This is a genomic window from Streptomyces sp. BF23-19 (assembly GCF_041106355.1).
GTDB classification, from domain to species: domain Bacteria; phylum Actinomycetota; class Actinomycetes; order Streptomycetales; family Streptomycetaceae; genus Streptomyces; species Streptomyces virginiae_A.
On sequence record NZ_JBGBPT010000005.1, the window covers coordinates 112,070 to 167,910 of the forward strand.

Here is a 55,841-nt window from a genome sequence, read left to right on the forward strand (position 1 = left end):
CCAGTTGCGTTCGAGGAAGTCGAGCAGCGCCAGCTGGATCCGCCAGGCGTGCCGTTCGGAGGGCAGCCCGGCCGTCCGGGCGAGGTGAAGGGAGTCGATGACCTCCCCGTACACGTCCAACTGGAGCTGGTCGACGGCGGCGTTCCCGACGCGGACCGGGGCGGAGGAGGCGTAGCCGCGCAGCCAGGGCAGTTCGCTCTCGGGGATCCGTCGCTCGCCGGCGATGCCGTACATGATCTGGAGGTCGGCCGGGTCGCCCGCGACGGCGCGCAGCAGCCACTCGCGCCAGGCGCGCGCCTCGTCGAGGAAGCCGGTGGACAGGAGCGAGCCGAGGGTGAGGGTGGAGTCCCGGAGCCAGCAGTAGCGGTAGTCCCAGTTGCGGACGCCGCCGAGCTCCTCGGGGAGGGAGGTGGTGGCCGCGGCGGCGATGCCGCCGGTCGGGGCGTAGGTGAGGGCCTTGAGGGTGATCAGGGAGCGGGTGACCGCCTCCTGGTACGGGCCCTCGTAGCGGCATTGCGAGGTCCACTCCCGCCAGTCGGCGAGGCTCTGGTCCAGGGCGTCGAAGGGGTCGCAGGGCTCGGGGCGCGGCCGGTGCGAGGGGTGCCAGGTCAGTACGAAGGCGACGCGCCGGCCGGCGGTGACCGGGAACTGGGAGCGGGTGCTGTTCGCCTCGCCCCAGGTGCGGACCGGGGGTTCGCTGCGGAACCAGGCGGAGTCGGGTCCGGCGACGGCGACCCGATCGCCGTCGCTGCGGCGTACCCAGGGCACGACGTGGCCGTAGTCGAAGCGCAGGCGCAGGGTGCTGCGCATCCGGACCGTGCCGCTGATGCCCTCGACGATGCGGATGACGTCGGGGGCGACCTCGCGCTGGGGCATGAAGTCGGTGACCTTGACGGTCCCGGTTTCGGTCTCCCAGTACGATTCGAGGATCAGCGAGCCGTCGACGTAGGCGCGGCGGGTGCAGGGCTCGCCGTCGGCGGCGTCGAGGGGCGCGATGCGCCAGTGGCCGTTCTCCTCCTCGCCGAGGAGCTTGGCGAAGCAGGCCGCCGAGTCGAAGCGCGGTAGGCACAGCCAGTCGATGGACCCGTCGCGGCCGACCAGTGCGCTGGTCATCAGGTCGCCGATGAGTGCGTAGTCTTCGATGGGTTGTGTCATTTGTGCGCTATTCCCCTGAATGTCCGGGGCCAATCAGCTCAGGCCCCGGACACCTCTCATGGCATCAGGAGATCGTGACGAACTGACCGATGCTCGGTACGCCCTGGGCGTCGAGGGCGAAGAGCATGTACGTGCCCGGCAGGACCACACCGGTGTCCGCGGGCACGGACACGTTGTACGTGCCGCCTCCCGCGGCGGTGGACGCCACGGGCACCCGGCGCTGGTCGTTGTCGGTGGAGTGGGTCGCCGCGGCGGCCCGCATCAGGACGAAGGACGCCACCGGGCCCTGGGTGCTCACCGTGAGCGAGGCGCCGGGAGCGGCCCTGGGGGGTACGCCGGCGGTGATGGCGGGACGCGGCTTCGGGGTTCCGTCCGCGTTGAGCAGGTACGGCGGGGTGAAGATCGCCCCGTCGGCGTGGTTGGTCGCGCAGTCGCCGCACAGACCGCCGCCGCCGGAGAAGATCCGTCCGTCGGGCAGCAGGTTGGCCACGCTGTGGTAGTTGCGCGGCACGGCCATGGTGGCGAGCGGGGTGAAGGCGCCGGTCACCGGGTCCCACAGCTCGGGGGTCAGGACGGAGGTGGCGTCGCTGAACGGCACCGGATAGGCCTGACCGCCGAAGACGGCCACCTTGCCGTCGGGCAGGACCACGCTGTTGCCGAAGGCGCGGGCATGCTCCATGTCACCCGTGCGGGCGGCCTGGACCTGGCTGCCCGAGATGCCCACGGTGTAGGCGCGCCGGGTGGCGGGGCTGTCCTGGTAGGCGGGTGAGCCGCCCAGGGTGAGCAGTTTGCCGATGTCGTAGGCGACGGCGTTGCCGGTCATGGCGTCCTGGCTGTCGGCCCGGGTGCCGGCGGATGTGATGCCGCCCTGCCCAGTGGTGGAGATCCAGTTCATCTGCTTGCTCGGGCCCAGCTGCAGCACCTTGCCGCCCGAAGTGGCGTGCAGCCACATGTGGTTGTCGGCGCGGTACGGTCCGGCCGGGTCTGCTGTCAGTGCCGGGGAGGCGGGCACTCCGGGGAGGCTGCGCCAGGTGCGGGTGTCCGGGGACCAGACCTCACCGGCCTTGTCGGTGCCCGTGGATCCGCTCCAGGAGCCGCCGAGGACGAAGGCCTCGCCGGTGGAGAGCAGGGTCATGGCCTGGTAGCCGCGGGCGATGTTCATGCTCGCGGTGGCGGACCAGGCGTCGGTGGCCGGGTCGTAGATGCTCGCCTTCTCCGCGTTGCTGCCGCCGGTGACCAGGACCCGGCCGTCGGCGAGCATGGCGATGCCGGGACAGAACATGTCGTGTCCGGTGTTGTCGATGCGCCGCTGGGTGACCTTGCCCGTCTTCAGGTCCAGGATCGCGGTCTGTGTGTAGCCGTTGCTGCCGCCGAAACGGTCGACGGCGTACGCGGACCAGGCCAGCAGCTTGTCGCCGGGCAGGGCGGCGGTGGCCACCGGTACCAGCGGGAAGCCGGTGATCCGGCCCCAGGAGCCGTGGACGGCCGGGCTGGACGGTCCGCTCAGGCGGATCTCACCGGCGGAGGTCCACGGTCCGCGGCCGCCGGCCTCACCGGTCGCGGTCAGCCGGACGAAGCGGGCGGACGCGGCGCGGGTGAAGGTGGCGGTCTTGACGGTGTCGTCGTCGCGCCAGGTGCCCGTGGCCACCGGCGCGGCGAAGGTGACGCCGTCGGTGCTGGTGGCGATGGAGTACGCGCCCACGCGCCCGTTGGGCCCGTTGGAGCGGGGATGGTAGACGAGGGCGGAGACCAGTTCCGTGCGGTGCATGTCGATGGTGATGCTGTGCGGCAGCGGGGTGGGGGTGGGAGCCCACTTGCTGTGCCAGAGGGTGTCGTCCTTGCCGTCCAGGACGTTGGCCGCGCGGCCGTTCTCGCTGCCGGTCTCCTCGTCGCTCGCCGTGGCGGTCCATCCGGCCCGGGAGAGATCGATGGTGGCCGCCGGGGTGCCGGGGTCGCCCAGCAGGTCGATCTCGGCGGCGGAGGACCAGGGTCCGCGTCCGCCCGCCTCGCTGAGCGCGGTCAGCCGGACGAACCGGGCGCCCTGGGGAGCGAATCCGAGGGTCTTGGTGCTCGCGTCGTCCGCGAGCGTGCCGGTGGCGACCGGGGTCCCCCAGCCCAGTCCGTCGACGCTGAGGCTGATGTTGTACTCACCGACGCGCCCGTTGGGCCCGTTGGTGCGGGGACGGTAGACGAGGGCGGAGACGACCTCGGTGCGGTGCATGTCGACGGTGATGCTGTGCGGCAGCGGGGTGGAGGTGGGAGCCCACTTGCTGTGCCAGAGGGTGGCGGTGTTCCCGTCGAGGACGTTGGCCGCGCGGCCGTTCTCGGCGCCGGTCTCCTCGTCGCTCGCCGTGGCGGTCCATCCGGCCCGGTCGAGGACCGGGGCCGTCGGCTCCATCGCGTTGGCGGGGACGATGCCGTGGTGCGGCGACTGTTTCGCCGCCTGCTGGTCGAAGGGCACGGGCGCCGGACGGGGTGCCGGGGCGCGACCGGCCGCTGCCGTACTCGTGACCACGAACAACGGGGTCAGACCGATCAGCAGCGAGCCGAGGCCGAGGGCGATGAGCAGGTGGGACCGGCGTATCGCGCGGTGAAGGGCGAGGAAGCGCCTGGTCTGCAATCTGACCTCCTGGGGCGAACCGATGTGCCCCGTAGAACATAGGTGAGCACAGCAGCAACTCGCCTGAGATCAAAAAGAGTTGGCGCAAAACCGTATGGCTGGTCGGAATGCGTCGACGCCGGGCGGGCCCCTGCGGCCCGCCCGGCGTCGACGATCGCGGCGGCCTTTCGGCCTCTCAGTCGCGTACGAGGAGCAGCACGACGGCGAGGACCACGCCGAGGGCGACGGCGAGGGCGCCGTAGGCGAGGCGGTGGCTGCGCAGGACGGGCACGAAGCGGTCGACGGCGTAGCGGCCGGGGCCGGTGAGGGCGAGGGCCGCGGCGCCGGCCGTCAGCAGCAGCTCGTACTCGATGCCCTTCGGGGCGAAGAAGGCGTCGGTGCCGTGGACGGCGATCGCGTTGATGAGGGTGCCGACGACGGCGGCTCCGGCGAGCGGGGTGAGCAGCCCGAGGGCGAGGCCGAGTCCACCGAGGGTCTCGGTGAGGCCGGCGAGGACCGCCATGGCGTCACCCGCGGGGTAGCCGCTGGCGGTGAAGAACTGACCGGTTCCGCTGATGCCGCCGCCCCCGAACCAGCCGAAGAGCTTCTGCGCGCCATGCGCCGCCATGGTCAGACCGAGGACCAGGCGCAGGAGGAGCAGGCCGGTGTCGTGGCCCGGGGTGGAGAGGGCGGAGAGCGCGGGTCGTGCGGCCGGTACGGCGGCCTGCGGCTTCGTCGAGGTGACGGAGGGGCTGGTCATCGGGGGGGTCCTTCCGGTCGGGCGGCCCGGTGGGGAGGCAGGAAGAGTTGTTCAAATTCGAACCGCTAGGTCCCGACCTTAACCATTGATTCAAATTGGAACAACCCGTGTAGTCTGGAGCCATGGCTGAACCGAGATGGCTGGACGACCGCGAGATGCGCGCCTGGAGCGGCTTCCTCTCCGCATCGGCCCTGGTGAACCGCCGTCTCGACCAACAGCTCAAGGACGACGCCGGGCTCTCGCACCCCCAGTACGAGATCCTCGTACGGCTCGCCGCCGCGCCCGGGCGCGAACTGCGGATGACCGAGCTCGCCAACGGCCTGATCAACTCCAAGAGCGGGCTGACCTACCAGGTCACCCAGATGGAGAAGGCCGGTTTGGTCCGCCGCCGCAGCTGCCCCTCCGACGTGCGCGGCGTCTTCGCCGTCCTCACTGACGCCGGCGGCGCCAAGCTGGAGGAGGCGGCCCCCGGGCACGTGGCGACGGTCCGGGAGATCCTCGTCGACGTCCTCACCGCCGAGCAGCTCGACGCGCTCGCCGACGGGCTGGGCGAGGTCGGCCGCCGGCTGCGCGGAGAGGCCGCCGGAACGGATCCGGCCGCCTCCGAGGTATCGCGGCCCGATATCGGGGTATAGGGCCGCCATGGACGGAAAGGTCTGGCTCGCCCTGGGCACACTCGTCGCGGTCGGGCTCGCGATCCTCGCCGCCGTGCTGCTGACACGAGTCTTCGCGGCCCGGCGACTGCTGGTCGACGCGGGGATCCCGCTGCAGGACAAGGCCCTGTTCTGGGTCGCGGTCGTCTACACCGTCTCGCCGGTGGACCTGATTCCGGACCCGGTGTACCTCGACGACATCGGGATCCTGCTGCTGGCGCTGCGCGCGCTGCACGCGGCGGCCGGGACCGCCCGCTCCACGAAGGAGCCCGGCACCCCCGCCTGAGACGATCCGGGCCGCCCCTTCCGGATCGGACGTGCTGGTCGAGGAGGACCGGATTCCCGTCCGGGTCGACGACGAGGAAGCTGCCCGGACCGGAGCCCGACGCGTCCACCTCCGTCAGGAACTCCACGCCCCGCGCCTTCAGCTTGCGCCGCGTCTCGCGGATGTCGGTGAACGAGTCGAGCGCGCTCGCACTGCCGTCCCAGCCCGGATTGACAGGTCAGCGGACGCCGCGGGTTCGGAACTGGACGCTGACGCGGGGGCCGACGGCCCGCGTCGACTTGGGTACGGCGTGCTCCATGCTCCGCTGGCAGGAGCCTCCCATGACGACGAGGTCACCGTGGCCCAGGGGCAGCCGCAGCACGGTGGCCCCGCCGCCACGGGGCCGGAACGCGAGATCGCGCGGGTCGCCGACCGAGACGATGGCCACCATCGTGTCCTCGGTCGAGGACCGGCCGGTCCGGTCCCCGTGCCAGGCGACGCTGTCGCGGCCGTCGCGGTACAGACACAGGCCGGCGGTGGTGAAGGGCTCGCCGAGCTCGGCGGCGTAGTGGCGGGTGAGCGCCTCACGAGCGGCGGTGAGCGAGGGGTGGGGCAGGGGCTCGTCCGCGGCGTAGAAGGCGAGCAGCCGGGGTACCTCCACCTCCCGCTCGTACATCTGCCGCCGCTCGGCCTGCCACGGCACGTCGGCGGCCAGCCGCTCGAAGAGCGCGTCGGCGCCGCTCAGCCAGCCGGGCAGGTGGTCGACCCAGGCACCGGCGCCGAGCTCGGTGCGCCGCATCCCGCCGAGCGGGCCGAGCCGGATCTCGTCGCCCTGGTCGAAGAGGGAACCCTGAAGGCCCTGGACTGCGTGCATGCCCCCAGCCTAACCCCGTCAACCGAACATATGCACGAATACATCGGAGGTGTGTGCCGTCGCCCCGCCACCGGCCCCGGACGACGGTGGCGAGCGTCGCCGACCGAGGACGACGCGACGAGGCGCGGTGCCGACCACCGCGGGCCCACCCCGGTCACAGCACTAGGCAGTCGAGCGCGGTCGGCAGAGCAGGGTGACGGCCAGCGAGAGCCCGGCGGCGACGGTGATCGCCGTCCCCGGGGTGAGGTACTGGGCCAGGCCCCCGGCGATCGCGGCGCCGATGCCCTGCCAGGTCATCCGGCCGGCCGACTCGACTCCCTGGACCTGGCCGCGGACGGCGTCCGGGGTCTGTTCGAGGAGCTGCTCCTGGAGGGGCAGGGTGGCCGCGAACCCGACCCCGGCGAGGCCCACCGCGACGGCCGCGACCAGGACCGGCGGGTGGACGGCGAACAGCAGGAAGGGGGCGGCGAGCAGCAGCCGCAGTCCGAAGGCGAACCGGCGGCGGCGTTCGGCGTCGAGCAGGCGGCCGACGATCAGGTCCCCGAGGAGCATGCCCGCCGACGCGGCGGCGAGGAGGGTGCCCGCCCCGCCCGGGTCGTAGGAGAGGAACAGCGCCTCGCAGCCGACGATCAGGCCGTTCGGGACCCAGAGGTTCAGCAGCAGCATCCGCCGGCCGGGGTGGGCGAACAGCTCGGCGTTCGTCGTCCAGGTCCGGCGCAGGCCGGGTCGGCGGGTCAGCCGGATCGAGTGCTCCCGGACGGTGGCGGCCACCACCGCCGTCCCGAGGGCGGTCAGGGCCGCGGCGACGGCGAAGAGTCCGTACGGGCTCAGGTACCGCAGCAGTACGGCGCCGACCGCGTAGCCGATGATCACCGTGCCGCCGGCGGTGACGTTCATCAGCGAACGGGCGGGCGCGTACGCGGAGCCGGGGACGACCTCGGCGAGCAGCCCCAGCCGGGTGCCGGTGCCCAGGGACTGGAAGAAGCCCAGCGTCAGCAGCAGCGCGAACCGGGCCGCGAGCGGCAGCCCCGGGACCGCCTGGGCGGCGATGCCCACCAGCGAGACGAGTTGGAGCAGGAGGAGGGTCCGGCGGGGCCGTTTCCCGTCCGCCACCGACATCAGCGTCAGCGCGCCGAGCACCGTCGCGAAGGTGGCGCCGTACATGCTCACGGCCGTCAGGAACGGTGAACCGGTCCGGTGGTTGACCAGGGTGCCGAGCGCGAAGCCGGACAAAGTGCTCGCGGTGACGGTCAGGGTGAAGCTGAGGTAGAGGCCGCTGAACTCCTTGTTGCGGAGCAGGGCGCGGTAGCCGGTGGTGGCAGGGGTCGTGGGTGCGTCAGGACTGACGGAATGGCGTGAAGGCATGAAAAAAGCCTCCGGACACATGCACGGGGGCACGCACGCCGAAGGCCAACGGGGTCATTCTAGCAGTCGTACCAGCCCAGTTGACGGACACTTCGGATCCCGCGAGCCGCACCGAAAGCGTATTACCGCAGCGTAGGCGTGTGATCAGGGACTCACGGTCTTGGCCGCAGGCGCTGCGCACGGTAGCGTCACGGCGACATTTCCACATAGCGACGACGGCGAGACGGAAGTCCGGTGTGAATCCGGCATGGTCGCGCCACTGTGTGCTGCGGCGGCATCTCCACGATGGCGACGCGGCGAGTCAGACCCGAGGACCGTCGTCCTGCACCACCGTATGGGACGCGTTGTTCCCCAAGGAGGTTCCATCATGGCCGAGGCAATCGCTTCCGCTGCCATATCCACCCCCGCCGCCGGCTCCCTGTCGGCTCCGCTGCCTGTGCGCGCGGTGCTGCCCTGGGCGCTCTTCGTCGGTCTCCTGATGCTCGTCGCCCTGTACTTCGTCGGTGCCGAACAGGGCGCCACGGCCGTGTTCGCCGGTGAAGGCGTGCACGAGTGGGTGCACGACGGTCGTCATCTGCTCGGCTTCCCCTGCCACTGAGAGGCCACGCACATGTACGCCTCCACTGTCAGAGGACTACTGGTCCGCGGCATGCTCGCGGGCCTGATCGCCGGGCTGTTCGCCTTCGCGGTCGCCTACGTGGTCGGTGAGCCGCCGGTACGGGGTTCCATCGCCGTGGAAGAGGCCCAGGCCGCCAAGGACGCCGCGGGCGCCCCGAGCGCCCACGCCGGGCACGGTGGCGACGCCGCGCCGGGCGAGGCCGCCGAGGAGGAGGAAGAGCTGGTCAGCCGACCGGTTCAGTCGACCTTCGGCCTGGCGACCGGTGTTCTGGTCTACGGGGGCGCGCTGGGCGGTATCGCCTCGCTCGCGTTCTCGTTCGCCCTCGGCCGCGTCGGCGGGTTCAGCCCGCGGGCCACGGCCGCGCTCACCGGGGCGGGCGCGTTCGCCCTGGTCTACCTGGTGCCGTTCCTCAAGTACCCGGCCACCCCGCCGGCGGTCGGCAACCCGGACACGATCGGGCAGCGCACCACGCTGTTCTTCCTGATGATCCTGCTGAGCGTGCTGCTCGGCGTCGGCGCGATCATCCTCGGGCGGCGGCTGGCACCGCGCCTGGGCAACTGGAACGCGACGCTGGCAGCGGCGGGTGGCTTCATCGTCGCCACCGCCCTGGCGTTCGCGGTCCTGCCGGACAACAGCGACGCCGTCCAGCCCGGTTTCCCCGCGGCCCTGCTGTGGGAGTTCCGGGTCGCCTCGCTGGCTGTCCAGCTCGTCCTGTGGGCGGTGTTCGCCATCGTCTTCGGGGTCCTCGCCCAGCGGCTCCTGGCCGCGCGCGCCGAGGGCACGGAAGCGACGGCTCCGGCTCAGCAGGAGGCTCCCGCGCTCGGCTGACGCCGACCGTGGCGCCGATGCCCGGGCCCCGCCGACCCCCTCCGGGGACGGCGGGGCCCGGGCACATGTGCGTCCGGGCGCCCGCCCCGTGCGCCGGCCGCCCTACGATGAGCGCATGAGCGCAGGCAGACATCTCGCAGGTGCACACGGTGCGCAACCGGCGGGGGCGACGCCGGACGCGCCGGGCGTACCCGGTAGCCAGGTCACACCGGAGCGGGGTGACCGGCTGGAGGCCGCCGCGTCCGTGCTGGCCCTGCTCGCCGACCGCACCCGCCTGGCGCTCATGGAACGTCTCGGCCGGGGCGAGGCCGATGTCACCACCCTCACCGAGGCCTGCGGAGCCGCCCGACCGTCCGTCAGCCAGCACCTCGCCAAGCTCCGCCTGGCGGGGCTGGTCACCACCCGCAAGGACGGCCGCCGGGTCGTCTACGCGCTGGGGCACGGTCATCTGCGGCGGCTGGTGGACGAGGCTCTGAACGTCGCCGACCACCAGCTCGGTTCCCTCCCGCCGCACGACTGACCGGCGCGCCGGTCGGAGCCGCCGGTCGGACGGCCGGGTGCCGGGAGCTGTCCCGCGACGATCGCGGCGAGCGCGAGCCCGAAGCCCACGAGTTGGACCCTGCCGAGTGTCTGGCCGAGCACGACGGCCCCGAGCAACGCGGTGGAGGTGACGGGGAGCAGGCCGATGCCCCGGAACCACAGGACGAAGGTGGCCAGGCCGCAGACCAGGGAGAGCCACAGGTAGCCGAGGACCGCGGCCCTGCCGATCGCGGGCGCACGTAGGCGACCCGCCACGTGTCACCCGCCATCTGTCACCCACCACGTGTCACGCGCCCGAACGGCGCACGACAGGTGCACAGGTGCGCACATGTTGACTACGCTGGTCTCGACGTGCTGCCATCGATCCGCCGACCGGGACGGGGACCGTGCTGTCCGTACTGCGCAACAGCGCCTATCGCCGCCTGTTCACCGCCCAGGTCATCGCCTTGGTCGGGACCGGCCTCGCCACCGTCGCGCTGAGCCTGCTCGCGTACGAGCTCGCGGGCGAGGACGCCTCGGCGGTCCTCGGCACCGCCTTCGCGATCAAGATGATCGCCTACGTCACCATCGCCCCGGTGATCGGCGCGGTCGCCGACCGGATACCCCGACGCGTCCTGATGGCGGCCATGGACCTGATCCGCGCCGGTGCGGCGGCGGCCCTTCCGTTCGTCACCGAGATCTGGCAGATCCACGTCCTGATCTTTCTGCTCCAGGCGGCGTCGGCGGCCTTCACCCCCACCTTCCAGGCCACCGTCCCCGAGATCCTGCCCGCCGAACGCGACTACACCCGGGCCCTGTCGATGAGCCGGCTCGCCTACGACCTGGAGAGCCTCTTCAGCCCGGTCCTGGCCACGGCGCTGCTCACCCTGGTCTCGTACGACTGGCTGTTCGCCGGCACGACCGTCGGATTCCTCGCCTCCGCCGCGCTCATCGTCGCCACGGCCCTGCCCGGACCCGCCCCGATCGAGCGCACCGGCGGCGTGCGCGCCAAAGCCCTCTTCGGCACCCGCCTCTTCCGAGCCACGCCCCGGCTGCGGGCCCTGCTCGCGCTCGACCTCGCGGTCGCCGCCGCCGGAGCCGTCGTCCTCGTCGACACCGTCTCCCTGGTACGCGGCCACCTCGACCGCCCGGCCGGCGCCGTCCCGCTCGCCCTCGGGGCGTACGGCGCCGGCTCCATGGTGACCGCGCTGCTCCTGCCCCGCTTCCTGCAACGCTCCACCGACCGTGCCGTGATGCTCCGCGCCGCCTTCGCCCTCCCGCCGGCCCTGGCGGCCGGGACCGTGCTCACCGCGACCGAGCCGCGCGCGTGGTCCTGGCCGGCGCTCCTGGCCGTCTGGGCAACGATCGGCGCCGCCTGCTCGGCCGTCCTGACTCCGGGGGGCCGGGTGATCCGCCGCTCCACCGCCGCCGCGGACCTGCCCGCCGCGTTCGCCGCCCGGTTCTCCCTCTCCCACGGCTGCTGGTTGCTCACCTACCCGCTCGCCGGCGGGCTCGCCACGGGGGCGGGGCTCCCCCTCACCGTCCTGGTCCTGGCCGCCGTCTCCCTGTGCGCCGCCACGGCCGCGGCGGCGCTCTGGCCGGCCCGGGACCCGGACCGGCTGGACCACGTACATCCGGACCTGCCGCCCGGGCACCCGCACCTCGCCGACGCCCGCCCCGCCACCGGCGGTTGGCGACACGGGCACCACTACGTCATCGACCGGCTCCACCACCGCCGGCCCGGAAGTCGGAGCAAAGATGACGGAAGGTGCCCGGACAGGATACGAAGACCCTCGTGAGTGAAAAGACCCAGGCGGAGACCGTCCGCGTGTTCATAGCGCTGGCCCCGCCCGACGAGGCGAAGGAAGAGCTGGAGCAGCGGCTGGAGCCGACCTACGCCGCGTACCCGCGCATGCGCTGGAACCGTATCGAGGACTGGCACATCACCCTGGCCTTCCTCGGCGAGCTCCCGGTCACCGCCGTCGAACTCCTGCGACCGCCGCTCGCGGAGCTCGCCGAGGCCCGGCGGCCCCTGCGGCTCGCGCTGCGCGGCGGCGGGCACTTCGACGAGCGGGTCCTGTGGACGGGGATCGATGGGGACCTCGACGGACTGCACCTCCTCGCCGCCGACGTGCGCGCCGCGGTCACCGACTGCGGCATCCCCTTCCACGGTCGGCCGCTGCGCCCCCATCTGACGCTGGCGCGCTCCCGCCGCCACGACACCACCAGCGCGGTGGAGGCCGCCGACGGGCTCGACGGTTTCACCGGCCGCCCGTGGGAGACCCGTCGCCTCCACCTCGTCGGAAGCAACACCGGCCGCGGTCCCGGCCCCATCCACTACCGCGACATCCGGTCCTGGCCCTTCGAGGGCGGCGGCTGACGCCGGCGCCGCCGGTGCGCGCGGGACCGGCACGGGTTCACACCACAGCCTCCTCCCCGGGAGCCGCCGGCCTCGTACCGTGGCGACGGACGGACCGCCCCCGGGGTTCGTAGGTGGTCCAGCCCGAGCTGAACACCCGCCGAAATGCCGGATGGAGTGGCATGAGGACGCTGATCAACTTGCCCTGGTTCGGCACGGCCGCAGGTCAGGACCATCCTGGGGACATCGAGGTCGGCAAACTCCCAGCATGAGCCACAACGGCGAGGCCTACGCCGCCGACATCGAGCGGATGGTCGCGGACGACGTGTACCGGATCTCCGAGCAGACTCTGTCCTCCGCTGCCGCATTCCGCAGCAGTGCCGCCACGGTTTCCACCTGCTCGATCTCGCGGACCGGATCTCCTCGTCGGCCGCCGTCAGAGGCGAAGCGGGCCTGACTCGGTGACGCGCGCAGCCCCTGGGTCCGGCGGCCGGCGCTCCGATACCCAGGCGCAGATCCGCCTCCGGCCGCATGCCTGCAGCAGCGGCCCAGGGTCGCGCGCCTCCGAAACCGCTACTGGCGAGTACCGCATCTGCTAGGTGAATTCATCGAATCTGCCTTACTTGCAGCCCTATCTGACTGATACATTCCGCAAGCGCAATCCGCATGCTCGTCAGCTCGCGGCGGCCCACGACCTGGTCCGCCCGGCTCTCCACCCCTTCGCCGACGCGCTCTCAGGGGTGCCCCTGGCGCTCCTCCACGGCCCCGCACCCGCACCGCGACACCGCCATGCGCCCGCGGCCGGCCGCCTCAAGCCGAGATCCACTCCGAAAGGGACATTTTGATGAGAAACATGCTTCTGCGGCGCTCTGCCGCGGGGAAGGCGCTGGTCGCGGGCGCTCTGCTGATCCTGGCCATACCGGGAAGCGCGTACGCCAACACGGTCGGTGTGACCGTGCAGACCCCCGGGGCCACCGCGGGTCCCGGCTCCGCCTTCTCCGAGATCACGACCAACGCCGCCTGCAGCAGCGGCCTGATCTCCGGTGGCGGGATCAACCAGGCCATCGGCACCGGCACTTCGTCGAACGGCAACAAGATCAACGGCACTTCGCCGAGCCCCGACGGCAGCACCGAGTACCTCGGCTCCACGGGAGTCGTCGGCACCGACGTGACCTACTGGCTCGGCATCGGCGGGAGCGGCGGCGCGGTCAACGCCTCCTTCTCCAGCACCCCGTACGCGATGTGCTTCAGCAGCAGCCTGATCAACCACACCCAGGTGGTGATGAACAAGGTCGCCGGACCCACCACCAGCTCGACGGTGGGCCTCGTCACCGCGACCTGCCCGGCCAACACCCGGCTGCTCGGCGGCGGAGCGCGCATCACGCCCGCCGGCGTCGGCAGCCTCAAGCCGATCGCCGGCTTCCCCACCTTCAACGACTCCGCCCACTCCTACGGCCAGAAGGCCGCGGCCGACGGCGAGACCAACCCCGACTCCTGGAGCGCCGTGGGCTGGAACGGCGGCGGCGGCGACAGTGGCAACACCACGTACGCGTACGCCATCTGCAGCGGCAACAACATCAACATCGGCGGGACGACCGTCAAGGTCCGCTTCTCCGAGGTCAGCGGCCCCACCGCCGGCACCAGCGGCTCGACCGTGACCGTCGGCTGCGGCCAGAACGACGGCAAGCTGGTCAGCGGCGGGGCCGCGATCAGCGGAGGCAGCGTCACGACCACGAACTTCACCGGGCCGGGCTCCCCGGGCGACCACCTCAACGGCAGCTACCCCAGCGACTCCGGCGGCAACCCGCTCGCGAACGGGACCACCACGGCCTCGTACTGGTCGGCCTTCACCCACACCGGGGCCCCCAGCTCCCCGAACACCTACTCCGACGTCTGGGCGCTGTGCGCCGACGACGGCGTCTGAGCCCCCGTAGCGCGGTCGCCGCAGCCATGGCCACGGTCGTGGCCGGCTGCGGCCCTGCACAACTCGTCTCCCAAGTAACGTCGTTTGGAACCCTCTTGAGCATGTACCGATCGAAGATCCTGAAGGCTGCCGCCGCGGCCGGGCTGGTGGCCGCCGTGATGGCGCCCCTGCCCGCGACGGCCGATCCGTCGGCCCCGACCGCCGCCGGCCCCTGCGGCGCGGGCGGCGTCTTCACTTCCGCGCCGCCCAGTTGCTCCTACACCGCCGTCGCCACGGACACCTTCACCGTCCCGGCCGGGGTGACCGCGGTGACGGTCGATCTCTTCGGCGCCGAGGGCGGAAGCGCGGCCGGCTTCGTCCTCCCCAGCCCCCCGAACGACGGCGCACCCGGCGGACTGGGCGGCGAGACCCGCGCGGACCTGGCCGTCACGCCGGGCCAGAGCCTCCAGATCACCGTAGGCGGAGTCGGCAGCTCGGGGACCTCCCGGAAGGGCGAGTACGCCCGCCCCGGCGGCCGCGGCCACGGCTCCGGTGGAGGCGGCGCCCACGGCGGCGGCGGTTCCGGCGGCGGCGCGAGCGATCTGCGTACGGGCGCCTTCGGCGGCGCCGACCGGGTCCTGGTGGCCGGCGGCGGCGGCGGCGCGGGCAACGGCGGGCCGCTGCTGCACGGCGGCCACGGCGGTGGGCTCGAAGCGCAGCCCGGCGGCCAGGGCGGCGGCCCGGAGGGCTCCGGCCTCGCGGGCGGCGGTGGAACCCTGTCCGCCCACGGGGCGGGCGGACCCCGCAACAACACCGTCGGCGCGCCGGGAGGCGCGGGCAGCGACATCGACCAGTACGGCAGCCAACCCAACCCCGGCAGCGGTGGCTCCGGTGGCAACGGCGGTGGCGGCGGCAACGGCGGTGGCGGCGGTGGCGGCGGCTACTTCGCCGGTGGCGGCGGCTCCGGCGGCGGTCGGCCCGGCGACCTCGCCGGGGCCGGCGGAGGCGGTGGCAGCAGCTACGCGGCGCCCTCCGCCACCGGAGTCACCCTCGCCCAGGGCGTCAACCGGGGCAACGGAAAGGCGGTGGTCACCTTCCGGTACGGAGCCTCGCTCGCGGTGGCCGCGGACACGGCCACGCCGCTGTTCGGCCACGCCGTCACCCTCACCGCCACCGCCACCTCGGCGAATCCGGCGACGGACGCCCCGGGCGGAACCGTCACGTTCCTCGACGGGACGACCCCGCTGGCGACCGTCCCGCTGAACGCGGGCCGTGCGCAGCTGCGTACCGGCGCGTTCCAGCCCGGCAACCACTCGATCACCGCGACGTACAGCGGGGACGCGAGCCACACGCCGGGCGCGACGGCGGCGCCCTCGGGGGTGACGGTGGGATTCAGCCGGCCGTGCATCACCACCGCGCGCGTCGGCGCCCTGACCGTGCGCGCCGGCCAGGCGCTCTGCTTCGGCTCCGGCGGCAGCCAGACGGGCCCGGTCACGGTGGCGCCGGGCGGGTCCCTGGCCCTGTCGGACGCACGCGTCGCGGGTCCCGTCTCCGCCGAAGACGCTCTCGCCGTGAGTGTCTGCGGGTCGTACCTCACCGGCCCCGTGTCCGTCACGGGGACTGCCGGTTACGTGCTGATCGGCTCGCAGGACGAGGCGGCGGGCTGCGCCGGCAACACGTTCCAGGGGCCGCTGAGTCTCTTGGGCAACACGGGCGGTCTCCAAGCCTCGGCCAACACCGTCACCGGACCGGTGCAGATCGACGGCAACAGCGGCAGCGGCCTGCGGGCCGGGGAGGACGTCCCGGCGTTCCAGGCCAACGGGGTCACCGGACCGCTGCGCTGCGAGGGCAACGAGCCGAACCTGGTACAGACGGGCACGGTCGTCACGGGCCCCCGAACGGGCCAGTGCCGCCAGGCGCGGTAGCGAGCGGCAGCACGGCGAGGCACCCGGGACCGTCGTCCCGGGTGCCTCGCCGCATCCCGCTCGCCCCTGCCGGCCGGACCGCCCACGGATGCCCGGTACACGGTCGCCCTGGCCTGCTGCGGGACGCAGGAGGGGGTCAGAGGCGGTTGATGAACAGGCCGGCGTCGATGGTGTGGTCGACGGTGCCCGGTACGCCGCTGGTCACTTCGGCGGTGGCGTACTGGCCGGTGGCCACAGTCTCGGGGACGGCGTCGGAGTCGATGTCCGTGGAGCCCGGGCCGGCGCTCTGCACGGGGGACCATACGAGGCCGGTCGCGGCGGGCGGACGGCGGGAGTTGATCACGCTGGTGTCGGCGGTGGACTTGTCGAAGCGGATCTTGTACTTGGTGTTGGGACGGACACCGTGCTCGGGGCCGAAGTAGTAGGCGCCGTCCGCGCCGGTGCGGACGGTGGCCATCAGGGTGCCGTCGTCGGCAAGAAGTTGGACGGTGACGCCGGGAATGCCCGGTTCGTCGTCGTCGACGCTCTGCGCGCCGCCCTTGTTGCGGTCGTACCAGACACGGCTGCCGATCTGGACGGCCGGCTCGTCGCAGAGCGTCTCCAGGTCACCGAGGCCATTGGCCTTGCCGAAACCGCCGTCGAGCGGGTCGTTGAGCTTCTGGATGCTGAAGCCGTGCTCGAAGGTGTTGGTGCCGCGGCTTCCGGTGTTGCGGTCGAAGAAGCCGATACCGCCGGTCCAGGCCTGGTTGGTCGGGTCCAGGGCGGTGCCGGCGAGGCGGCCCTCGCGCAGTGAGAGGCCGATGGCGCCCTGGGCGACCTCCTGGTGGACGTTGGGCCAGTTCTCACCCGGGTAGAACTCGACGACGTTGGCGGCCTGGCCGCCGTTGGGCCGGGTCGGGGCGTTGTTCGGGCAGTTGCCGGTGCCCTCCCACTCGAAGGAGCCGTCCGCCTTGCGGCAGGCCCGGTTCAGGTCGCCGCCCGAGATGGTGGAGTGCAGTCCGCTGTAGGCGGTGTTGGGGTGCTCCATCTGGAAGCCGGTCATGTCGGCGAAGCGGTCCCGGAAGCCGAGGACCATGTCGCCGTTGCTCTCGATGGCGATGTCGCTGAGGATCGGCTCGGGGTGGGCGACGATCTGGCTCGGCGCCGGGAAGGTGGCGGCGCTGGTCGTCCACGGGTACCAGCGGTTGGACGAAGGAGTCCCGACGGCGGCTTCTCCGCGCGGGAAGTTGAGGGCCTTGGTGAGGAGCGGCGTCGCACCGAAGGTCGCGGTGACCGGGTTGTAGGTCCACACGGCCGCTTGGAGATCGGCCGCGTTCTGGGTGGACTCGGCCGAACAGGTACCACCGACGTACACGACGCCGTCGCGCACGCCGAGTCCGAAGGGCCGCCAGTCGCTCGCGGCCCGGCAGCCCGGATTGGGGATGGCCACGGAGGTCACCGGCGCCGCGGCGGTCGGCTGCCCGGCGTCGTACGTGTACAGGCGGCGGTCGTTGAGATTGACGGCGTAGAGCTGCCGGTTGTTCTCGGAGATGTCGATGTCTCCGAGGGACTCCTTGCCGACGGTGCCGACGAAGGGTCCGTCGAAGCGGACGGAGTCCTGGTGCGCGGTGGTGCCGGCGTTGGGGACGGTGGTGAACAGCGTGGTGGCGCCGCCGGCGCGGGGGGTGACGTAGATGGCACCCTGCCCCGAAGGACCGTAGACGGTGTGCCGCTTGGCGTGGGCGCCGGTGAAGATGCGGCGCTGCGCCTTGTGGTAGGCGACGCCGTAGGTGTTGCCGGTGTCGTTGCGCGTGGCGAGGGTGGTGGTGTTGCCGCTGTTGCTGTCGCCGCGTTCGTTGAAGTCGAAGGTCACCGTGGTGCGCACGCCGCCGGACTTGGTGGCCGCGACCTGGCAGACGGTGCTCAGCCGGGGGTTGTCCTCGCACCAGTCGGCCGGGTTGCGCACACCCATGGTGAGCTCGGCGTCCCCGTCGATCACGTCGATGACGGTGGCGTTCGACGCGAGGCCGCCTGCGGCGCCGAAGGTGGGCTGGAGGAAGGAGCCGTTGGGCATCTTCATCCGGACGTAGTACTTGCCGCCGGTAAGGGTGGTGTTCGGCGGAAAGACCGCGTATCCGTCGGGACCGGTCACTGCGGTGACCTGGTTGCCGTCGACGTCTGTCAGCTCGACGGTGATGCCGGCTGCCGGGGGTTCGGCCGCGCCGTCGTGGCGGCCGTCGGTGTTGGAGTCGCGGATGACTTTGATGCGGACGGTGCCGTCGCTGGGATCGGCGCCGAGGGCGGGCTGCTGGAGCATGCCGGTGGTCAGGGCGAGGCCGGCGGCGACTGCCACCAAGGCCTTCCTCAAGGCTCTCAAGACTCTCCTCGATGTCACACAAAGTGGCGATGAATACGTTGAGTGACCATCGTTTCGTGTTGTCGATCTTCCCCGAAAGGCTGCGGCGTTCGATTCGCACCATTGAGTGACCCGTCCCACCGTGGGGTGGGCCCTGAAGAACGGATTCAGCTCCGCTCCCCCAAGAGGCCTCTACCAAGGGGCCGTTCGGGCGTGAACGCAGGCGGAACGAAGAAGGCTGCGGAGGCGGTGGCGGTCACGAACCGCATCAGGTCGTCGCCGTCGTCGAGGCGTCGCTGCGTGGCGATGAAGGTCCGGAGCCGGCGCTGGAAGCTGACGAAGAGCAACCCTTGGTCGTCGGGGCCGTTGCGGTAGCTGTATCCGCGGCGGAGCATCCTGCCGCTGCCCGTGGCGTTGGGATTGGCCCGCCGGGCATGCGCCATGGCCGGCACCAGGTACCGGCCGCGCGGTGTCTTCGCCGACAGATCGAGCCGGCCCAGCGCCTCCCCGCCGCTGAGCGGTGCGCCGTCCGCCTTGCGGCGGCCGATCGCCTCCTCCTGCCGGACGACGGACTGGTCGAGGAAACCGGTGACGTCGACGCGCAGCCGCCTCACGACGGCGATCGTCCCGTCGGCGAACGGGCCGGGACCGTCCAGCCACACCTCCCGGTCCAGTTCGGGGCGCGTGCGGGGGTTCTCGATCCCGTCGGGGAAGCCCAGCAGGTTGCGGACAGGCCCGCCACCCGGCGGCCGGAAGCCCGCCTGCGACCACCGGCCCGACGCACCCCCGGCGGTGAGGATCTCGGCAAGACGCTTGTCGGCGAGGGCGACGGAGACCGGGTCGTTCGCGCACACCTGCACCAGCAGGTCACCGCCCCACGTCCGATCCGTCCGTTCCTCGCGGGCGAAGGCCGGCAGTTCCAGCCCGCCCGGCAGCCCCTGTCCGGCGGATCCGACCGGACGCGGCCCCAATCCCACGGTCACGGTCAGGCCCGCGGCCTCCACGCCCAGCGCCTCGCCGGGTTTCCCGGTCAGCTCCAGGACAGCCTCTCCCAGCCGGGCGGCCACCTGGGCGGGACCGGCTTCCGAGGGGAGGTCGTACACCGACACCACCGCGTGGGTCTGCGGTTGCGCCGGGCGGTCGACCCCCGCCTGATGCGTGTCGGCCGGTTCGACCCCGCCACGCACGGGGGACCCGTCTCCCGCCGCGCGCGGTCCCGGCAGGGTGACCGAGTGGGTGTCGGGCCGACAGGCACCCAGGGCCGCCGCGATGGGCAGCAGACCGAGCAAGGACCGGCGAACCATCGAAGAGTTGTCACGCTGCGTGTTCATGTGAGTACTCTACGCAGTAATGATCGACGGCCGACCGTCGCGGCCCGCACCGCACGCTCCCGGACGAGGACGTCACACCGTGTCCGTTTCCCACTCCCCACACCGACTCCGACTTGCCGCCGCGCTGTTGGCCTGCGTGGCGGCGACCGCCTGCGCCGCCGGGACCACCGGCCCGGGCGACGACGCCCCGCGCGGTCCCGTCACCATCCGCGTACCCGCCGAGGCACCGACCGTCACCGCCGCACTCGAACGGGCCCGCCCCCACGACCTGGTACTGGTCTCACCCGGCCGCTACCGAGAGACCGTTCGGCTCCGCACGCGCCAGGTGACCCTGCGCGGCACCGACCGCAATCGGGTGGTCATCGACGGCGAGGGCCGACGCGGCAACGGCGTCGTGGTCACCGCGCCCGGCGTCACCGTCGAGAACCTCACCGTCCGAAGCCACCTGCAGAACGGCGTCCTGGTGACGGGGCTGAAGAACGGCGACGAGGGCGTCGGGCGCGGCAGCGACGGCTACCACCGCCTCGACCCGGTGACCGACCCTCCGCTCGACGGCTTCCGCATCCGCTACGTCACCGCGGCGAACAACGGCCTCTACGGTATCTACGCCTTCAACGCCCGCCACGGGACCATCGAGCACAACTACGCGTCCGGCAGCGCCGATTCGGGTATCTATGTCGGTCAGTGCAAGCCGTGCGGGATCCTCGTGCGCGGCAACACCGCGGAGCGCAACGCGGTGGGCTACGAGAACACCAACGCCAGCGGCCCCTTGTGGATCGTCGGGAACCGCTTCACCGGCAACCGGGTCGGGATGACCATCGGCTCCGATTACCTCGAAGCCCTCACTCCCCAGACCGGAGCCACCATCGCCGGCAACCTCATCGCAGGCAACGCCGCCCCCGGCACCCCCGAACAGGCCGATGGCGGCTACGGGATCGGCCTCGGCATCGCCGGCGGCCGCGACAACACCATCACGCGCAACCGCATCACCGGCCACCCCCGGGCCGGCCTGGTCCTCACCTCCACCGAGGACCTTCCGCCCGTCGGCAACCGGGTGACCGACAACGTCTTCGCCGCCAACGCCTTCGACGCCGCCCACCTCGCCTCGGCCCTTGCTCCCGGCACCGGCAACTGCTTCACCGGGCCGGTCGGGCCCACGGTGCCCGCGGACCTGGCGACGGCCATGGCCTGCCCGGGTCGCACCACCCCCGCGCCCGGGGGCCACGCACTGCCCGCCACCCCGCCGGCACCTCCCGGGCTCCCGTTCCTCGACGTCCCCCTGCCCCCCGCGCAGCCCCAGCTCCCCCGAGCCGCCACCGCACCGGCCACACCCGCCACAACGCCCGCACCGGTCGATCCGGCGGACGTCCCCGTGCCCCCACCGACGTTGCTCGCGGAGCACAGCCGGGACCGCCGATGAACCGCCGCACCTTCCTGTCCGCTGTGCCGGCGTCCCTGCTGGTGCTCACCGCCTGCTCCGCCCCGTCCCGCGACACCGAGGCCGCCGCACCCCGACGCCTCACTTCCGCGGAAGCCGACCGCATGGCGCTGGCCCGGTTCGCCACCTACCGTCGGGGCACCGGCGACGTCACCGCCACCGTCCCGTCCCACCGCCGGACCATCACCCTCACCGGGCGCATCGACTGGCGCGGCCACCACGGCTACGCGGAGATCCGCGACGACGGCACACCCCCCACCCAGGAGCTGGTGCACTGGAGCCCGCAAGGCGTCGCCACCCGCCCCCGCTGGACCGGGGGGCTCCCGGACCGGCCACCCGCCTCCGGGTGGGAGTTCCATCCGCTCCGGCCGCACTCGACAGCGCTGGACTCCCTGCTGCTCCTCCTCCTGCACCTCGGCTCCGACAGGCCCGACAACGCACAACTCCTGGCCCACAGCGACGCACGCTGGCTGCGCGACGACCGGATCGACGACGTCCCCGTCATCGTCGCGGCCGGCCCGGGAGCCCCGGGCGCCCCTGCGGGACGCGGCCGGCTCGGCAACACCCGCTACTGGATCGACGCCGACGGCCGGCTGCTGCGCTTCCAGGCCCGCCTCGGCGGCGAGGTCCGGTGGGCCACCGCCGAACTCCACCCGAACCGCCCGGCCGAGCCCCTTCCCGACCTGCCGGCCCAGCTCGCGCGGGCAACCGCTCCGCGTTGACCAGGGGCACGGCCGCGACCAAGACCAAGACCGCCCACGCAAGGGCCATGCGTGCCGGTCGGAGGTACCGGCGTCGGGGACGAGGGCCGCGTCCACACGCCGGTACGAAACGTCCGTCAGCCCGGCCTCGACGCACTGCCGAGCGGTGAGGTGGAGCAGGTAGCGCTGGTGGTCGGCCTGTTCCCCGGCCGTCGTCCCGCAGTGCCGGTCTAGGACTCGACCATGTGGTTGTCGGGGGTGCTGGGCCAGGACGATCCGCGCCTCGGGGTCGCTGCCGTCGAGGACGGGCGGTCATCCGGCGGACGGGAGGAAAGGAGGAACGGGCCTGCGGGAGGCAGGCCCCCACGAGAAGCGGGTCGCCGAGGAACCGACCGCGCATGGATGGGCGGTCAACCCGTGGGGCGGGGATTCCGCCTGTCGCCGCAGCGCCGCCAGAGCACTGCGCCACGCCCGAGACCCCGTCCGCCTGTCGCTGCGGGGGTGGGCTCCCCTACCGTCGAAGTGAGCGGTGCGTAGTCGGCATGCCACCTGACGGGTCATCATCGAAGTCGGCAAGAGGCCGGCATCAGTACCTCCGGAACCCGCTTTCAGACGCCGAGGACCGCCGAGGTCGACATAGCGACCTGAGCACTCTGACCTGCGAAAACACTACTCAGAGAGTCACCTGTCAACCTCACCGGGAGATGCCCATGAGAATGCTGATCAACAGTCCGCAGACCGTGGTCGCCGACGCCCTGCGGGGGATGGCGGCCGCCCATCCCGAGCTGGACGTCGACGTCGAGCGGCGGGTCGTCGTACGGCGGGACGCGCGCGCCGGCGGGCGGGTCGGGGTGGTGTCCGGGGGCGGGTCCGGGCACGAGCCGCTGCATGCCGGGTTCGTGGGGTACGGGATGCTGTCGGCCGCGTGTCCCGGGGAGGTGTTCACCTCGCCGGTGCCCGACCAGATGGTGCGGGCGGCCGCGGCCGTGGACTGCGGCCAGGGGGTGCTGTTCGTCGTCAAGAACTACACCGGGGACGTGCTGAACTTCGAGATGGCCGCCGAACTCGCCGAGGAGGACGGCCTGCGGATCGAGCGCGTCCTGGTCGACGACGATGTCGCGGTGACCGACAGCCTGTTCACCGCCGGGCGCCGCGGCACCGGGGCCACCCTGTTCGTCGAGAAGATCGCCGGGGCGGCCGCCGAGGAAGGGGCGCCGCTGGAACGGGTGGCCTCGCTCGCCCGGCGGGTCGACGAGTGCTCACGGAGCTTCGGGGTGGCGCTGAGCGCGTGCACCACGCCCGCCAAGGGCAGCCCGACCTTCGACCTGCCGGACGGGGAGCTGGAGTTGGGCATCGGCATCCACGGCGAACCCGGCCGGGAACGGCGCCCGATGATGTCGGCGCGGGAGATCGCCGAGGTCGCGGTGGGCGCCGTGCTGGAGGAGCTCGCGCAGATCGGGCCGGCAGACGGTCCGGTGCTGGCCCTCGTCAACGGGATGGGGGCGACCCCGCTGCTGGAGCTGTACGGCTTCCACGCGGAGGTGGCGCGGGTGCTGGCCGAGCGCGGTGTGCCGGTGGCTCGGGCGCTCGTCGGCAACTACGTCACATCGCTGGACATGGCGGGGTGTTCGGTGACGCTGTGCCGGGCCGACGAGGAGCTGCTGCGGCTGTGGGACGCGCCCGTCCGCACAGCGGCGCTGCGCTGGGGTCTGTGAACGTATGGTGGCGGTGGGACCGGCCCGACGGGTGCGAGGCGAGGAGATCCGGTGCGTGACGCAGAGTTCTTCCGGCGCTGGATGGCGGCCGCCGCGACCGCGGTGGAACGGGAGGCGGACCGGCTGACCGAGCTCGACTCCCCCATCGGGGACGCCGACCACGGGAGCAATCTGCTGCGGGGCTTCACGGCCGTGCGCGCCGCCCTGGAGGCCGAGCCGACGGCCGCGGCGCCGGGCGCGGTGCTCCAGCTGGCCGGCAGGACGCTGATCTCCACGGTCGGCGGGGCGTCGGGACCGCTGTACGGGACGCTGCTGCGGCGCACGGGCAAGGCGCTCGGGGAATCGGCCGAGGTGTCCGACGCGGAGCTGCGCGCGGCCCTGCTCGAGGGGGTCGGGGCGGTGGCGCAGCTGGGCGGGGCGACGCCGGGCGACAAGACGATGCTGGACGCGCTGGTGCCGGGGGTGGCCGCGCTGGCCACGTCGTACGCGGCGGCCGGGACCGCGGCGGAGAACGGGGCGCTGGCGACGGTGCCGATGCGGGCGCGCAAGGGACGGGCCAGCTACCTGGGCGAGCGGAGCATCGGCCACCAGGATCCGGGGGCGACCTCGTCGGCGCTCCTGCTGGGGGCGCTGGCGAACGTGGCGGAGCCGGCGGGTGCGCGGTGACGGCCGAGCGGCAGGGGCCCGGCTCCACGCCCGACGCCGGCCCGGCCCTGGTCGGCATCGTGCTCGTGTCGCACAGCGCGCGGGTCGCGGAGGCGGTGGCCGAGCTGGCGCGCGAGCTGGCCGCCGGCGGACCCGTGGCTCCGGTGGCCGCGGCGGGCGGCACGGCCCTCGGCGGGCTCGGCACGAGCGCGGAGCGGATCGTCGCGGCCGCCCGGGAGGTGGACCGCGGCGCCGGGGTGGGCCTGCTGGCCGACCTGGGCAGCTCGGTGCTGACGGTGAAGGCCCTGCTGATGGAGGACGAACTCCCGCCGGGGTCGGCCCTGTTGGACGCGCCGTTCGTCGAGGGCGCGGTGGCGGCGGTGGTCACCGCGTCCACGGGAGCCTCCCTGGCGGCGGTCACGGCGGCCGCCGCGGAGGCGTACACCTACCACAAAGCCTGACACCCCTGAGGCTGCGCCTCGCACCTCTCATGCCTGCGCCTCGCCGGTCAGGCCGGACACCGCGAGCCCGGCCTGACCCCGAAAGAGATGGCCTAGGGCCGGCCGCGGAGGGTTTCGATCTCGCGGCGCTCGCGCTTCGTCGGGCGGCCCGCCCCCCGGTCGCGGATGCCGACCACGGCGGCCTCCACGGGCGTGGGCGGCGGCGGGCTGTTGTCGATCAGGCACTCGGCGGCGACGGGGGCGCCGACCCGCTTGGACACGGGCCGCTTGACGACGACGATCCGCTCGCGCCCCGCGTGGAAGAGCCGTACCTCGTCCCCCGCGCGCACGGGCTGCGCCGGCTTGGCGCGCTCTCCGTTGACCTTCACGTGGCCCGCCCGGCAGGCGGTCGCCGCGATCGAGCGGGTCTTGGTCAGGCGCACGGACCAGATCCACGCGTCGACCCGTACCGTGCCCGTTCCCGTTCCCTCATCAGCCATGCCCCGACTCTAGTGCTGTGACCAGAAAGGTCCACCGGGTCACGGCGCCCGGTACGGCACCTCGCCGCGTTGTCGGACCACGGAAGTACGTCCGGTACGGCCCGCGGCCCTCCGCCTTGCGATGCACCGCACCCGACACCGCGACCCGGCAAACCCTTCCGGCCACAGCACTAGCGAGCCGGGTGCGGTGGGCCGGAACGAGTTTTGGCAGATGCGCCAAGAAGTATGGCATCTGCCATGGAGATCAGGCCAAAAGAATTGCAAATGCGCCACACGTACCCATACGTTGTCGCCCATGCAGTCCTACACCATCGGACAGGCGGCGCGTCTGCTGGGCGTCAGCCCGGACACCGCTCGCCGCTGGGCCGACGCCGGCCGGGTCGTGACCCATCGCGACGAAGGCGGCCGACGCCTGATCGACGGACGCGACCTGGCCGCCTTCTCCGTCGAGGTGGGCCAGGGTGCCCACCTCGAGGACGGGGAGCCGTACACCTCGGCGCGCAATGCCTTTCCCGGCATCGTCACGGCCGTCGAACTCGGCCACGTGGCCGCCCAGGTCGAGATCCAGGCAGGTCCCCACCGCCTGGTCTCGCTGCTCACCCGTGAGGCCGTCGAGGAGCTCGGGCTGGAGGTCGGCATGCGGGCCACCGCCCGCGTGAAGTCCACCAGCGTGCACATCGACCGCACCTGATCCGGACGGCGCCGCCCGCCGTCCACCCGCGGTCCCCCGCACCACCCGCTCGGCATCACCGAACGTCCCCACCCGCTCCGCCCGTCACCGGCGCGGGTCACCACCGCGCGGTTCCGGCACCAGGCCGGCCGCCGACCCGACCGAGGAGCATCTGCTCATGTCCCCGTTCACGATCCGTCGCACCGCCGCCGCCGCGCTGACCGCCGCCCTGCTCGTGCCGCTGGCCGCGTGCGGCAAGGGCGAAGACGACAAGGCCGCCGCCGACCCCACCCCCGAGCCGAAGGCCGTGAACCTCACGGTGCTGGCCGCCTCCTCCCTCACCGACGTCTTCAAGACCGCGGGTGAGGAGTACCAGAAGACCCACCCCGGCACGAAGATCACCTTCTCCTTCGCCGGTTCGCAGGAGCTCGCGGCCCAGGTCAAGCAGGGCGCCCCGGCCGACGCGCTGGTCACCGCCGACACCAAGACCATGGACGGGCTGAAGGCCGATACCGGCGACGCCACGATCATCGCCAAGAACCGCCTGGTCATCGCGGCCACCAAGGCCAACCCGTTCAAGATCGACGAGCTCAAGGACCTCGCCGACACCAAGATCAAGGTCGTGCTCGCCGCGCCCGAGGTCCCGGTCGGCCGCTACAGCAAGCAGATCCTCGACGCCCAGAAGATCGAGGTGAAGCCGGTCTCCCAGGAGCCCAACGTGCGTGCCGTGCTGAGCAAGGTCGAGCTCGGTGAGGCCGACGCCGGTCTCGTCTACAAGACCGACTCCGCCAAGTCCGGCGACAAGGTCGTCACCGTGGACATCCCGGACGACCAGAACGCGGTGGCCTCCTACCCGGCCGCCACGCTGAAGCAGTCCAAGAACGCCACGGACGCGGCCGCCTTCGTAGCCTGGCTGAGCACCCCCGAGGCGCAGAAGATCCTTCAGGACGCGGGCTTCCAGAAGCCGTAACCGCCGTACGACCCACGCCCCTGAGGGGCTGCCTGTACCGGGGGGACAGGCAGGCCCTCTCGGCGTTCACGCACACGGACCCCCGGACCCACCACCGAACGCCCGCCACCCGCCACCTACGCTTCTCCCCGCATCCGACACCCGCAGCAGCCAGGAACCGTGATGAGCAGACTCCGCAGCCGAACCGGCACGCGCTCCGGCATGCGCGGCCGTACCCGTGCCCGCACCCGGCCCCCGTTGGCCCTCGCGGTCCCCGCGCTGCTCGCCGTCGCGTTCCTGCTGCTCCCGCTCGTCGGCATCCTCGTCCGTACCCAGTGGGGCGAGCTCGGCGATCACCTCACCAGCCCCGGCGTGGTCGAGGCCCTGAAGCTCTCGCTGCTGGTGTCCCTGTGGGCCCTGGCCCTCTCGCTGCTCCTCGGCGTACCGCTGGCCTGGCTGCTGGCCCGCGTCGAGTTCAAGGGCAAGGCCTTGGTCCGCTCCCTGGTCCTGCTCCCGATGGTGCTGCCGCCGACCGTCGGCGGTGTCGCCCTGCTCCTCGGCTTCGGCCGACGCGGACTGCTCGGGCCCTGGCTGGAGGGCACCTTCGGGATCACCCTGCCGTTCCACACCTCGGGCGCCGTCGTCGCGGCCACGTTCGTCGCCATGCCGTTCCTGGTGATCAGCCTCGAAGGCGCGCTCGGCGGTCTCAGGCAGAGCTACGAGGAGACCGCCGCCTCGCTCGGCGCCTCGCCGGTCCGGGTGTTCTTCACCGTGACCCTGCCCATGGTCGCCCCCGGCCTCGTCGCCGGCGCGGCGCTGACCTGGGCCCGCGCGCTGGGCGAGTTCGGGGCGACCATCACCTTCGCCGGGAACCTGCCCGGGACCACCCAGACCCTGCCGCTCCAGGTGTACCTGCTGCTGCAGGACAAGCCCGAGGCCGCCACCTCCGTCTCGCTGCTGCTCCTGGCGATCGCCATGGGTGTACTGATCGCCCTGCGCGGACGCTGGACGGGCACCCCGGTGGCCCGCGAGGCCGCTCCGGCGCCGGTCCCCGAGGAACCGCCCACCGAAGGCGCCCGCACCTCCGGCAGCGCCCGCACCACCAACGGCGTCGACGGTGTCGCGCCGCCCCACGGCAGCGGCCGCTGGCCCCTGCACGCCACCGTCACCGGCTTCAACGAGCTCACGCTCGATGCCGAACCCGGCACCACCATCGCCGTGGTCGGCGAGAACGGCGCCGGCAAGACCACCCTGCTGCGCGCCCTCCTCGGCCTCACCCCGCGGGCCCACGCCCAACTGCGGCTCGGCGACACCGACGTCACCGCCCTGCCCCCGCACGAGCGACAGGTGGCCTGGGTACCGCAGGACGGGGCGCTGTTCCCGCACCTGACCGCCGTGGCCAACACCGCGTACGGGCTGCGCGCCCGCGGGGTGCCGCGTGCGCAGGCCCGTCGCGAGGCCCTGGCCTGGCTGGACCGGCTCGGTGTGCTGCACCTCGCCGGCCGCAGGCCCGCCCAGCTCTCCGGCGGCCAGGCCCAACGGGTGGCGCTGGCCCGGGCGCTGGCCGCCCGCCCCCGGCTCCTCCTGCTGGACGAGCCGCTCGCCGCGCTCGACCAGACCACCCGGGCCCACGTGCGGCACACCCTGCGGACCCACCTGGCGGGCTTCGGCGGGGTCTGCCTCATCGTCACGCACGACCCCGTCGAGGCGGTGTCGCTGGCCGACCGGGTCCTCGTACTGGCCGACGGCCGCGCCCTGCAGGACGCACCGCCCACCGAGGTGACCCGGCACCCGCGTTCCCCGTGGGTGGCCCGCATGCTCGGCCGCAACGCCTGGCCGGGCACGGCGTCGGCCGACGGGCTCACCCTCGCGGCGGGCGGCCGGCTCGTGGTCGCCGAGACGCTGCCCGAGGGCGCGCAGGCGCTGGCGATCATCGCTCCGGAGGCGGTCTCCGTGCACACGGACCGGCCGGGCGGCAGCCCCCGCAACGTCTGGCCGGGCACCGTACGGGAGATCACCGCGGTCGGCAGCCGGCTGCGGGTGCTGGTCTCCTCGGACACCGCGCCCGATCTGGTCGCCGAGATCACCCCCGACGCGGCGGCCGAACTGGGCCTCGTGGACGGCGCCGCGGTGTGGACGAGCGTGAAGGCCACCGAGGTCGCACTGGTACGCCTCTGACGGCGCGGGTCCCAGGGTCCTGGGCCCGGTGGGGACCCGATAGGCCCGGCAGGTCCGGCAGGGACCGGTCCGGGTGTCCGGCAGGCGTTCCACCCGGCTCTCAGGCGGCGTCCTCCGGGGCCACCAGCTCGAACTCGCACCACACGCACTTCCCGCCGCCCCTGGGCTCCACCCCCCACTCGTCCGCGAGCCCGTCCACCAGCATCAGCCCGCGCCCCGACACCGCCCAGTCGCCCGCCTCGCGCCGCCTCGGCAGGGCGCTGCTGCTGTCCTCCACCTCGATCCGGATCCGGCCCTGCGCCGTGAGCCGCATGCTGACGTGACCGCCGCCCTCCGTGTGGACCAGGGCGTTGGTCATCAGCTCGTCCGCCGCCAGTTCGATCTCGTCGGCCCGGTGCCGCGCGCCCCAGGCCGCCACCGCCGCCCGGATCAGGTGCCGGGCCAGCGCCGGGGCCTTCGTGTCGCCCGGCTCCAGTCGTTGCTGCAGCGGACCGCCGCCGCGCGCGGTCGGGGTGCCGCGGCGGCGCAGGACGAGCATGGCCATGTCGTCCCCGCCGCCCGAGTCGCCGACCAGGTCGCACAGCACGTCGGCGAGTTCCTCCACGTCGATCGGGCCGCTGTGGACCGCGGCCAGCAGCTCCCGCATGCCGCTGTCCGGGTCGGCGCCGGGGCGTTCGATCAGGCCGTCGGTGCACAGCAGCAGGGTGTCCCCGGGGTGCAGTTCGAGGCTGGTGACGGGGTAGCCGGAGCCGGTTCCGGACTGCTCTCGGGGCGGCAGGCCGAGCGGCAGCCCGCCGGCCACCTGGACCCGGTGGACGCTGCCGTCGCCGCGCCGCACGACCGGATCGAGGTGCCCGGCGCGGACCAGCCGGGCCATCCCGGTGGTGAGGTCCACCTCGGCGTAGGTGCAGGTGGCGAAGCGTTCCGTCTCCAGCTCGCGCAGGAAGGCCGAGGCCCGGGCCATCGCCGCGCCCGGCGTGTGCCCCTCGACGACGTAGGCGCGCATCACGATGCGCAGCTGCCCCATGACGGCGGCCGCGTCCGTGTCGTGGCCCTCGACGTCGCCGATCATCACCCCGACCCGGCCCTCGCCGAGCGGGACCACGTCGTACCAGTCACCGCCGATGTCCCGCCCCATCCGGGCGGACCGGTACCGTACGGCGATCCGCGCGCCCGGCACGTCCGGGATCCGGCGGGGCAGCATGGCCCGCTGGAGTCCCTCGGCCAGGTCGTGCTCCTGCTCGAAGAGGATGGCCCGCTGGAGGCTCTGCGCGACCCCGCTGCCGAGCGCCATCAGCAGGTTCCGTTCCTCGGCGGTGAACTCGCCCTCCCGTGTGTAGAGCAGCCCGAGCGCTCCGATGGGTCGTCCCTGGGCGATCAGCGGAAGGTAGACGCCGCTGCGGACGGACAGCGGCTCGATGTACGGCCACAGGTCCGGGTAGCGGTGCTGGAACTCCTCCCGGGAGACGAGGATGACCGACTGCATGGTGCGTACGGCCTCGCTCATCGGGAGCCGCGCGTCGATCCTCGTGTACTCGATCTCGGGCACGTACGAGCCGAGCTGCCCCTCCGCGACGAGGTGGATGCGGCCGCCGTCGACGACGCCCAGCATCACGCTGACCGCGCCGAGGTGTCCGAGGGCCTGCGGGTCCTTGAGGATGTCGGTCACGTCGTTGACGGTGCGGGCGTGGGCGAGGATGGCGGTGGTCCGCTCCACGACGCCGGTCATCCGGCGCCGCCCCTCGATCTCCTCGCCGCCGGCACCGGGCTCACCGGGGTCGTGGGCTGCGTCGCGGAGGATCCCGATGACGCGGTACGGGCGACCGGACGGGTCCCGCAGGATGTGTCCCTGGATATGGGTCCAGGTCGGTGAACCGTCGCGCGCGCGGCTGCGGACGTACGCCCCGTAGTGGCTCCGGCCGTCCTTGATCGCCTGCGCGACCCGGGTGTCGAGCCGGGCCTCCTCACCGGGTGCCAAGCGGCTCCGGAGTCCGCCGGGGGTCCCGTCGTACTCGTCCGGGCGCAGGTCGAGCACCTCGAGGGCGGTGGGATCGAGGTACATCCGTCCGCCGTCGAGGTCCCAGTCGAAGGTGCCCATGCGGTTGAGCGCGAGGCTGGTGTCCGGCCTCGCCGGCCAGCCGACGGCGGGTTTCTCTGCCCTACGGGCCATGCAGCCAGGGTCTCACTCCCGCCTGCCGGTGTCCCTGCGGGAGCCTCGGGCACCCTCCGTGCCCGGTCCGACACGCCGCAGGTCGGGCCATGGGGCCGAGGCACCGGCGGGCCGGGCGGCTCAGTGCCGTGTGTCGTCCGGCAGGGCCGCGTCATGGACCAACAGGGCGATCTGGACCCGGTTGTTGAGGTCGAGCCGGGTCAGGATCCGGGACACGTGGGTCTTCACCGTGGGCAGTGCCAGGTGGAGGTCCCGTCCGATCTCCGCGTTGGACAGGCCGCGCCCGACCGCCAGGGCCACCTCGCGTTCGCGCTCGGCCAGCAGCGCCGGCCGGGCACGGGCCGAGGTCGCCCGGGTGTCCCGGCCCGAGTCGCCCGCCACCCGGTCGATGAGCCGGCGGGTGACGGCCGGGGAGAGCACCGGGTCGCCGGCGGCCACCGTCCGGATGGCCGTCACGATCTCCTGCGGCGGGGTGTCCTTGAGGAGGAACCCGGCCGCTCCGGCCCGCAGCGCCCGCAGGACGTGCGCGTCGGTGTGGAAGGTGGTCAGGACCAGCACCTCCGGAGCTCCGGGCAGCGCCCGGAGCCGCTCGGTGGCGGCCAGCCCGTCGACGCCGGGCATCCGGATGTCCATCAGCACCAGGTCGGGGCCGTGCGCGGCGACCAGTGCGGGCACCTCCGCCCCGTCCGCGGCCTCCGCGACCAGCTCGCTGTCCGGAGCGCCGCCCAGCATCAGGCGCAGCCCGGCCCGGACGATCGCGTCGTCGTCGACCAGCAGCAGGCGGATCACCGGCGCCTCGTCTCCCGTCTCTCGTCCCGTCCTTCGTGCCCCGGGTCCGGGTCCCGTCCTCGTCCCCCGGTCAGCCCTGCCAGGGTAGCCAGGCCCGTACCCCGAACCCTCCGTCGGCCGGTAGGGCCGTCAGGTTCCCGCCGGCCAGCCGGGCGCGTTCGGCCAGCCCGATCAGTCCCTGCCCGCCGCCTTCGGCCGGCCCGGGGGCCGCGCCGGGGGCCGGATCCGGTCCGGGTGGCCGGGTGTTGCGGACCTCCACCGTCAGCCCGTCGCCCGGGCCCCCGGTCACCCTTACCTCGGCGGCCGAACCGGGCGCGTGCTTGCGTACGTTGGTCAGCGCCTCCTGCACGATGCGGTACGCCGTACGCCCCACCAGGGCGGGTGGCGCGGCCCCTTCGGGCGGTCCGGCCAGGTCGATCGGTCCGCCCGCGGCCCTGGCCTCGGCCACCAGGCGGGGCAGGTCCGCCAGTTCCGGCTGCGGTCGCTCGCCGCCCTCCGCGATCCCGGTACCCGGCCCCGCCCGGAGTACGCCGATCACCTCGCGCAGGTCGTGAAGCGCCAGGTGGGCGCTCTCGCGCATCACCCCGGCGGCCCGCTCGATCTCCGCCCGCGGGGCGCCGGGATTGAACTCCAGGGCGCCCGCGTGCACGCTGAGCAGCGACAGCCGGTGGCCGAGTACGTCGTGCATCTCGCGGGCGATCTCTTCGTCCGCTTCCTCGCCCCCGACGGCTACGAGATCTACAGCTACCTCGTCATGATCGCCCTCGGTCTCGCGGTGGGCGCCGCGGGCGACACGCTCTCCCGCCGAGGCCGCGGCTGATCCTCGCTCCGCCGCGCGCCGGTCCGTGACGGTGCCTCCTCCCCGCGCGGGGAGGAGGCACCGTCATGGGCGGGGGCGGTCAGCTTTCCTGGGCGGGGGCCTCGGGCTCGGGCCGCTGGGGGGCCGTCCGGGCCGGTTCCGGCTTCGGCTGCGGCGCTGCCGACGGCGGAGCGGACGGGGGTGCGGCCGAGGTCTGCGGACGCGGCGCGGAAGACCTGGGAGTCGCGGCGACCGTGGGAGATGCCGGAGCCGCTGTGGTCGCGGGAGCGGACTTCGGCGTCGGTGACTGCGCGGTAGGCGCGGAGGGCGGCGTCGAAGGTGTCTGCGAGGCCGGCTTCGAGGGCGACTTCGACTCGGCGGACGACTCCGAGGGGGACGCCTTCGGTGACTCGGCCGGGGTCGTCTTCGGTGACTCCGACGGAGTCGGCTTGGGTGACTCGGAGGGAGACTTCTTCGGTGACTCCGACGGAGACGGCGACGGCGACTTCGAGGGCGACTCGGACGGCGACTTCGAGGGCGACGTGGAGGGGGACTTCGACGGGGACTCCGAAGAAGACTTCGAGGGCGACGTCGACGGGGACTTCGACGGGGACTTCGACGGTGTCGGCGAGGTCCCGGACGGGGTCGGCCTCGGCGAGGTCCCTGACGGGCGCGGGTTCGTCACCGTCGGGGTCGGCGTGAGCGGCGGCGTCGGGACGGGCGGCGGCGGAATCGGCCGGTCGGGCTTGGGCTTGCCCTGGTGGTCGCCCTTGGGGCGCTCGTACCACTGGTTGTCACGGTGGTCGTAGATCACGATCTTGTTGATGACGGTCGGCGCCGGTGCGATGGCCACCACCTTCGTCGGCTGGTAGGAGGGCCACGTCTGTCCGAAGCGCTTCGGGGCGGCCTTCAGCGCCACCGGCGGACCCAGCGGGTTCCCGCACGCGCAGCGCACCCGCGGCACGCCCCGGTCATCCACCAGCACGGCCGTCCCGGCCTGCAGCACCGCCTGATAAGGGACGAGCTTGCCGTCCCGGTAGCTGTTGTTCGTCACCCGGGTGTCCATCCGCAGCTGCACCGAGGTGAGCGAGCGGAGGTAGCCGGGAACGGCGGCCGGCTGGATGCCGAGCCCCGAGGCGAAGGCCGCGTTCTTGGCGGGGTCCGCACCGAGCGATCCGATCAGCTTCTCGACGTCACAGCTGGCGACGTTCCTGGTGCCGCCGTACACGCCCGGCGCGGAGCCGCTGACGCTGCGGGTGCCCACCGGCCCGGTCGGGCTGGCGCTCGGACTGACCTGGGCGGTGCCCGTGCCCTGGGGAGAGGGTGGTGGGCTCTCCGGCGGGGGCGGCGCGTCCTTCACCACCGTGGACTCGGTGAAGGGGTCGGGCCCGGAGGCGGCGACCGGCTGCAGGAACACCTCGCCCCCGGCGTTGTCGGTGGTCCCGCTCGGCCGGGTGAGGACCACGGCCAGCGCCACGACCGCCGCCACCGCGACCAGCGCGGTGGCCAGCCGTGGCACGGAGCGCCACCAGGGACCGTTCGCCGGTCCCTGACCCGGGCCACTCGGGCCTGCCGGGCCTCCGGGCCCACCCGGCGGCGCCGGAGGCGGCGGTGGCGGAGGCCCCTGCTGCCCGCCCGAGAGCGGGCCGGAGGGCGGCCCGGTGGGGCGTTCCGAAGACGGCGGTCGGCCGGACGGTTGTGTGGTCACGGGCTCTTCTTCCCAGGAGGAGTGAGTTCCCCGGGGACCATTGTGTGCGCCGTCCGGGTGGTGCCCGCAAGCCGAGGGTGTCACGGTGGCAGGGTGAGTCCGACGCCAGGATCGTCATCGTCGGGGGGCTCCGCGAGGGCATGGCGGGACGCCCTCGTCGCCGTCGTCGCGGGCTTCGTGGTGATGGCCGTGGTCGCCGCCGCCGGGCTGTTGTGCGCGGGCGCGGGCGACCTGCCGGGCGGTGCGTTCCCGCATGTGGTCGCCGCCGTCGTGGTGATGGCGGCGGGCGGTTCGCTGGAGGTGTCGGGCGGTGCCGGTTCGCTGGCGGGGGCCGAGGTGAGTCTCTCGGTGGTCCCCCTCTCGGTGAGTCTGGCCGGCGCCCTGATCACCGGCTACCTCTTCCTGCGCCCCCTGCACAACCGGGCCGTGGCTCGACCCCGCGAACTCCTCGGCCGTGCGCTCCCGTTGGTCGTGCTCTGGCTGCTCGCCCTGACCGGGGCCGCCTTCCTCGCCCGCGAGACCTTCGGCATCTCCACCGGTGACTCCCCCATCGGGACCATCACCGAACTGCTGGACTCCGCGCCCACGGTGGGTTTCCAGGCCGACCTGCCGGCCACCCTCCTGTACGGACTGCTCTGGATCCTGGGCCTGTTGCTGATCGCCCTGCTGGTCTCGCGCCGCGCCCCGCTCCCGGCCCGGCTGGTCCGCTTCCACTCGGCGCTGCGCCCGGCGGCCTTCGCCACGATGCTGCTGCTCCTCGCCTACGTCGTCCTCGGCATCGGGGTCGGTGTGGTCGTGGCCGCCACCCAGGGCCATACCGATCGGACCCTGGCCGTGATCCTGCTCGGGCTGCCGAACCTCGTCTGGCTCGCGCTCACCCTGGGCTTCGGCGGCGCCTGGGAGGGCAACGTCGAGGGACCCTTCGGGCTGCCGATGCCACAGTTGCTGGACCAGGTCCTGCGCGGCTCCGACCCGTCCCGGATCGACGTCTCCGCGCTCGCGGAACAGGACTCCCGGGCGTGGTGGCTGGTGGTGGTGGCCGCCGTCCTGCTGCTCGGCACGGGCGTCCTGGCCGCCGTACGCTCCCCCGCCCACGTCCGCCCCTGGCAGCACGCCCTCCACCTCGGCGTGGCCCTGGCCCTGGCGACCCTGGCGGTCTGCCTGCTGGGCCGGATCCAGGCGCAGTTCGGCCTCTCCCTGCTGGGCATCGGTGAGGTGGACGGCCTCGGCGGCCAGGTGCGGCTGGATCCCGTGCTGTGGCGCAATGTCGGGCTCGGGCTGCTGTGGGGCGCGGTGGCGGGCTTCCTGGGCGCCCTGCTGGCCCGTCCGCTCCACCGTGGTGGCCGGGTCGACGCACCGGCCACCACGACCGACGGGGCGCCGCAGTAGGACGGTCGGCACGACGTCCGAACGGGTTTCGCGGACCGGAAACGGATCGAGCCGTACCGGAGCGGATCAGGCCGTCCTGCCGGACGTCGGCGGGTCGAACACCGGGAGCGCCCATGACGGCACCGGCGGCGGGGCGGGCAGGTCGGCTCGCGCGGCCTGCGCCGCCTCGCCGTCGCCGGGCAGCCCGGTCGTCGGCGGTCGGCCGCCCTCTCCCGCCCGCCGCAGGGCCCCGGTGAACTCCAGACAGCTGTTCCACCGGTCGTCCGGCGACTTCGCCAGCGCCTTCGCCAGTACCTCGTCGACCGCCTCCGGCAGGTCCGGCCGCCGCGAGCTCAGCGGGGGCGGCGCGTCGTACTGGTGGGCCCACAGCAGGGCGATGTCGTCGTCCCGCTGGAAGGGCGGTTCCCCGGCGAGGGCCTCGTAGACGACGCACCCCAGGCTGTAGACGTCGCAGCGGCCGTCGACGGGCTTGCCGGAGATCTGTTCCGGCGCCACGTAGGTCACGGTCCCGACGAACTGCCCGTCGGTCGTGAACCCGGTCAGGGACAGCGATTTCTTCGTCAGTCCGAAGTCCGTGAGGTAGGCGTGTTCCGGGTGGTCCCGGTCCGTGCCCGGCGCGATCAGGATGTTGCCCGGTTTCACGTCCCGGTGGACCAGGTCGTGGGCGTGTGCCGCGTCCAGCGCGGAGGCCACCTGGCCGGCGATCCGCGCGACCGTCGCCACCGGCAGCGGGCCCGTCCGGTCCAGCATCACCCGCAGGTCAGGTCCCTCGACGAGGCGCATGGCGATGTAGAGCAGCCCGTCCGCCTCCCCCGCTTCGAACACGGGCACGATGTGCGGGTGCTCGATGGTCGCGGCCACCCTCGACTCGTGGGCGAAGCGCTGCCTGAAGGTGTCGTTCCGGGCCAGCTCGGGAGCCAGCAGTTTCAGTGCCACCCGCCGGTCGAGGCGCAGGTCCCGTGCCTCGTAGACGACGGCCATGCCGCCGCGCCCGATCTCGCTCTCCACCAGGTACCCGGCGATCTGCTGCCCGCGCAGGTCGGTGGGGGACCCGCCGGCGGGCTCCGCGCGTTCCTCGGCCACCGTCAGTCGCCTCCGGGGTCGCGGGTGTCCACGATCCGGGTCGGGTCATGGGAACCCGACCGGTCGGACTGCTCCCCGGGCCGTTCGCGCGGGACTCCGACCGCGTCGGTCGGGGTCCGTTCCCTGCGTACGGCGTCTTCGCCGCCCGGATGCACCTCCGTGGGCGGCACCTCCGTGGGGGGCGGCGGCCGGCCCCCGGGTTCGGGCGCGGCGGGGGCCCCCGGTCCGGCGACGACCGCGTAGGTCGTCATACGGTCCCCGTCGTCGTACAGCCACCGGCCCGAATTCTCGTCGTAGAGCCACACCGACTCGCCGTCGATGACCACTCCGGCCCGCAGTCCGCGTACGGAGCGGCGGAAGGCATCGGTGTCGATCCGGCCCGAGGCGAGCTCGTCCACGGCCCGCCGGTAGCGTTCCAGCGCCTCGGAGCCCCGGGTCAGCAGCGGCCGCGGGTCCTCGGAGCGGACCGGGGGCCGTCCGCCGGCCGTCGGCGGCGGGTGCGGCACGGCGACCAGGAGCCGTCCGTCCACCCAGGCGGACCAGCCGTTGGCGCACAGGACCTCCCCCCACTCCCCGCGCCGGGACAGCAGTTGCACGGGCAGGAACGGGTCCAGGGGCACGGTCGGCCGGGAGACGTCGGGGCTCTCCCAGGCGGACAGCCCCTCCTGTGGCACCACATGGGTGGGCCGGAAGTCCGCCACCTCGCCTCCGGGGTATCCCAGCGGGCTGCTCATGAGGCCTACTTCCGCATGATGGTCGGCTCGTGGCGGCGCAGCAGCCGGACGACCAGCACGCCGAACAGCACGGACAGGACGACGAGCATGCCCATCTCGAGGAGCCACAGGTGGGCCTCGTGGTCGAACAGCGGATCCTGGGTGATCTTGCCGGGCACGATCGCCCCGAGGTCGATGGTGCCCGCCATCGCTCCCATGGCCCACCGGGCCGGTACGAACCAGGCCAGCTGTTCGATGACGGGGACGCCGGTGAGTTTCAGCAGGGAGCCGCAGAAGACGACCTGGACGATCGTGAGGAGGACCAGCAGCGGCATGGTGACCTCCTCCTTGGTCACCAGGGCGGAGATCAGCAGGCCGAGCAGCATCGCGGTGAGGGACAGCAGGGCGACGGCGAGAGTGATCTCGATCAGTGGTGGCATGAAGTTGCCCCGGCCGCCGGGGGCGTTGATGGTGACTCCGGCGAGGCCGACGAGGGTGAGGACCACGGCCTGGGCGACGGTGATCGCGCCGAGGACCACGACCTTGGACATCAGGTAGGCCGACCGGGACAGGCCGACGGAACGCTCGCGCTGGTAGATGACGCGTTCCTTGACGAGTTCGCGCACCGCGTTGGCGGCGCCGATCAGAACTCCGCCCACGCACAGGATGAACAGGGCGTTCAGGGCCGTCTCGGCGTTGAGGGTGTTGCCGGCCAGTGCGCGGGTCATGGCGCCCATGACGAACGGCAGCGCGACCATGATGGCCAGGAAGGTGCGGTCGGACCGGAGCACGGCGGTGTACCGGCGGATCAGGGTGGAGAGCTGGGAGCCCCAGCTCTGGGCCTTGGGCCGTGGCTGCGGCGGGACGCCGGCGGCCCGTTCGGCCTGGGACGTGAGCGGGGGTCGGCCGGCGGCGACGTCGATGTGGCGGCGCTGCAGCGGCGAGGCCCGGTATTCCCCGGCCCAGTCGCGGTCGCGCTGGTTCTCGAATGCTTCGAAGGCCTCGGGCCACTGGTCGAAGCCGAAGAAGTCGAGGGCCTCCCCGGGGGCGCCGAAGTAGGCGATGCGCCCACCGGGCGCGAGGACCAGCAGGCGGTCGCAGCCTTCGAGGTTGAGCACGCTGTGGGTGACGACGATGACCGTGCGGCCGTCGTCCGCGAGGTCGCGCAGCATGTTCATCACCGAGCGGTCCATTCCGGGGTCGAGTCCGGAGGTGGGCTCGTCCAGGAAGAGCAGGGACGGCTTGGTGAGCAGTTCCAGGGCGACGGAGACGCGTTTGCGTTGGCCGCCGGAGAGGCTGTGGATGGGCAGGTCGGCGCGTTGTTCGAGGCCGAGTTCACCGATCACCTCGTCGACCCGGGCCTGGCGTTCGGCCTTGGCGGTGTCCTGCGGGAAGCGCAGTTCGGCGGCGTAGGTGAGGGCGCGCCGGACGGTGAGCTGGGAGTGCAGGATGTCGTCCTGCGGGACGAGGCCGATACGGCTGCGCAGCTCGGCGTAGTCGCGGTAGAGGTCGCGCCCGTCGTACAGGACGGTGCCCCGGTCGGCGGGGCGCAGGCCGGTCAGTGCGCCGAGCAGGGTGGATTTGCCGGCTCCGCTGGGGCCCACGACGGCGAGCAGGCATTTGGCGCCGACCGGGAAGGAGACCTGGTCGAGGAGGGTCTTGCGGCCGCGGTCGACGACGACGGTGAGGCCCTGTACGTCGAGGGAGACCTCGCCGGTGTCCACGTACTCCTGGAGCTGGTCGCCGACGAGGCAGAAGACCGAGTGGCCGATGCCGACGATGTCGCCTTCGGTGACGGGAGTGGCCCGGGTGACGGCGGCGCCGTTGAGGTAGGTGCCGTTGTGGCTGCCGAGGTCGAGGATCTCGTAGCTGCCGTCGGCGAGGGCGTGCAGTTCGGCGTGCCGGCGGGACACGGTGAGGTCGTCGACGACGAGGTCGCTGTCGGGGGCTCGGCCGATGCGGACGGTGGTACGGACGGGCAGCGGTCGTACGGTCGTCGGCTGCCGGAAGGTACCGGTCATGGACGGGTTCGCGACCTGGGACGGCCGGCCGGTGCCCGCCGCGGGGGGTGGCGGGGGTGGTGGCGGAGGCGGGGGCGCCGCCGGGGGCGCGGCGCCGATGACGGCGGCGCGCGGCCCGTCGTCGACGCTGCCGAAGCGCAGTTCGGTGCCTACGCCGACGCTCCACTCGTGGACCCGGTGGCCGTCGGCGTAGGTGCCGTTGGTGCTGCCCTCGTCCTCCAGCGTCCAGTGGTCGCCGTCCGGGCGCAGGATCGCGTGGTGCCAGGAGACGCGGGCGTCGTCGAGGCAGATCTCGCAAAGGGGGTCCCGACCGACGTGGTAGATCCGGTCAGGATCCATCTCGGTGGCGCCCCAGTCGGTCACGAGGACGAGCTGGGGCGCGGTCGGCACACCGGGGCGCTGGACCATGACCAGATTTTCCCACGATCCCGAAGGTCCGGCACCGGTCGGGCATCGTCGCAGGTCAGAGCCCTCTTATGGGTAATGACAACGGTCCCCGTTGCAGCCTTTGCCGATCCCGCCGGGGTGCGCTTCACTTCACGCGACGGAACCGAACACACGGGTGCCGCGACGAGACGGGGGACGCCATGAGTGGGCACGACCACGCGCACGACGGCCACGGACACGGACCCGGGTCGGATGGCCACGGCCACGGACCCGGAGGGCACAGCCACGGCGTGTCGGCGGACGCCGACCGGCGCTGGCTGGCAATCGCGCTCGCCCTGATCGGCGGGTTCATGGCCGTCGAGGTGGTCATCGGTGTCATGGCCAACTCGCTGGCCCTGATCTCGGACGCGGCCCACATGCTGACCGACGCCGTCTCGATCGTCCTGGCGCTGATCGCCATGCGGCTGGCCGCGCGCCCCGCCCGCGGCGGTTTCACGTACGGCCTCAAGCGGGCGGAGATACTCTCCGCCCAGGCGAACGGGCTGACGCTGATCCTGCTGGCGCTCTGGTTGGCGTACGAGGCCGTGCGGCGGCTGATGAACCCGCCGCCCGTGGAGGGCGGGCTCGTCGTGGTGACGGCGCTCGCGGGTATCGTCGTCAATGTGGCCGCGGCCTGGTGCATCTCCCGGGCGAACCGTTCCGCGCTCGTCGTCGAAGGCGCCTACCAGCACATCCTGAACGACCTGTTCGCCTTCATCGGGACCGCGATCGCCGGTGTGATCGTGCTGACCACCGGTTTCCGGCAGGCGGACGCGATCGCCACGCTGGTCGTGGTGGTGCTGATGCTCAAGGCGGGATACGGGCTGGTCCGCGAGTCCGGCCGGATCCTCCTGGAGGCCTCTCCGGCCCATGTGGACCCGGACGCGGTCGGCGACCGGCTGGCCGGGCACCCGCCCGTCACCGAGGTGCACGACCTGCACATCTGGACGATCACCTCGGGTCAAGCGGCGCTGTCCGCGCACGTGCTGGTGGAGCCGGCGGGCGACTGCCACGCGGTCCGCCGGGACCTGGAGGCGCTGCTCGACAAGGAGTACGGGATCACGCACACCACCCTCCAGGTGGATCACGCGCAGGACTCCCTCCTGACGGTCGGCCGCACGGGCGGCGGCGCGTCCGACGCGCACTGCGCGGACTCGCACGGTCCCGTCCACCGGCAGGGACCGCACGACCACTGACGGCGGAACGCGTACCGCACGTCATTGGCACGGGTCCGTACGGGGCATGGATGGACCCATGACGCACAAACGCAGTGCCGGACTGCTCCTCTTCCGGCGGACCGGTACGGAGGCGGAGCCCGGTGTCGAGGTACTCCTCGGACACATGGGCGGCCCGCTCTGGGCCGGGCGGGAAGCCGGTGGCTGGGCCATCCCCAAGGGTGAATACGGACCGGAGGAGACTCCGCGGGACGCGGCCCGCCGGGAATTCACCGAGGAGATCGGGCTGCCCCCGCCGGAGGGCGCGTACCTGCCGCTGGGCGAGGTGCGGCTGACCAGCGGAAAGCTGGTGACCATCTGGGCGGTGGAGGCGGATCTCGACCCCGCGCTGATGGTGCCCGGGACCTTCTCGATGGAGTGGCCGCCGCACTCCGGGAACGTCCAGGACTTCCCGGAGCTGGACCGGGTGGCCTGGTTTGCTCCGACACCGGCGCAAAACATGCTGATCCCCTCCCAACTCCCCTTCCTGGAGCGACTGTTGGGTCTCCTGAAGGTTTGACCCACACTTGCACTTGCCAACACCCTTACCTGCATGGACATTGCACACATGACGAACGTCGTGCTGGTGGGAACCTTGGACACCAAGGGTGTGGAGTACGGCTGGCTGCGCGAGAGGCTGCTGCGCGCCGGCGTCGAAGTGGTACTGGTCGACACAGGAATCATGGGCGAACCCCGGGTGCCCGCCGACGTCCCACGTGACGCGGTGGCCCGGGCAGCGGGAACGGAACTGTCGGAACTGCGCACGGCCGCCGACCGGGGTGCGGCCGTGACCACCATGGCGAGGGGCGCGGAGGCGACCCTCTTACGCCTGCACGACGAGGGCCGGCTGCACGGGGTGCTCGCCATCGGCGGCAGCGGCGGCACCTCCATCGCCACCCGGGCGATGCGCGCCCTGCCGTTGGGCGTACCCAAACTGATGGTCTCGTCCATGGCGTCCGGCGACGTCCGCCCCTACGTGGGCTCCTCGGACATCACCATGATGTACAGCGTGGTGGACATCGCGGGGATCAACAGCGTCTCCGCACCGATCCTGGCGAACGCCGTGGCGGCGATCACCGGGATGGCCCGGTCCTACGCCCGCACCTCCCCGGAGAGCCGCCCGCCCCGGCTGGGCACGGGCGGCCGCCCCCTGATCGCGGCGAGCATGGCGGGCGTGACCACGGCCGGGGTGGACGCGGCGCGCGAGCGGCTGACGGAACTCGGCTACGAGGTCCTGGTCTTCCACGTCAGCGGCACCGGCGGCCGCACCCTGGAGACCCTGGCCGGCCAGGGAGTGTTCGCCGGCGTCCTCGACCTCACCCTCAGCGAGCTCGCCGACGACCTGTGCGGGGGCATCCTCAGCGCGGGCCCCGACCGGCTCAGCGCGGCCGGGCGGGCCGGAGTCCCGCAGGTGGTGAGCCTGGGGGCGCTGGACATGGTGAAGTTCGGCCCGCTGGAGAGCCTGCCCCGGCAGGTCCGCGACCGGGGCGTCCACGTCCACAATCCGTCCATCACCGTGACCCGTACGACCCCGGCCGAGTGCGCGGAACTCGGCCGCCGGGTCGCCGCCAAACTGCGCGTGGCGAACGGACCCACGGCGGTCTGCGTCCCGCTCCGTGGACTGTCCACGCTCGGCGCACCGGGCGGGCCGTACCATGACGCCGGCGCGGACCGGGCCTTGTTCTCGGCGCTGCGCCAGGGCCTGCGGGGAAGTGCCACCAGGCTCTACGACTACGACACGCACATCAACGATCCGGCCTTCGGGCAGGCGGCGGCCGACCGGCTGCACGCCATGATCGGCGCGCTGTCGGCCGCGGCCTGAGCCAACCGCCGTGGTGGGGAACCGGCCACGGCGGAAACCACGTCCCTTGGGGCGTCCGGTCCGGGGAGGCCGGCGGACACCGGTCCCGGACCGGTCGTCCGAGCGAATGCGGCGGCGCCACACGGCAGGCAGGGGGCGGGAACGATGAAGGACACGAGGGCGGCATGGTCGGTCCCCGGTTACACCGAGGTCCGTGAGCTCGGCTCGGGCGGCAGCGGCCGCGTGGTGCTCGCCGTCCACGACGGTACGGGCACCCCGGTCGCGGTGAAGTACCTCAGCGACCGGCTGCGCCAGGATCCGGCCTTCGTCGGCGAGTTCCGGGCCGAGGCCCGCCTCCTGGGCGGGCTGCAGACCCCGTACGTGGTCAGGCTCTACGAGTACGTGGAGGCGTCCGGCGGCGCCGCCATCGTCATGGAGCTGGTGGACGGGATCTCCCTGCGCGCCCTGCTGAAGCAGTCCGGGCGGGCCGACGCCGAAGCCGCGCTGGTGGTCCTCAAGGGCTCCCTGCTGGGGCTCGCGGCGGCGCACCGGGCGGGCGTGGTCCACCGCGACTACAAACCGGAGAACGTGCTGGTCGCGCCGGACGGCTCGTCGAAGCTGGTGGACTTCGGGATCGCGGCGAACCGGGGCAGCACGCCCGGCGTGGCCGGCACCCCCGCCTACATGGCTCCCGAGCAGTGGCAGGGCCGGCCGGCCTCGCCCGCGGCCGACGTGTACGCGGCGACGGCGACCTTCTTCGAGTGCCTCACCGGCCGCAAGCCCTTCGACGGGGAGAACTTCGCCGAGCTCGCCGTCCAGCACATCGAGGCACCGGTACCGGAGACCGAGGCGCCCGAGCCCGTACGTCCGTTGATCCGGCGCGGCCTCGCGAAGGCGCCGGAGCAGCGGCCGGAGAACGCCGAGGCGTTCGTGGCCGAGCTGGAGGGCGTGGCGCTGGCGGCGTACGGGCCCGAGTGGGAGGAGCGCGGACAGCGCAAGCTGGCGGCGCTGGCCGCCCTGCTGCCGCTGCTGTTCCCTTCGGCGGGCGGCTCGGCGGCGGGTACCACGGCGGTCGCCACGACCACGGTGCCCAGCGGTTCCGGCTGGGCACCGGGCCGTCGCGGTTGGCTCGCGGCGGGTGTGGCGCTGGTGCTGGGAACCGTGCTGGTCCTGACGACGGACGCGATCGGCGCGGCCCCGGACGCGGCCTCGGCGGTGAGCGCCTTCGCCACGACGAGCGCGGCCCCGCCCGGCTCGGCCTCGCCGAGCCCGAGCCCGAGCGAGTCCGCCTCCCCTTCGCCGAGTCCGAGCCCCTCCGCGTCCCCGAGCCCTTCGCCGTCCGCGTCCGCGTCGCCGTCCGCTTCTCCGTCCTGGTCGACGAGCCCCACCCCGCAGCCGACGGTGAGCTCGTCACCCACGCCCACGCCGACCCCGGCACCGACGCCCACGCTGAAGGTCACGGACGTCTCCGTGTCGCTCAAGACCGGGGTCTACCGGGGCGACGCCACCATCTCGGTCACCTCCCAGGGCACCGGTTCGGTCACCGTGACGGTGGAGTGGTTCCTGGGCGGCGCGCAGGGCTCCTACTCCGTCGCCGACGGCACGGAGTCGTTCGTGGTCCCGGCCGGGTCGACGGCCACCCAGGTCAGGTCCCACGCCTTCGCGCGCGACCGTGGCTGCTACGGCGGGGTCCGGGTCACCACCAAGCCCACCGCCGGGAACAAGTCCGCGTCGGCCTCGCAGTACCTGCTGCGCTGCCAGGAGGTACCCCGATGAGCGGTTCCGGCGCCCCCGAAGGCGACGACTACAGCGCCACCGTCCTCGGCAGCCACTGGTTCAGCGGCCCCCCGGACGCGACCAAGAGGATGGCGCCCGAGCCGGTGGCTCCCGACCGGGTCGAGGGCTCCGTGCTCCGGTTCGGTCCCGGGGTCACCGCGGCCATGCCCGCGCCGTTCCCCCTCGACGCCGTGATGGCCGTCGTACCGGCGCCCCGGCGGCGCCGCCTGGCGGGCCTGCGGCGGTACGCCCTGGCGGCGTTCGTCCTGGCCGGGGTCCTCGCGTACCTCGGGTGGCAGCGGTTCGGGCCCGGCATCGAGGTCCGGGACGTGGCCGTGCGTACGGATCCCAAGGGCCCGGCCTGTGACGCGGCGGCCGATGTGGTGGCCGTCGTGGCGACCAACGGGCGCCCGGGCATCCTCACCTACCGGTGGGTGCGCAGCGACGGAACCCGGTCCGAGCAGCTGACCGAGCGGGTGCCGCGGGGTCAGCGGGAGGCCCGGCTGCACCTGCTGTGGACCTTCAAGGGCACGGGGAGCTACCCGGCCGAGGCGGAGCTGCAGCTGGTGTCGCCCGGACAGCGCACGGCCGCGGTGGACTTCACGTACCGCTGTACCCCGTAGTCGGCGCGGCGGCCGTGCCGGCGTCGGGCAGTCGGATGACGGCGAGGCCGCCGTCGAGGTCGACCCGGGTGCGCGGCGGTGCGCCGTCCTCCTCGTCGTCGCGCATGACGAGGGCGCTCTGCCGCTCCTTGAGCTCGTTCTGCTTGCCCGGCGAGAAGCTGGCGTGCAGCTGCTCGAAGCCGGTGGCGGATATCTGCCCCTGGCGGCCGTTCCACCGCCAGGGCAGCAGTCCGGCGCGGCCCGCACGGACCAGTGCCAGGTCGAGGAAGGCCACGGCGGTGAGCACCAGAGCCAGACCGGGAAGGGTCATGAAGATGACGAAGCCCATGCGGTGACGGTAGCCGAGCCGGCTTTCAGCCGTGCGGCCGAGGGACTGCCGAGTGCGCGCGGGAGGCCCGCGGCCACGTCCGTGCGTGGCCGCGGGCCGTTCCGCGTTCCGCCCCCGCCGCAACCGGGGGACGGAAGTCAAGGGCTGTGACCGGGGGGTCAGAACCGGGCGTGCGCGGTGATGTCCGCCTCGAACTCGCCCGTCATCGCCGGGGTCACCGTCGGCCGGCACTGCCGGACCGCCGCCAGGTGGTCCGCCGTGGTGGCGCCCAGCTGTGCGGCCGCCGCGCCCCGCGCGCCCACCGCCTCCAGGTCCCGCTCGAAGGACACCTGCGCCGCGATCCGCGCCGCGTGCTCGATGTCGGCCGGGGTGAACAGTTCGGTGGCCGCCACCAGGGCGTTCACGTCGATGTCCGCGCGGCCCGCCGTGTAGCGGGACCAGATCGCGGCGCGCGCCCCCGCGTCCGGCGTGCCGATGGGGATGAGGTAGTCGAAGCGCCCGGGCCGCAGGAAGGCCGGGTCCAGGGAGCGGATGGAGTTGGTGGCGCACACCAACAGCCGCTCGTCGCCCTCCCGGAAGCCCGGTATCAGCTTCAGCAGCTCGTTCGTCACCCCGTGGATCCCGCCGGGCCGGCCGGGTTCGGTCCGTACCGGGGCGATCTCCTCGACCTCGTCGATGAAGACGAGGACGCGCTCCAGCTCGGCGATCCGGGCGAAGGCGTCGCGCAGCGCGGCCGCCAGGTTGCCCTCGTCGGCGAGGCGGGAGGGCAGCAGTTCCACGAAGGGCCAGCCGAGCCGGGAGGCGATGGCCCGGGCGAAGGTGGTCTTGCCGGTGCCGGGCGGGCCGAAGAGGGTGATGGCGCGCGGCGGCCGCACGCCGTGCGAGGCGGCCCGCTCTGGCTCGGCGAGCGGCAGCACCACGCGCCGCTCGATGAGGTCCTTCTCCTTCTCCATGCCGGCGACCTTGGCCCACAGGTCGTTGGGGAGGAAACGGCCGCCCAGGTCGTCGAGGAGGCCGGCGGCCGGTCCGTGCAGCGGCTCGGTCTTCTCGAAGTAGGCGACGGCCGGCTGCCGGGTGTACCCGGCGTTGAGGAGGCCCTCGCCGAGCATGTCCTCCTCCGGCAGGACGTACGCGATGCGGCCGACGCGGGCGGCGATGAGCCGTCGCTCCAGTTCCACGAGCAGGGCGCTGGCCAGGCCCCGGCCGCGCCAGCCGGAGGCGATCGCGATACGCATGACCCAGGCCCGTTCGCCGGTGACGCAGGCGAGCGCCGCGCCGATGGGGACGCCCTGGTGGACGGCGACCACACAGGGCTGGCGGTCGGTCAGCGCGCTGATGCACTCGGCGAGCGAGAAGACGGACTCCTGGCCGAGTTCGGCCGTGGTGTCGATCAGATGGACCACTGTCGCGAGATCGCTCTCGCGGTAGTCGTGGATGAGCCAGTTCACCGGGTACCGCCCCTCGTTCGTGCTCCTGCGGCGAGGCTAGGGGCGGCGGGCCGGACGATCACGCTCCGTGGTGCACAACACCCGGTCCGGAAACCGTCCGTGGCGTCCATAGACTGTGCTTTCCGCCGACGCCCCGCACCGAGGATCCGCACACCTTCATGCCTTCCGACATACCCCACACAACCGAATCCCGTTCTCGGCGCGTTCTGGTGTGGCTGGTCCCGCTGTTGTGGACCTTGGGGCTCGGTCTGTGGGGGCTCTCCCGGCAGGACAGCGTGTGGCGGGACGAGGCGGCGACCTGGCAGGTGGCGGGGCGGTCGGCGGGTGAGATATGGGCGATGCTGGCGAACGTGGACGCCGTGCACGGGCTCTACTACCTGCTGATGCACGGCCTCTTCGAGGTCTTCGGGGCGAGCACGACGACCCTGCGGTTGCCGTCGGTGCTGGCCGTCTCCGCCGCCGCGGCGTGCGTGGCCCTGATCGGGCGGCGCCTGGCCGGGTTCTGGGCGGGGCTCGGCGGCGGGCTGACCCTGGGACTGCTGCCGGCGGTCCAGTTCTACCTCCAGGAGGGCCGCCCGTACGCGCTGGTCGCGGCGGGGGCCGGGCTCTCCACACTGCTGTTGGTCTCGCTCCTGGAGCGCGGGCCCGGGCGGCGGGCCTGGCCGCGCTGGGTGGCGTACGCGATCGCCGTGCTGGTGTGCGCCCTGCTGAACTGGCTGTCCTTGCTGGTCCTGCCCGCGCACGCGGCGACCCTGGGGTGGGTGCGGGCCGGGCGGCGGATGTGGCTGCGCTGGGCGGCGTACGGCTCGGGCGCGGTGGCCGGGGCGCTGCCGCTGATCCTGTTCAGCCGCCGCCAGTCCGAGCAGGTGTCCTGGATACCGCCACTGACCTGGACCATGCTGATCGGGCCGGGGATCCTCCTGGCGATCGGCGGCCTGGGCGCGTGGGCGGGCCGGGCCCGGCGGGCGGACCGCAAGGCGCTCTCGGTGGCGGCGGTGGGCCTGCCGCTGCTGGCGGTGCCGCAGCTCGGGCTGATCGGGCTGTCCCTGGTGCAGCCGCTGTTCCAGGACCGGTACGTGCTGTTCAGCATGGTGGGGCTGGCGCTGCTGATCGGCGCCGCCCTGGGGGCCGCCGTACGGGCCTGCGCGCCGCGCCTGCCGAGGGCGGCGGGGCTGGTGGTGCCGGGCGTGGTCGGTGTCTCGGTGCTGGCCCTGCTGCCGGTGGAGCTGGACAAGCGGGCTCCGGCCAGCCGGATCGACGACGTGCTCGCGGTGGCCGGCGAGGTGGCCGGGCTGAAGCGGGACGGGGACGCGGTGCTGTTCGTGCCGGCCGCGCGGCGGGACACGGCGCTGGTCTCGCCCGGCGCCTTCGGAGGGCTGGCCGATGTGGCGCTGGCCGCGTCACCGGCCGCCTCGGCCACCTTGAAGGGCGAGGAGGAGGACCCCGCGCGGATCCGGGCGGCGCTGCTCGGGCAGCGGCGGGTGCTGCTGGTGACGGACGCGGAGAAGGTGGCGAAGGCGCCGTCGGCGGACCGGGACAAGGCCAAGGCGGCGGTCCTGCGGGAGCACTTCGCGGTGGTGGCGGACCGGCAGGTGCGGGGGCGCCGGGTGACGGTCTACGAGCGGCGTGGATAGCCGCCGATCGGCCGCCGACATCCGACATAGCGGGGCCTGTCCGGGCATGCCCCGGCCTTCACACGAGCTTCACAGGATTCACAGGGAATTCATACGGAACTCCATCCTCCGGACATAGGTTCGGCGGGCAGGGTGGAAAAATGATCCACTCCACGCTCCCCCGAACGGCCCGGCGCACCCGTGCGCGGCGGGCGTCCCGGATCCTGCTCGCGCTGGCCGCGATGGGCGCGCTGCTGGGCGTGGACGTGCCCGACGCCGGACCGCCGCTCGGCGTGACCGGGTGGGCCCCGCGCGGCACGACCACCGACCGGGTGGGGGCGATCTTCGCGGGCGGGCCGGACGGCGGACACCACTGCACCGCCTCCGTGGTGCACAGCGAGCGGGGCGATGTGATCGCCACGGCCGCGCACTGCCTGGAGAGCCCGGACACCACCCTCTTCGCGCCGGGCTACCGCGACGGCAAGGCCCCGTACGGGTTCTGGAAGCTCACCGGCGCGTACCTCGCTCCGGGCTGGACGGACGGCCAGGACCCGGACGACGACATCGCCTTCGCGACGGTGGCCCCGGTGGACGGCGGGCGGACCGAGGCCGTGGAGGACCTCGTGGGCGGTTTCGCGGTCGCCCCCGAGCCCCCGGACGACGCCACGGTGACGATCATCGGCTACCCGCGGAGCCTGGAGGCCCCGGTGCGCTGTGCGAACACCACCGCCCTCTTCTCGGCGACCCAGCGCCGGATCGGCTGCCCGGACCTCACCGGCGGCACCAGCGGCAGCCCCTGGCTGGTGGACGGTGCGCTGGCCGGGGTGCTCGGCGGCTACGAGGGCGGCGGGAGCCTCCCGGAGATCTCGTACAGCGCGGTACTGGGCGATCGGGCGGCAAAGCTGTACCGGGAAGCACGGTCCTGAGGCCGTCGGGCTGAGGCCGAAGGGCCCTGAGGCCGAAGGGCCCCGAGGCCGAAGGGGCGGACGACCGTCCAGGTGTGTCGTCCGGGGCGTCGCCGATGAACTCCCAGGAGTCCGTCGAACCCCATGGATCGCCTCATGTCGCGGGCGGCAGGGACGCGTTCAGGCGTAGGTGCCGGAGCCCTGGCGACGGGGGTCGGTGTGGTGTTTCCTTGAAGGCGTTCAGCTGAACGGACACCACCGACCGGACCGTAATCCGCAGGCCTTCCCAGCGCGTCGGACCGGTGTCCGGCATACCGGGGCGAAGACGGAGCCGGCAGGGCCGGCGCGCCGGAGGCCAAGCTGATGGGGGATCTCCATGACCGCCGCGCACAACGTCCCGGACATCCTGTCGCAGAAGTTCGCCGAGAACCCGTACCCGACATACCGCGCCCTGCGCGACAGCCCGGAGCTCGTGTGGCACGAGGCGACGCAGAGCTATCTCGTCTCGCGCTACGAGGACGTGGCGCGGGTGTTCAAGGACAAGGAGTCGCTCTTCACCACGGACAACTACGCCTGGCAGGCGGAGCCCGTGCACGGGAAGACCCTGCTCCAGATGAGCGGCCGCGAGCACGCCACCCGGCGCGCCCTGGTGGCCCCCGCCTTCCGCGGCCACGAGCTCCGGGAGAAGGTCGTACCGCTCATCGAGCGCAACGCCCGCGAGCTGATCGACGGCTTCCGCGAGACCGGGGCCGTGGACCTCGTCAGCGGCTTCGCCTCTCACTTCCCCATCACGGTCATCGCCGACATGTTCGGACTGGACCGGTCCGGCCAGAAGCACATCGGCGGCTGGTACCGGGCCTTCGTGGCGTTCACCGCCAACCTGTCCGGCGACCCCGAATGCGCCGCGGCCGGAACCCGCGCCCAGGCCGAGTTCGCCGCGTACATGCTGCCGGTCATCCGCGAACGGCGGAGCCACCTCGGCGACGACCTGCTCTCCGCGCTCTGCACCGCCGAGGTCGACGGGGTGAGCATGAGCGACGAGGACATCAAGGCCTTCTGCAGCCTGCTCCTGACCGCGGGCGCCGAGACCACGGACAAGGCCGTCGCCGGCCTCTTCGCGAACCTCCTGGCCAACCCACGACAACTCGAGGCCGTCCGTCAGGACCGCGGACTCATCGACCGGGCCTTCGCGGAGACGCTGCGCTACAGCCCACCGGTCCACATGATCATGCGTCAGGCCGGCACCGACGTCCCGATGAGCGGAGGCACCATCCCCGCCGGAGCCACCGTCACCTGCCTGATCGGAGCGGCCAATCGCGATCCGGGACGGTATGCCGACCCGGACCGGTTCGACATCCTCCGCGACGACCTGACGGCGACCACCGCCTTCTCGGCAGCCGCGGACCACCTGGCGTTCGCCCTCGGACGGCACTTCTGCGTGGGGGCGCTGCTGGCCAAGGCGGAGGTGGAGATCGCCACGAACCAACTCCTCGACGCGATGCCGGACATGCGACCGGCCGACGGCTACGACCCGGCCGAGCAGGGTGTCTTCACCCGCGGACCGAAGTCCGTGCGCGTGGAGTTCACGCCGACCGTAGGCTGAGGCGACCGACAGCGGCGCCCCGCCCGGCACGTTCGACCCGGCCGGACAGCGGAAACGAACGCGGACAGGCAGGCCGAGGTCAGTGGCTGCCCTCCGTCGTCATCGAGACCAGCGGCCGGCCGGGATGCGTTCCGCGTCGGGGGCGGAGGGCTGTGCGGGGAGCAGTTCGATCGACGGACCGCGGGAGGAGTCCGCCCGGATGTCCCGCACCCCGCGGCGCAGTCCGTCGCGCAGCCGTCGGCCGAGCGGGCGTTCCACGAGCCGGTGGATCAGCCAGGCGAGCGCCAGCATCGTGGCGGTCACCCCGATGACCAGGGGTACGGGAGCCACCTCGCGGCGGAAGTGATGGATGAGGGTGAGCCCGGCCATCATGTGGATCAGGTAGAGCGGGTAGGTGAGCGCTCCGGCGTGCGGGAGCCAGCGCCACCGGACGCCGTCGAGGGCGCCGAGCGCGATGGCCGCCATCAGGGCGAAGCCGAGCGCGACGACCAGATGGGCGGGCCAGGCGGGCGTCCGCTCGGTGGCCGCCCGGCCCAGACTGGAGATCATGCGGGCGTGCACGTAGTGCTGCGCGAGCAGGAACTGGACGCCTACGACGGCCCACAGGACGGCGTTCGGCCGGAAGCGGCGCATCAGGTAGAAACCGATGCCGGCGATGAAGTAGGGGGACGAGGACGCGGACGCGAAGAAGGACAGCACGCCGCTGTCCGCGCTGGGGGCCACGACGCCGGCCAGCGTCCAGGCCGCACAGAACAGGACGCAGTTGCGGTAGGTCACGCCGCGCATGACCACGATCGCGAACAGGACGTAGAACTTGAGCTCGACGAAGAGCGTCCAGTACGCGTCGTCGATGTTCGGGACCCCGACGCCGCCCTGGAGCATCGACAGGTTCACCATGACGTCGCTGAACCGGCCGGCCGTCCTGACCTCGGGAGATGCGAACAGCACGAGGGAGGTGAAGGCCACGGCCGCCCAGTAGGCGGGGAAGAGCCGGGAGATCCGGGACACCGCGAAGTCGCCCACGGTGCGGCCCCAGGCGCTCATGCAGATGACGAACCCGCTGACCAGGAAAAATATCTCGACGCCGAGCCAGCCGTAGACGGCGAACCGGTGGGCGTGCGGGAAGACCTCCGCGGGCGCCTTCCCCCAGGCGCTTTCGAGGGCGAAGTAGTGGTAGAAGAGCACGCCGAGCGCGGCGAGGACCCGGATCCCGTCGAGGACCGCCAGGCGCCCGCCGGGAACCGCTCCGGCCGCCGCGCGACCCTGGCCACCCGTCTCAGACACACCGGCTGCACTGCGCGAGGTCATCCCTCGACCGCCCCCTTGAATGTACGACTGTCCGATAACCGCTCTGGATCAGCGGAACCTTACAGCTCACGTACGCCCGGCTCACATCGCCGGCCCGGGAGTCAGACGAGACCGACGGGGGCCTCGAACCAGGTCGGCTCGTCGCGCAGCGCCCGGTGGATCCGGTCCAGGCCGAAGGGATCCAGCGGAGGCAGCGCGTCCACCTCGAACCAGGACACTTCGAGGGATTCGTGGTCGTTGGCCCGTGCCTCGCCGCCCGTCGCCCGGCAGCGGAAGGTGATGTCCTGGAACTGGCAGATGTCCCCGTTGGGGTAGGTCATCGGCTCCGTCATCTGGACGAGGACCACGCGCTCGACCACGCAGCGCACGGCCGTCTCCTCGTACACCTCGCGCACGGCGGTCTCGGCGGGCTGCTCCCCCGGCTCGGCGATTCCGCCGACCACGGCCCAGTGCCCGGTGTCGGAGCGCCGGCCGAGCAGAACCCGGCCGAGGTCGTCGAAGACGATGGCCGTGACTCCGGGCAGCAGGAGCAGCTGGTGCCCGGCGGTGGCGCGGATCCGGCGGATGAAATCGGGAGTGGTCATACCCCGACCCTATGAGGCCACCGGCCGGAATTTTGCCTCAGGCGGCGCGGCGCGAGCGGATCCGGCGGTTCAGGATCCACCCGAAGCCGCCCGCGGCCAGCAGGAGCAGCGCGTACTCCGGGAGCGGGCCGACGACGGTGGCCGGGGTGCGGCCGGAGCGCAGCGGGATCTCGGCCACCAGCGCGTCCGCGGTGAACATCTCGGTCTGCGAGACGATCTTCCCGTCGGGGCGGATGACGGCGCTGACCCCGCTGGTGACGGGGACGAGGACGGTCCGGCTGTGCTCGACGGCGCGGATCCGGTCCATGGCGAGCTGCTGGTAGGTCATCTGGGTCCGGCCGAAGGTGGCGTTGTTGCTCGGTACGGCGATCACCTGGGCGCCGGCCTGGACGGTGGAACGGACGGCGTCGTCGAAGGCGGCCTCGAAGCAGGTGACCATGCCGACGCCGCTCCCGGCCATGTCGAAGACGCCGGGTTCCTTGCCGGGACCGAAGTCGCGGCGCACCCGGTCCACGTCGGAGCTGAAGAGGCGGACGACGGAGCGCATCGGGATGCGCTCGCCGAAGGGCTGGATCTTGCGCTTGTCGTAGGTCACGGTGGGGCCCTTGACCGGGTCCCACAGGATCATCGTGTTGCGCAGCGGGCCCGTCTCCGGGGCCACCACGGCGCCGATGGCGACGGGCACCCCGATCGCCTTGACGGCCTGGTCGATGACGTCGCGGGCGTCGGGCTCGGCGTACGGGTCGAGGTCGGAGGAGTTCTCCGGCCAGACGACGAAGTCGGGCTTCCGGGCGCGCCCGGCCTTGACGTCCTCGGCGAGCTGGACGGTGCGCTTGGCGTGGTTGTCGAGGACGGCCCGGCGCTGGGAGTTGAAGTCGAGCCCGAGGCGGGGCACGTTGCCCTGGATGACGGCGACCACGGCGGTGCCGTCCTCGGCCGCGTCGGAGACCAGCGGGCGGGCGGCGAGGCCCACGCCGATCGGGGCGACGACGGTGAGCGCGGTCAGCGCGGCGGCGGTGCGGCCGGGGTGGCGGCGGGCGGTGCGCAGGGCTTCGTAGAGCCCGAATCCGCACAGGGCGACGCCGAAGGAGAGCAGCGGCGCGCCGCCGAGGGCGACGAGCGGGGTGAAGACGCCGTCGGCCTGGCCGAAGGCGAGCTTGCCCCAGGGGAAGCCGCCGAAGGGGGCCCGGGCCCGCAGGGCCTCGCCCGCGACCCAGACGGCGGCGGCGAACACCGGCCAGGCCGGGAGCCTGCTGACCAGGGCGATGCCCAGGCCGGTGAGGCCGATGAGGAGGGCTTCGAGGGTGCTCAGCGCGAGCCAGGGCACCGGGCCGACCTCCTCACCGGTCCAGACGAGGAGCGGCAGCAGGAAGCCGAGTCCGGCGAGGAGCCCGAGGCCGAAGCCGGCCCGGGCGCGGCGGTCGTGGACGCAGCCGGCGAGCAGGGCGAGGGCGAAGGGGGCCAGCCACCACAGCGGGCGGGGCGGGAAGCTGAGGTAGAGCAGCACGCCGGAGAGGGTGGCGAGCACGGCGCGCAGCAGCCACAGCCCCTTCCGGTTCGCGCCGGACCGGGCGGTCGCGGGGGGCGCGGCCGCCTCGGCCGGGGGCCCGTCGGCGGACTGCGAGGGCTCGTTCCCGGTCGCACGGGTGACACTGCTGCTCATCTGGCGGAGTGTACGTCCCCGCGCCTCGCGGGCCGGTAAGCGCCCGGCCGCGCTCCGTGGGACACCCCTCTACCGGGCCTACCCGATCCACCGGGTCCGGCGGGCCTACCGGGTCCAGCGGGTCTCGCGGGTCCAGCGGGTCCAGCGGGTCTACCGGGTCTACCGGGTCTACCGGGTCTACCGGGTCTACCGGGTCTACCGGGCGAGGGCGCGCAGATGGGTGCGGATGACGCGGACGGCGTTCTCGGCGTCGTCGACGGTGACGGTGAACCGCTTGCCGTCGTCGAGGACGAGCACCACTCCCTCGCCGCGCCGGACGATGATCGCGGTGCCCTTCTCGGGGCGCCAGCGATGGCCCCAGCCGCCCCATTGCTGCGGGGTGATGCTGGGGACGAACTCGGCGGAGGTGACCTCGGTGAGCCGGATCCTGCGGCGGGGCACCCCTATGTGGCCGCAGCGCACCTCCATGGCCTCGGCGTCGACGGTGACGGCGACGTGCACGAAGGCGAGGGTGCCGTAGAGGATGAGCAGCCCGACGGCGAGGCATCCGATCACGGACATGAGCAGCGGGATGATGCCGGCGGTCCATGCGTAGTCGACGGCGAGTTCGACACCGAGCGCCAGACAGGCCGCACCGATGGCGGCGAGCAGCCACTGCACACGGTTGGTGGCGCGGCCCGCCCAGAGCGGACCCGGAGGGTGACCCGTCATGAGTAGCAGCGTACTCACGTTCCGCTTGCCCGCCACCGTCTCCCGCCCACTCGGTGCAGTGCGGCTCCCGCGCCGCGGACGAGCGCGTCGCGCAGGGCCGGGTGGCGGCCGGTCATGAAGCGGTGCAGGTTCCGGGAGGCGAAGGCGACCCGCTGGGCGCTGCGGCGACGCTCGGTGTCGTACGCGCCCAGCGCGTCGGGCAGCGCCGACGACCAGGTCGGCGGTGAGTGCGGCCGGGTCGGTGACGCGCCGGCCGTACGCGATCCGCCCGCCGCCGAGGCCGTCGAGGGCGGCGAGCAGCGCGTCGATGAGATGGGGCCGGGATATGAGCAGTTCGGGGCGGCCCGCACGGCGCTCGATCCGTTCGAGCGGGAGGGCGGCCAGCACCTTCCCGTCGGGGCGCCGGATCCGGGCTCCCCGGTACGGGACGGCCCGCGCCC

At 73.0% G+C, this 55,841-nt stretch carries 49 protein-coding genes and 5 pseudogenes (2 of these 54 running past the window's edge); 30 read left to right on the forward strand and 24 right to left on the reverse strand.

Annotated features, from left to right (window positions below; translation table 11 throughout):
* The 3 genes from AB8A24_RS04800 to AB8A24_RS04810 form a co-directional block, all read right to left on the reverse strand.
* Positions 1-1,155: the 5' portion of a glycoside hydrolase family 15 protein gene (locus AB8A24_RS04800; protein WP_328964608.1), read on the reverse strand. Its footprint begins 630 nt before the window's first position; only the first 1,155 of its 1,785 coding nucleotides appear in the window; its start codon is at positions 1,153-1,155; its stop codon lies beyond the left edge, outside the window.
* Between the two features lie 64 nt (positions 1,156-1,219).
* Positions 1,220-3,775, reverse strand: a complete 2,556-nt coding sequence (locus AB8A24_RS04805) for a discoidin domain-containing protein (protein ID WP_369474841.1) — start codon at positions 3,773-3,775, stop codon at positions 1,220-1,222.
* 175 nt (positions 3,776-3,950) lie between these two features.
* A complete protein-coding gene (locus tag AB8A24_RS04810; RefSeq protein WP_328964606.1) occupies positions 3,951-4,514 on the reverse strand; it encodes a DoxX family membrane protein in 564 nt (187 codons plus the stop codon).
* Positions 4,515-4,636: 122 nt separating this feature from the next.
* Between AB8A24_RS04810 and AB8A24_RS04815 the strand changes: the two genes are divergently transcribed.
* Both AB8A24_RS04815 and AB8A24_RS04820 read left to right on the forward strand, forming a co-directional pair.
* Positions 4,637-5,149 carry a MarR family transcriptional regulator gene (locus tag AB8A24_RS04815; RefSeq protein WP_328964605.1) on the forward strand — a complete coding sequence of 171 codons (513 nt, stop codon included), beginning with the start codon at positions 4,637-4,639 and terminating at the stop codon, positions 5,147-5,149.
* Between the two features lie 7 nt (positions 5,150-5,156).
* A complete protein-coding gene (locus AB8A24_RS04820) occupies positions 5,157-5,453 on the forward strand; it encodes a YkvA family protein (protein WP_328964604.1) in 297 nt (98 codons plus the stop codon).
* 58 nt (positions 5,454-5,511) lie between these two features.
* On the opposite strand, the pseudogene AB8A24_RS04825 reads toward AB8A24_RS04820, so the two are convergent.
* The 3 genes and pseudogenes from AB8A24_RS04825 to AB8A24_RS04835 form a co-directional block, all read right to left on the reverse strand.
* Positions 5,512-5,631, reverse strand: a pseudogene (locus tag AB8A24_RS04825) (VOC family protein); the annotation flags it as partial.
* Positions 5,632-5,670: 39 nt separating this feature from the next.
* Complete coding sequence (locus tag AB8A24_RS04830) at positions 5,671-6,306, reverse strand: alpha-ketoglutarate-dependent dioxygenase AlkB (protein WP_328964603.1); 636 nt, start codon at positions 6,304-6,306, stop codon at positions 5,671-5,673.
* Positions 6,307-6,468: 162 nt separating this feature from the next.
* The gene (locus AB8A24_RS04835; protein ID WP_369474843.1) at positions 6,469-7,671 is read right to left on the reverse strand and encodes an MFS transporter; all 1,203 of its coding nucleotides are present in this window, start codon (positions 7,669-7,671) and stop codon (positions 6,469-6,471) included.
* Between the two features lie 367 nt (positions 7,672-8,038).
* Between AB8A24_RS04835 and AB8A24_RS04840 the strand changes: the two genes are divergently transcribed.
* The 3 genes from AB8A24_RS04840 to AB8A24_RS04850 all read left to right on the forward strand — a co-directional run bounded on the left by AB8A24_RS04840 (position 8,039) and on the right by AB8A24_RS04850 (position 9,638).
* Positions 8,039-8,269, forward strand: coding sequence for a CbtB-domain containing protein (locus AB8A24_RS04840; RefSeq protein WP_030730185.1), 231 nt, complete (start codon positions 8,039-8,041; stop codon positions 8,267-8,269).
* Positions 8,270-8,281: 12 nt separating this feature from the next.
* Positions 8,282-9,118: a CbtA family protein gene (locus AB8A24_RS04845; protein ID WP_369474846.1), complete on the forward strand. Its 837-nt coding sequence runs from the start codon at positions 8,282-8,284 to the stop codon at positions 9,116-9,118.
* A 115-nt stretch (positions 9,119-9,233) separates the two neighbouring features.
* Complete coding sequence (locus AB8A24_RS04850; protein ID WP_328964601.1) at positions 9,234-9,638, forward strand: metalloregulator ArsR/SmtB family transcription factor; 405 nt, start codon at positions 9,234-9,236, stop codon at positions 9,636-9,638.
* Here the strand turns inward: AB8A24_RS04850 and AB8A24_RS04855 are convergent.
* A pseudogene (locus AB8A24_RS04855) lies at positions 9,563-9,892 on the reverse strand (hypothetical protein); the annotation flags it as partial. The gene AB8A24_RS04850 and the pseudogene AB8A24_RS04855 sit on opposite strands and share 76 nt — an antisense overlap.
* 152 nt (positions 9,893-10,044) lie before the next feature.
* Between AB8A24_RS04855 and AB8A24_RS04860 the strand changes: the two are divergent.
* From AB8A24_RS04860 to AB8A24_RS04880, 5 genes are all read left to right on the forward strand, one after another.
* The gene (locus AB8A24_RS04860; protein WP_369474848.1) at positions 10,045-11,436 is read left to right on the forward strand and encodes an MFS transporter; all 1,392 of its coding nucleotides are present in this window, start codon (positions 10,045-10,047) and stop codon (positions 11,434-11,436) included.
* Positions 11,433-12,017 carry an RNA 2',3'-cyclic phosphodiesterase gene (gene thpR, locus AB8A24_RS04865; protein WP_328964600.1) on the forward strand — a complete coding sequence of 195 codons (585 nt, stop codon included), beginning with the start codon at positions 11,433-11,435 and terminating at the stop codon, positions 12,015-12,017. Before AB8A24_RS04860 ends, thpR begins: the two co-directional genes overlap by 4 nt.
* A 247-nt stretch (positions 12,018-12,264) precedes the next feature.
* Positions 12,265-12,453, forward strand: a complete 189-nt coding sequence (locus AB8A24_RS04870; protein ID WP_328964599.1) for a hypothetical protein — start codon at positions 12,265-12,267, stop codon at positions 12,451-12,453.
* Positions 12,454-12,840: 387 nt separating this feature from the next.
* Positions 12,841-13,920 (forward strand): hypothetical protein, encoded by a 1,080-nt coding sequence (locus tag AB8A24_RS04875; protein WP_328964598.1) that lies wholly within the window; start codon positions 12,841-12,843, stop codon positions 13,918-13,920.
* A 101-nt stretch (positions 13,921-14,021) separates the two neighbouring features.
* Positions 14,022-15,824 (forward strand): Ig-like domain-containing protein, encoded by a 1,803-nt coding sequence (locus tag AB8A24_RS04880; RefSeq protein WP_369474852.1) that lies wholly within the window; start codon positions 14,022-14,024, stop codon positions 15,822-15,824.
* Positions 15,825-15,960: 136 nt separating this feature from the next.
* Here AB8A24_RS04880 and AB8A24_RS04885 read toward each other — a convergent pair whose 3' ends face one another.
* The gene (locus tag AB8A24_RS04885) at positions 15,961-18,156 is read right to left on the reverse strand and encodes an SdrD B-like domain-containing protein (RefSeq protein ID WP_369474854.1); all 2,196 of its coding nucleotides are present in this window, start codon (positions 18,154-18,156) and stop codon (positions 15,961-15,963) included.
* Positions 18,157-18,326: 170 nt separating this feature from the next.
* A complete protein-coding gene (locus AB8A24_RS04890) occupies positions 18,327-19,490 on the reverse strand; it encodes a Dyp-type peroxidase (protein ID WP_369474856.1) in 1,164 nt (387 codons plus the stop codon).
* A 79-nt stretch (positions 19,491-19,569) separates the two neighbouring features.
* Here AB8A24_RS04890 and AB8A24_RS04895 point away from each other — a divergent pair, with 79 nt between their 5' ends.
* From AB8A24_RS04895 to AB8A24_RS04915, 5 genes are all read left to right on the forward strand, one after another.
* Positions 19,570-20,910 carry a nitrous oxide reductase family maturation protein NosD gene (locus tag AB8A24_RS04895; RefSeq protein WP_369474858.1) on the forward strand — a complete coding sequence of 447 codons (1,341 nt, stop codon included), beginning with the start codon at positions 19,570-19,572 and terminating at the stop codon, positions 20,908-20,910.
* Positions 20,907-21,650, forward strand: coding sequence for a hypothetical protein (locus AB8A24_RS04900; protein ID WP_328964593.1), 744 nt, complete (start codon positions 20,907-20,909; stop codon positions 21,648-21,650). Before AB8A24_RS04895 ends, AB8A24_RS04900 begins: the two co-directional genes overlap by 4 nt.
* Before the next feature lie 689 nt (positions 21,651-22,339).
* Entirely contained in the window at positions 22,340-23,344 is a 1,005-nt protein-coding gene (gene dhaK, locus AB8A24_RS04905; RefSeq protein ID WP_369474860.1) for a dihydroxyacetone kinase subunit DhaK, read from the forward strand.
* A 51-nt stretch (positions 23,345-23,395) separates the two neighbouring features.
* Positions 23,396-24,010: a dihydroxyacetone kinase subunit DhaL gene (gene dhaL, locus AB8A24_RS04910; protein WP_369474862.1), complete on the forward strand. Its 615-nt coding sequence runs from the start codon at positions 23,396-23,398 to the stop codon at positions 24,008-24,010.
* On the forward strand, positions 24,007-24,450 hold the full coding sequence (locus AB8A24_RS04915) for a PTS fructose transporter subunit IIA (RefSeq protein ID WP_328964590.1): 444 nt from the start codon (positions 24,007-24,009) through the stop codon (positions 24,448-24,450). Before dhaL ends, AB8A24_RS04915 begins: the two co-directional genes overlap by 4 nt.
* Positions 24,451-24,542: 92 nt before the next feature.
* On the opposite strand, the gene AB8A24_RS04920 is transcribed toward AB8A24_RS04915, so the two are convergent.
* The gene (locus tag AB8A24_RS04920; protein WP_266387876.1) at positions 24,543-24,929 is read right to left on the reverse strand and encodes an RNA-binding S4 domain-containing protein; all 387 of its coding nucleotides are present in this window, start codon (positions 24,927-24,929) and stop codon (positions 24,543-24,545) included.
* A gap of 295 nt (positions 24,930-25,224) precedes the next feature.
* Between AB8A24_RS04920 and AB8A24_RS04925 the strand changes: the two genes are divergently transcribed.
* The 3 genes from AB8A24_RS04925 (at position 25,225) to AB8A24_RS04935 (ending at position 28,726) form a co-directional block, all read left to right on the forward strand.
* A complete protein-coding gene (locus tag AB8A24_RS04925) occupies positions 25,225-25,620 on the forward strand; it encodes a molybdopterin-binding protein (RefSeq protein WP_369474864.1) in 396 nt (131 codons plus the stop codon).
* 157 nt (positions 25,621-25,777) lie between these two features.
* The gene (gene modA / locus AB8A24_RS04930; protein ID WP_369474866.1) at positions 25,778-26,569 is read left to right on the forward strand and encodes a molybdate ABC transporter substrate-binding protein; all 792 of its coding nucleotides are present in this window, start codon (positions 25,778-25,780) and stop codon (positions 26,567-26,569) included.
* Between the two features lie 201 nt (positions 26,570-26,770).
* Positions 26,771-28,726 (forward strand): ABC transporter permease, encoded by a 1,956-nt coding sequence (locus AB8A24_RS04935; protein WP_369474906.1) that lies wholly within the window; start codon positions 26,771-26,773, stop codon positions 28,724-28,726.
* 100 nt (positions 28,727-28,826) lie between these two features.
* Here the strand turns inward: AB8A24_RS04935 and AB8A24_RS04940 are convergent, their stop codons facing one another.
* The 3 genes and pseudogenes from AB8A24_RS04940 to AB8A24_RS04950 all read right to left on the reverse strand — a co-directional run.
* On the reverse strand, positions 28,827-30,896 hold the full coding sequence (locus AB8A24_RS04940; protein ID WP_328964587.1) for a SpoIIE family protein phosphatase: 2,070 nt from the start codon (positions 30,894-30,896) through the stop codon (positions 28,827-28,829).
* A gap of 120 nt (positions 30,897-31,016) precedes the next feature.
* The gene (locus AB8A24_RS04945; protein WP_369474868.1) at positions 31,017-31,685 is read right to left on the reverse strand and encodes a response regulator; all 669 of its coding nucleotides are present in this window, start codon (positions 31,683-31,685) and stop codon (positions 31,017-31,019) included.
* Between the two features lie 70 nt (positions 31,686-31,755).
* Positions 31,756-32,397, reverse strand: a pseudogene (locus AB8A24_RS04950) (sensor histidine kinase); the annotation flags it as partial.
* Between AB8A24_RS04950 and AB8A24_RS04955 the strand changes: the two are divergent.
* Positions 32,353-32,505, forward strand: a complete 153-nt coding sequence (locus AB8A24_RS04955; RefSeq protein ID WP_369474870.1) for a hypothetical protein — start codon at positions 32,353-32,355, stop codon at positions 32,503-32,505. The pseudogene AB8A24_RS04950 and the gene AB8A24_RS04955 overlap by 45 nt on opposite strands.
* Positions 32,506-32,570: 65 nt before the next feature.
* Complete coding sequence (locus tag AB8A24_RS04960) at positions 32,571-33,293, forward strand: hypothetical protein (RefSeq protein ID WP_369474910.1); 723 nt, start codon at positions 32,571-32,573, stop codon at positions 33,291-33,293.
* Between the two features lie 17 nt (positions 33,294-33,310).
* On the opposite strand, the pseudogene AB8A24_RS04965 reads toward AB8A24_RS04960, so the two are convergent.
* A pseudogene (locus AB8A24_RS04965) lies at positions 33,311-33,712 on the reverse strand (DUF6777 domain-containing protein); the annotation flags it as partial.
* Between AB8A24_RS04965 and AB8A24_RS04970 the strand changes: the two are divergent.
* Both AB8A24_RS04970 and AB8A24_RS04975 read left to right on the forward strand, forming a co-directional pair.
* On the forward strand, positions 33,606-34,037 hold the full coding sequence (locus AB8A24_RS04970) for a hypothetical protein (RefSeq protein WP_328966162.1): 432 nt from the start codon (positions 33,606-33,608) through the stop codon (positions 34,035-34,037). The pseudogene AB8A24_RS04965 and the gene AB8A24_RS04970 overlap by 107 nt on opposite strands.
* Before the next feature lie 248 nt (positions 34,038-34,285).
* A complete protein-coding gene (locus AB8A24_RS04975) occupies positions 34,286-35,581 on the forward strand; it encodes a streptophobe family protein (RefSeq protein WP_328964583.1) in 1,296 nt (431 codons plus the stop codon).
* A 66-nt stretch (positions 35,582-35,647) separates the two neighbouring features.
* Here AB8A24_RS04975 and AB8A24_RS04980 read toward each other — a convergent pair whose 3' ends face one another.
* Genes AB8A24_RS04980 through AB8A24_RS04990 form a run of 3 tightly spaced genes read right to left on the reverse strand, consistent with a single transcriptional unit; the run spans position 35,648 to position 39,806 of the window.
* Positions 35,648-36,664: a serine/threonine-protein kinase gene (locus AB8A24_RS04980; protein WP_328964582.1), complete on the reverse strand. Its 1,017-nt coding sequence runs from the start codon at positions 36,662-36,664 to the stop codon at positions 35,648-35,650.
* A 2-nt stretch (positions 36,665-36,666) separates the two neighbouring features.
* The gene (locus AB8A24_RS04985) at positions 36,667-37,398 is read right to left on the reverse strand and encodes a hypothetical protein (protein ID WP_328964581.1); all 732 of its coding nucleotides are present in this window, start codon (positions 37,396-37,398) and stop codon (positions 36,667-36,669) included.
* Positions 37,399-37,403: 5 nt separating this feature from the next.
* On the reverse strand, positions 37,404-39,806 hold the full coding sequence (locus tag AB8A24_RS04990; protein ID WP_369474871.1) for an FHA domain-containing protein: 2,403 nt from the start codon (positions 39,804-39,806) through the stop codon (positions 37,404-37,406).
* A 179-nt stretch (positions 39,807-39,985) separates the two neighbouring features.
* Here AB8A24_RS04990 and AB8A24_RS04995 point away from each other — a divergent pair, with 179 nt between their 5' ends.
* From AB8A24_RS04995 to AB8A24_RS05015, 5 genes are all read left to right on the forward strand, one after another.
* Complete coding sequence (locus tag AB8A24_RS04995; protein WP_369474873.1) at positions 39,986-41,020, forward strand: cation diffusion facilitator family transporter; 1,035 nt, start codon at positions 39,986-39,988, stop codon at positions 41,018-41,020.
* 58 nt (positions 41,021-41,078) lie between these two features.
* A complete protein-coding gene (locus tag AB8A24_RS05000) occupies positions 41,079-41,558 on the forward strand; it encodes an NUDIX domain-containing protein (protein ID WP_328964578.1) in 480 nt (159 codons plus the stop codon).
* 48 nt (positions 41,559-41,606) lie between these two features.
* A complete protein-coding gene (locus AB8A24_RS05005) occupies positions 41,607-42,860 on the forward strand; it encodes a Tm-1-like ATP-binding domain-containing protein (protein WP_369474908.1) in 1,254 nt (417 codons plus the stop codon).
* 144 nt (positions 42,861-43,004) lie between these two features.
* Entirely contained in the window at positions 43,005-44,615 is a 1,611-nt protein-coding gene (locus AB8A24_RS05010; RefSeq protein WP_369474876.1) for a serine/threonine-protein kinase, read from the forward strand.
* Complete coding sequence (locus AB8A24_RS05015; RefSeq protein ID WP_328964576.1) at positions 44,612-45,238, forward strand: hypothetical protein; 627 nt, start codon at positions 44,612-44,614, stop codon at positions 45,236-45,238. The genes AB8A24_RS05010 and AB8A24_RS05015 overlap by 4 nt, the downstream gene beginning before the upstream one ends.
* On the opposite strand, the gene AB8A24_RS05020 is transcribed toward AB8A24_RS05015, so the two are convergent.
* Both AB8A24_RS05020 and AB8A24_RS05025 read right to left on the reverse strand, forming a co-directional pair.
* Positions 45,216-45,566 carry a DUF6191 domain-containing protein gene (locus AB8A24_RS05020; RefSeq protein WP_369474877.1) on the reverse strand — a complete coding sequence of 117 codons (351 nt, stop codon included), beginning with the start codon at positions 45,564-45,566 and terminating at the stop codon, positions 45,216-45,218. The genes AB8A24_RS05015 and AB8A24_RS05020 overlap by 23 nt on opposite strands.
* A gap of 158 nt (positions 45,567-45,724) precedes the next feature.
* Positions 45,725-47,014 (reverse strand): bifunctional GNAT family N-acetyltransferase/ATP-binding protein, encoded by a 1,290-nt coding sequence (locus AB8A24_RS05025; RefSeq protein ID WP_328964574.1) that lies wholly within the window; start codon positions 47,012-47,014, stop codon positions 45,725-45,727.
* 158 nt (positions 47,015-47,172) lie between these two features.
* Between AB8A24_RS05025 and AB8A24_RS05030 the strand changes: the two genes are divergently transcribed.
* The 3 genes from AB8A24_RS05030 (at position 47,173) to AB8A24_RS05040 (ending at position 51,135) form a co-directional block, all read left to right on the forward strand.
* Complete coding sequence (locus tag AB8A24_RS05030; protein ID WP_369474878.1) at positions 47,173-48,648, forward strand: glycosyltransferase family 39 protein; 1,476 nt, start codon at positions 47,173-47,175, stop codon at positions 48,646-48,648.
* A gap of 140 nt (positions 48,649-48,788) precedes the next feature.
* Positions 48,789-49,553 carry a serine protease gene (locus tag AB8A24_RS05035; protein ID WP_369474880.1) on the forward strand — a complete coding sequence of 255 codons (765 nt, stop codon included), beginning with the start codon at positions 48,789-48,791 and terminating at the stop codon, positions 49,551-49,553.
* Positions 49,554-49,908: 355 nt separating this feature from the next.
* Positions 49,909-51,135: a cytochrome P450 gene (locus tag AB8A24_RS05040; protein ID WP_266387928.1), complete on the forward strand. Its 1,227-nt coding sequence runs from the start codon at positions 49,909-49,911 to the stop codon at positions 51,133-51,135.
* 99 nt (positions 51,136-51,234) lie between these two features.
* Here the strand turns inward: AB8A24_RS05040 and AB8A24_RS05045 are convergent, their stop codons facing one another.
* The 5 genes and pseudogenes from AB8A24_RS05045 to AB8A24_RS05065 form a co-directional block, all read right to left on the reverse strand.
* Positions 51,235-52,419, reverse strand: a complete 1,185-nt coding sequence (locus tag AB8A24_RS05045) for an acyltransferase family protein (protein ID WP_369474883.1) — start codon at positions 52,417-52,419, stop codon at positions 51,235-51,237.
* 125 nt (positions 52,420-52,544) lie between these two features.
* Positions 52,545-53,027, reverse strand: a complete 483-nt coding sequence (locus AB8A24_RS05050; RefSeq protein WP_369474884.1) for an NUDIX domain-containing protein — start codon at positions 53,025-53,027, stop codon at positions 52,545-52,547.
* Positions 53,028-53,064: 37 nt separating this feature from the next.
* A complete protein-coding gene (lnt, locus tag AB8A24_RS05055; protein WP_369474885.1) occupies positions 53,065-54,690 on the reverse strand; it encodes an apolipoprotein N-acyltransferase in 1,626 nt (541 codons plus the stop codon).
* A 195-nt stretch (positions 54,691-54,885) separates the two neighbouring features.
* Complete coding sequence (locus tag AB8A24_RS05060; RefSeq protein ID WP_328966079.1) at positions 54,886-55,401, reverse strand: hypothetical protein; 516 nt, start codon at positions 55,399-55,401, stop codon at positions 54,886-54,888.
* Positions 55,402-55,602: 201 nt separating this feature from the next.
* A pseudogene (locus AB8A24_RS05065) lies at positions 55,603-55,841 on the reverse strand (FAD-dependent oxidoreductase) (its annotated part continues 226 nt past the right edge of the window); the annotation flags it as partial.

What these genes read in the sequence shown, in the direction of transcription:
- AB8A24_RS04815 (WP_328964605.1), top strand. Translation starts at nt 4,637, where the DNA reads ATGGCTGAACCGAGATGGCTGGACGACCGCGAGATGCGCGCCTGGAGC.
- AB8A24_RS05020 (WP_369474877.1), bottom strand. Translation starts at nt 45,566, where the DNA reads ATGGGCTTCGTCATCTTCATGACCCTTCCCGGTCTGGCTCTGGTGCTC.
- AB8A24_RS05010 (WP_369474876.1), top strand. Translation starts at nt 43,005, where the DNA reads ATGAAGGACACGAGGGCGGCATGGTCGGTCCCCGGTTACACCGAGGTC.
- AB8A24_RS04880 (WP_369474852.1), top strand. Translation starts at nt 14,022, where the DNA reads ATGTACCGATCGAAGATCCTGAAGGCTGCCGCCGCGGCCGGGCTGGTG.
- AB8A24_RS04940 (WP_328964587.1), bottom strand. Translation starts at nt 30,896, where the DNA reads ATGGCCCGTAGGGCAGAGAAACCCGCCGTCGGCTGGCCGGCGAGGCCG.
- AB8A24_RS04810 (WP_328964606.1), bottom strand. Translation starts at nt 4,514, where the DNA reads ATGACCAGCCCCTCCGTCACCTCGACGAAGCCGCAGGCCGCCGTACCG.
- AB8A24_RS04835 (WP_369474843.1), bottom strand. Translation starts at nt 7,671, where the DNA reads ATGCCTTCACGCCATTCCGTCAGTCCTGACGCACCCACGACCCCTGCC.
- AB8A24_RS04875 (WP_328964598.1), top strand. Translation starts at nt 12,841, where the DNA reads ATGAGAAACATGCTTCTGCGGCGCTCTGCCGCGGGGAAGGCGCTGGTC.
- AB8A24_RS04850 (WP_328964601.1), top strand. Translation starts at nt 9,234, where the DNA reads ATGAGCGCAGGCAGACATCTCGCAGGTGCACACGGTGCGCAACCGGCG.
- AB8A24_RS04925 (WP_369474864.1), top strand. Translation starts at nt 25,225, where the DNA reads ATGCAGTCCTACACCATCGGACAGGCGGCGCGTCTGCTGGGCGTCAGC.
- lnt (WP_369474885.1), bottom strand. Translation starts at nt 54,690, where the DNA reads ATGAGCAGCAGTGTCACCCGTGCGACCGGGAACGAGCCCTCGCAGTCC.
- AB8A24_RS05035 (WP_369474880.1), top strand. Translation starts at nt 48,789, where the DNA reads ATGATCCACTCCACGCTCCCCCGAACGGCCCGGCGCACCCGTGCGCGG.
- AB8A24_RS04830 (WP_328964603.1), bottom strand. Translation starts at nt 6,306, where the DNA reads ATGCACGCAGTCCAGGGCCTTCAGGGTTCCCTCTTCGACCAGGGCGAC.
- AB8A24_RS05050 (WP_369474884.1), bottom strand. Translation starts at nt 53,027, where the DNA reads ATGACCACTCCCGATTTCATCCGCCGGATCCGCGCCACCGCCGGGCAC.
- AB8A24_RS04890 (WP_369474856.1), bottom strand. Translation starts at nt 19,490, where the DNA reads ATGAACACGCAGCGTGACAACTCTTCGATGGTTCGCCGGTCCTTGCTC.
- AB8A24_RS05000 (WP_328964578.1), top strand. Translation starts at nt 41,079, where the DNA reads ATGACGCACAAACGCAGTGCCGGACTGCTCCTCTTCCGGCGGACCGGT.
- AB8A24_RS04990 (WP_369474871.1), bottom strand. Translation starts at nt 39,806, where the DNA reads ATGGTCCAGCGCCCCGGTGTGCCGACCGCGCCCCAGCTCGTCCTCGTG.
- AB8A24_RS04995 (WP_369474873.1), top strand. Translation starts at nt 39,986, where the DNA reads ATGAGTGGGCACGACCACGCGCACGACGGCCACGGACACGGACCCGGG.
- AB8A24_RS04870 (WP_328964599.1), top strand. Translation starts at nt 12,265, where the DNA reads ATGAGCCACAACGGCGAGGCCTACGCCGCCGACATCGAGCGGATGGTC.
- AB8A24_RS04935 (WP_369474906.1), top strand. Translation starts at nt 26,771, where the DNA reads ATGCGCGGCCGTACCCGTGCCCGCACCCGGCCCCCGTTGGCCCTCGCG.
- AB8A24_RS04920 (WP_266387876.1), bottom strand. Translation starts at nt 24,929, where the DNA reads ATGGCTGATGAGGGAACGGGAACGGGCACGGTACGGGTCGACGCGTGG.
- modA (WP_369474866.1), top strand. Translation starts at nt 25,778, where the DNA reads ATGTCCCCGTTCACGATCCGTCGCACCGCCGCCGCCGCGCTGACCGCC.
- AB8A24_RS04970 (WP_328966162.1), top strand. Translation starts at nt 33,606, where the DNA reads ATGCCGAGCCCCGAGGCGAAGGCCGCGTTCTTGGCGGGGTCCGCACCG.
- AB8A24_RS05005 (WP_369474908.1), top strand. Translation starts at nt 41,607, where the DNA reads ATGACGAACGTCGTGCTGGTGGGAACCTTGGACACCAAGGGTGTGGAG.
- AB8A24_RS05030 (WP_369474878.1), top strand. Translation starts at nt 47,173, where the DNA reads ATGCCTTCCGACATACCCCACACAACCGAATCCCGTTCTCGGCGCGTT.
- AB8A24_RS04960 (WP_369474910.1), top strand. Translation starts at nt 32,571, where the DNA reads ATGGGCGGGGGCGGTCAGCTTTCCTGGGCGGGGGCCTCGGGCTCGGGC.
- dhaK (WP_369474860.1), top strand. Translation starts at nt 22,340, where the DNA reads ATGAGAATGCTGATCAACAGTCCGCAGACCGTGGTCGCCGACGCCCTG.
- AB8A24_RS05015 (WP_328964576.1), top strand. Translation starts at nt 44,612, where the DNA reads ATGAGCGGTTCCGGCGCCCCCGAAGGCGACGACTACAGCGCCACCGTC.
- AB8A24_RS04845 (WP_369474846.1), top strand. Translation starts at nt 8,282, where the DNA reads ATGTACGCCTCCACTGTCAGAGGACTACTGGTCCGCGGCATGCTCGCG.
- AB8A24_RS05040 (WP_266387928.1), top strand. Translation starts at nt 49,909, where the DNA reads ATGACCGCCGCGCACAACGTCCCGGACATCCTGTCGCAGAAGTTCGCC.
- AB8A24_RS04820 (WP_328964604.1), top strand. Translation starts at nt 5,157, where the DNA reads ATGGACGGAAAGGTCTGGCTCGCCCTGGGCACACTCGTCGCGGTCGGG.
- AB8A24_RS04840 (WP_030730185.1), top strand. Translation starts at nt 8,039, where the DNA reads ATGGCCGAGGCAATCGCTTCCGCTGCCATATCCACCCCCGCCGCCGGC.
- AB8A24_RS05060 (WP_328966079.1), bottom strand. Translation starts at nt 55,401, where the DNA reads ATGACGGGTCACCCTCCGGGTCCGCTCTGGGCGGGCCGCGCCACCAAC.
- AB8A24_RS04900 (WP_328964593.1), top strand. Translation starts at nt 20,907, where the DNA reads ATGAACCGCCGCACCTTCCTGTCCGCTGTGCCGGCGTCCCTGCTGGTG.
- AB8A24_RS04985 (WP_328964581.1), bottom strand. Translation starts at nt 37,398, where the DNA reads ATGAGCAGCCCGCTGGGATACCCCGGAGGCGAGGTGGCGGACTTCCGG.